The organism is Candidatus Contubernalis alkalaceticus, from assembly GCF_022558445.1.
Taxonomy (GTDB): Bacteria; Bacillota; Dethiobacteria; order SKNC01; family SKNC01; genus Contubernalis; species Contubernalis alkaliaceticus.
This window is the reverse complement of sequence record NZ_CP054699.1, coordinates 3,225,417-3,283,087: the sequence shown is the minus strand read 5'-3', so window position 1 is coordinate 3,283,087 and position 57,671 is coordinate 3,225,417. Positions and strand designations below refer to the sequence as shown.

General features: G+C 42.7%; 50 protein-coding genes and 3 riboswitches (2 of these 53 cut by a window edge). Of the genes, 41 read left to right on the top strand and 9 right to left on the bottom strand.

Going from position 1 to position 57,671, the window contains the following annotated elements; genetic code table 11:
* The 4 genes in view from HUE98_RS16170 to HUE98_RS16155 are tightly spaced (each overlapping or abutting the next) and all read right to left on the bottom strand, a layout consistent with a single transcriptional unit that may run on beyond the window.
* Positions 1-102 carry the beginning of a hypothetical protein gene (locus HUE98_RS16170; protein ID WP_241421624.1) on the bottom strand. It extends 615 nt beyond the left edge of the window, so the window shows 102 of its 717 coding nt (coding positions 1-102); its start codon is at positions 100-102; its stop codon lies beyond the left edge, outside the window.
* Positions 99-848, bottom strand: coding sequence for a hypothetical protein (locus HUE98_RS16165; RefSeq protein ID WP_241421623.1), 750 nt, complete (start codon positions 846-848; stop codon positions 99-101). The genes HUE98_RS16170 and HUE98_RS16165 overlap by 4 nt, the downstream gene beginning before the upstream one ends.
* Positions 829-1,731 carry an ABC transporter ATP-binding protein gene (locus HUE98_RS16160; protein WP_241421622.1) on the bottom strand — a complete coding sequence of 301 codons (903 nt, stop codon included), beginning with the start codon at positions 1,729-1,731 and terminating at the stop codon, positions 829-831. The genes HUE98_RS16165 and HUE98_RS16160 overlap by 20 nt, the downstream gene beginning before the upstream one ends.
* On the bottom strand, positions 1,728-2,081 hold the full coding sequence (locus HUE98_RS16155; RefSeq protein ID WP_241423592.1) for a GntR family transcriptional regulator: 354 nt from the start codon (positions 2,079-2,081) through the stop codon (positions 1,728-1,730). The genes HUE98_RS16160 and HUE98_RS16155 overlap by 4 nt, the downstream gene beginning before the upstream one ends.
* Positions 2,082-2,313: 232 nt before the next feature.
* On the opposite strand from HUE98_RS16155, the gene HUE98_RS16150 reads away from it, so the two are divergent.
* The 5 genes from HUE98_RS16150 to HUE98_RS16130 all read left to right on the top strand — a co-directional run bounded on the left by HUE98_RS16150 (position 2,314) and on the right by HUE98_RS16130 (position 8,234).
* Positions 2,314-4,473 carry a DUF6311 domain-containing protein gene (locus HUE98_RS16150; RefSeq protein ID WP_241421621.1) on the top strand — a complete coding sequence of 720 codons (2,160 nt, stop codon included), beginning with the start codon at positions 2,314-2,316 and terminating at the stop codon, positions 4,471-4,473.
* A gap of 13 nt (positions 4,474-4,486) precedes the next feature.
* Entirely contained in the window at positions 4,487-5,458 is a 972-nt protein-coding gene (locus tag HUE98_RS16145) for a glycosyltransferase family 2 protein (protein ID WP_241421620.1), read from the top strand.
* A 20-nt stretch (positions 5,459-5,478) separates the two neighbouring features.
* Positions 5,479-5,961: a VanZ family protein gene (locus tag HUE98_RS16140; RefSeq protein ID WP_241421619.1), complete on the top strand. Its 483-nt coding sequence runs from the start codon at positions 5,479-5,481 to the stop codon at positions 5,959-5,961.
* A 46-nt stretch (positions 5,962-6,007) separates the two neighbouring features.
* A complete protein-coding gene (gene galE / locus HUE98_RS16135) occupies positions 6,008-7,003 on the top strand; it encodes a UDP-glucose 4-epimerase GalE (protein ID WP_241421618.1) in 996 nt (331 codons plus the stop codon).
* Between the two features lie 238 nt (positions 7,004-7,241).
* Positions 7,242-8,234 (top strand): LCP family protein, encoded by a 993-nt coding sequence (locus HUE98_RS16130; RefSeq protein WP_241421617.1) that lies wholly within the window; start codon positions 7,242-7,244, stop codon positions 8,232-8,234.
* 18 nt (positions 8,235-8,252) lie between these two features.
* Here HUE98_RS16130 and HUE98_RS16125 read toward each other — a convergent pair whose 3' ends face one another.
* Positions 8,253-8,981 (bottom strand): phospholipase C/P1 nuclease family protein, encoded by a 729-nt coding sequence (locus HUE98_RS16125; protein WP_241421616.1) that lies wholly within the window; start codon positions 8,979-8,981, stop codon positions 8,253-8,255.
* A 106-nt stretch (positions 8,982-9,087) separates the two neighbouring features.
* Between HUE98_RS16125 and HUE98_RS16120 the strand changes: the two genes are divergently transcribed.
* The 5 genes from HUE98_RS16120 (at position 9,088) to rfbD (ending at position 15,186) form a co-directional block, all read left to right on the top strand.
* Positions 9,088-9,906, top strand: a complete 819-nt coding sequence (locus HUE98_RS16120; protein ID WP_241421615.1) for a DUF4474 domain-containing protein — start codon at positions 9,088-9,090, stop codon at positions 9,904-9,906.
* A gap of 304 nt (positions 9,907-10,210) precedes the next feature.
* Positions 10,211-11,503 (top strand): sugar transferase, encoded by a 1,293-nt coding sequence (locus HUE98_RS16115; protein WP_241421614.1) that lies wholly within the window; start codon positions 10,211-10,213, stop codon positions 11,501-11,503.
* Positions 11,504-11,643: 140 nt separating this feature from the next.
* Positions 11,644-12,810 (top strand): nucleotide sugar dehydrogenase, encoded by a 1,167-nt coding sequence (locus tag HUE98_RS16110; protein WP_241421613.1) that lies wholly within the window; start codon positions 11,644-11,646, stop codon positions 12,808-12,810.
* A 66-nt stretch (positions 12,811-12,876) separates the two neighbouring features.
* The gene (gene rfbA, locus HUE98_RS16105; protein WP_241421612.1) at positions 12,877-13,761 is read left to right on the top strand and encodes a glucose-1-phosphate thymidylyltransferase RfbA; all 885 of its coding nucleotides are present in this window, start codon (positions 12,877-12,879) and stop codon (positions 13,759-13,761) included.
* Between the two features lie 33 nt (positions 13,762-13,794).
* Positions 13,795-15,186, top strand: coding sequence for a dTDP-4-dehydrorhamnose reductase (rfbD, locus tag HUE98_RS17820; RefSeq protein ID WP_318036505.1), 1,392 nt, complete (start codon positions 13,795-13,797; stop codon positions 15,184-15,186).
* Here the strand turns inward: rfbD and HUE98_RS16090 are convergent.
* The gene (locus tag HUE98_RS16090; protein WP_241421611.1) at positions 15,166-16,209 is read right to left on the bottom strand and encodes a glycosyltransferase family 2 protein; all 1,044 of its coding nucleotides are present in this window, start codon (positions 16,207-16,209) and stop codon (positions 15,166-15,168) included. The two genes, rfbD and HUE98_RS16090, sit on opposite strands and share 21 nt — an antisense overlap.
* 263 nt (positions 16,210-16,472) lie before the next feature.
* On the opposite strand from HUE98_RS16090, the gene HUE98_RS16085 reads away from it, so the two are divergent.
* From HUE98_RS16085 to HUE98_RS16075, 3 genes are all read left to right on the top strand, one after another.
* Positions 16,473-19,187 carry a S8 family serine peptidase gene (locus HUE98_RS16085; protein WP_241421610.1) on the top strand — a complete coding sequence of 905 codons (2,715 nt, stop codon included), beginning with the start codon at positions 16,473-16,475 and terminating at the stop codon, positions 19,185-19,187.
* Between the two features lie 46 nt (positions 19,188-19,233).
* Positions 19,234-20,439 (top strand): M23 family metallopeptidase, encoded by a 1,206-nt coding sequence (locus HUE98_RS16080; RefSeq protein ID WP_241421609.1) that lies wholly within the window; start codon positions 19,234-19,236, stop codon positions 20,437-20,439.
* 107 nt (positions 20,440-20,546) lie between these two features.
* A riboswitch (cyclic di-GMP riboswitch) is annotated at positions 20,547-20,639 on the top strand.
* Between the two features lie 65 nt (positions 20,640-20,704).
* Complete coding sequence (locus HUE98_RS16075; RefSeq protein ID WP_241421608.1) at positions 20,705-20,920, top strand: hypothetical protein; 216 nt, start codon at positions 20,705-20,707, stop codon at positions 20,918-20,920.
* Between the two features lie 117 nt (positions 20,921-21,037).
* Here HUE98_RS16075 and HUE98_RS16070 read toward each other — a convergent pair whose 3' ends face one another.
* Entirely contained in the window at positions 21,038-22,339 is a 1,302-nt protein-coding gene (locus HUE98_RS16070) for a hypothetical protein (RefSeq protein ID WP_241421607.1), read from the bottom strand.
* Positions 22,340-22,857: 518 nt separating this feature from the next.
* On the opposite strand from HUE98_RS16070, the gene HUE98_RS16065 reads away from it, so the two are divergent.
* From HUE98_RS16065 to HUE98_RS16020, 10 genes are all read left to right on the top strand, one after another.
* Positions 22,858-24,084 (top strand): adenosylhomocysteinase, encoded by a 1,227-nt coding sequence (locus HUE98_RS16065; RefSeq protein WP_241421606.1) that lies wholly within the window; start codon positions 22,858-22,860, stop codon positions 24,082-24,084.
* 269 nt (positions 24,085-24,353) lie between these two features.
* A riboswitch (cyclic di-GMP riboswitch) is annotated at positions 24,354-24,437 on the top strand.
* Positions 24,438-24,624: 187 nt separating this feature from the next.
* The gene (locus HUE98_RS16060; protein WP_241421605.1) at positions 24,625-25,035 is read left to right on the top strand and encodes a hypothetical protein; all 411 of its coding nucleotides are present in this window, start codon (positions 24,625-24,627) and stop codon (positions 25,033-25,035) included.
* 56 nt (positions 25,036-25,091) lie between these two features.
* Positions 25,092-26,861 (top strand): signal peptidase I, encoded by a 1,770-nt coding sequence (locus tag HUE98_RS16055; RefSeq protein ID WP_241421604.1) that lies wholly within the window; start codon positions 25,092-25,094, stop codon positions 26,859-26,861.
* A gap of 98 nt (positions 26,862-26,959) precedes the next feature.
* A complete protein-coding gene (locus tag HUE98_RS16050) occupies positions 26,960-27,952 on the top strand; it encodes a hypothetical protein (RefSeq protein ID WP_241421603.1) in 993 nt (330 codons plus the stop codon).
* Between the two features lie 258 nt (positions 27,953-28,210).
* A complete protein-coding gene (locus HUE98_RS16045) occupies positions 28,211-28,861 on the top strand; it encodes a CalY family protein (protein WP_241421602.1) in 651 nt (216 codons plus the stop codon).
* Between the two features lie 134 nt (positions 28,862-28,995).
* Complete coding sequence (locus HUE98_RS16040) at positions 28,996-30,294, top strand: SMP-30/gluconolactonase/LRE family protein (protein WP_241421601.1); 1,299 nt, start codon at positions 28,996-28,998, stop codon at positions 30,292-30,294.
* Positions 30,295-30,435: 141 nt separating this feature from the next.
* Positions 30,436-31,209, top strand: a complete 774-nt coding sequence (locus HUE98_RS16035) for an LPXTG cell wall anchor domain-containing protein (RefSeq protein WP_241421600.1) — start codon at positions 30,436-30,438, stop codon at positions 31,207-31,209.
* A 305-nt stretch (positions 31,210-31,514) separates the two neighbouring features.
* Positions 31,515-32,867: a sugar transferase gene (locus HUE98_RS16030; RefSeq protein ID WP_241421599.1), complete on the top strand. Its 1,353-nt coding sequence runs from the start codon at positions 31,515-31,517 to the stop codon at positions 32,865-32,867.
* Between the two features lie 100 nt (positions 32,868-32,967).
* Positions 32,968-33,984, top strand: a complete 1,017-nt coding sequence (locus HUE98_RS16025; RefSeq protein WP_241423590.1) for a sugar phosphate nucleotidyltransferase — start codon at positions 32,968-32,970, stop codon at positions 33,982-33,984.
* A gap of 196 nt (positions 33,985-34,180) precedes the next feature.
* Positions 34,181-36,046: a hypothetical protein gene (locus HUE98_RS16020; RefSeq protein ID WP_241421598.1), complete on the top strand. Its 1,866-nt coding sequence runs from the start codon at positions 34,181-34,183 to the stop codon at positions 36,044-36,046.
* 123 nt (positions 36,047-36,169) lie between these two features.
* Here HUE98_RS16020 and HUE98_RS16015 read toward each other — a convergent pair whose 3' ends face one another.
* Positions 36,170-36,943: an SDR family NAD(P)-dependent oxidoreductase gene (locus HUE98_RS16015; RefSeq protein ID WP_241421597.1), complete on the bottom strand. Its 774-nt coding sequence runs from the start codon at positions 36,941-36,943 to the stop codon at positions 36,170-36,172.
* A gap of 297 nt (positions 36,944-37,240) precedes the next feature.
* On the opposite strand from HUE98_RS16015, the gene HUE98_RS16010 reads away from it, so the two are divergent.
* From HUE98_RS16010 to HUE98_RS16000, 3 genes are all read left to right on the top strand, one after another.
* A complete protein-coding gene (locus HUE98_RS16010) occupies positions 37,241-37,699 on the top strand; it encodes a COG2426 family protein (RefSeq protein ID WP_241421596.1) in 459 nt (152 codons plus the stop codon).
* A gap of 385 nt (positions 37,700-38,084) precedes the next feature.
* Positions 38,085-39,911 (top strand): sensor histidine kinase, encoded by a 1,827-nt coding sequence (locus tag HUE98_RS16005; RefSeq protein ID WP_241421595.1) that lies wholly within the window; start codon positions 38,085-38,087, stop codon positions 39,909-39,911.
* A 120-nt stretch (positions 39,912-40,031) separates the two neighbouring features.
* Positions 40,032-40,664 (top strand): response regulator, encoded by a 633-nt coding sequence (locus HUE98_RS16000; protein ID WP_241421594.1) that lies wholly within the window; start codon positions 40,032-40,034, stop codon positions 40,662-40,664.
* 100 nt (positions 40,665-40,764) lie between these two features.
* Positions 40,765-40,850, top strand: a riboswitch (cyclic di-GMP riboswitch).
* Positions 40,851-40,940: 90 nt separating this feature from the next.
* On the opposite strand, the gene HUE98_RS15995 is transcribed toward HUE98_RS16000, so the two are convergent.
* Positions 40,941-41,591, bottom strand: coding sequence for a class E sortase (locus HUE98_RS15995; RefSeq protein ID WP_241421593.1), 651 nt, complete (start codon positions 41,589-41,591; stop codon positions 40,941-40,943).
* A gap of 409 nt (positions 41,592-42,000) precedes the next feature.
* Between HUE98_RS15995 and HUE98_RS15990 the strand changes: the two genes are divergently transcribed.
* The 15 genes from HUE98_RS15990 to HUE98_RS15920 all read left to right on the top strand — a co-directional run.
* A complete protein-coding gene (locus HUE98_RS15990; protein WP_241421592.1) occupies positions 42,001-42,174 on the top strand; it encodes a Flp family type IVb pilin in 174 nt (57 codons plus the stop codon).
* Between the two features lie 418 nt (positions 42,175-42,592).
* Positions 42,593-43,165: an A24 family peptidase gene (locus HUE98_RS15985; RefSeq protein WP_241421591.1), complete on the top strand. Its 573-nt coding sequence runs from the start codon at positions 42,593-42,595 to the stop codon at positions 43,163-43,165.
* Between the two features lie 33 nt (positions 43,166-43,198).
* Entirely contained in the window at positions 43,199-43,597 is a 399-nt protein-coding gene (locus tag HUE98_RS15980; RefSeq protein ID WP_241421590.1) for a TadE/TadG family type IV pilus assembly protein, read from the top strand.
* Between the two features lie 14 nt (positions 43,598-43,611).
* Positions 43,612-44,649, top strand: a complete 1,038-nt coding sequence (locus tag HUE98_RS15975; protein ID WP_241421589.1) for a pilus assembly protein TadG-related protein — start codon at positions 43,612-43,614, stop codon at positions 44,647-44,649.
* A gap of 50 nt (positions 44,650-44,699) precedes the next feature.
* Entirely contained in the window at positions 44,700-45,446 is a 747-nt protein-coding gene (gene cpaB / locus HUE98_RS15970; RefSeq protein WP_241421588.1) for a Flp pilus assembly protein CpaB, read from the top strand.
* A 4-nt stretch (positions 45,447-45,450) separates the two neighbouring features.
* Entirely contained in the window at positions 45,451-46,659 is a 1,209-nt protein-coding gene (locus HUE98_RS15965) for a nucleotide-binding protein (RefSeq protein ID WP_241421587.1), read from the top strand.
* A gap of 3 nt (positions 46,660-46,662) precedes the next feature.
* Positions 46,663-48,051, top strand: a complete 1,389-nt coding sequence (locus tag HUE98_RS15960) for a CpaF family protein (RefSeq protein WP_241421586.1) — start codon at positions 46,663-46,665, stop codon at positions 48,049-48,051.
* A gap of 1 nt (position 48,052) precedes the next feature.
* Positions 48,053-49,024, top strand: coding sequence for a type II secretion system F family protein (locus HUE98_RS15955; protein ID WP_241421585.1), 972 nt, complete (start codon positions 48,053-48,055; stop codon positions 49,022-49,024).
* A 19-nt stretch (positions 49,025-49,043) separates the two neighbouring features.
* Entirely contained in the window at positions 49,044-49,979 is a 936-nt protein-coding gene (locus tag HUE98_RS15950) for a type II secretion system F family protein (protein ID WP_241421584.1), read from the top strand.
* On the top strand, positions 49,980-52,580 hold the full coding sequence (locus HUE98_RS15945; protein ID WP_241421583.1) for a vWA domain-containing protein: 2,601 nt from the start codon (positions 49,980-49,982) through the stop codon (positions 52,578-52,580).
* A 104-nt stretch (positions 52,581-52,684) separates the two neighbouring features.
* Positions 52,685-54,523 carry a DUF2207 domain-containing protein gene (locus tag HUE98_RS15940; protein WP_241421582.1) on the top strand — a complete coding sequence of 613 codons (1,839 nt, stop codon included), beginning with the start codon at positions 52,685-52,687 and terminating at the stop codon, positions 54,521-54,523.
* Between the two features lie 258 nt (positions 54,524-54,781).
* Positions 54,782-55,303 carry an RNA polymerase sigma factor gene (locus HUE98_RS15935; protein WP_241421581.1) on the top strand — a complete coding sequence of 174 codons (522 nt, stop codon included), beginning with the start codon at positions 54,782-54,784 and terminating at the stop codon, positions 55,301-55,303.
* Positions 55,296-56,690: a LolA family protein gene (locus HUE98_RS15930; RefSeq protein WP_241421580.1), complete on the top strand. Its 1,395-nt coding sequence runs from the start codon at positions 55,296-55,298 to the stop codon at positions 56,688-56,690. Before HUE98_RS15935 ends, HUE98_RS15930 begins: the two co-directional genes overlap by 8 nt.
* A gap of 155 nt (positions 56,691-56,845) precedes the next feature.
* Positions 56,846-57,532, top strand: coding sequence for a rhomboid family intramembrane serine protease (locus HUE98_RS15925; RefSeq protein WP_241421579.1), 687 nt, complete (start codon positions 56,846-56,848; stop codon positions 57,530-57,532).
* A gap of 8 nt (positions 57,533-57,540) precedes the next feature.
* On the top strand, positions 57,541-57,671 hold the 5' end (the start) of the coding sequence (locus HUE98_RS15920; protein ID WP_241421578.1) for a tetraprenyl-beta-curcumene synthase family protein. The gene runs 964 nt beyond the window's last position; the window shows 131 of its 1,095 coding nt (coding positions 1-131); it begins with the start codon at positions 57,541-57,543; the stop codon falls past the right edge of the window.

The following is a 57,671-nucleotide window of genomic DNA, read 5'->3' as shown; positions in this document are numbered from 1 at the left end:
GAGGCTGATGACCGGACGAGTCTTGTTAAGAGGGATACGGAATGTGCCGATGATAATACCAATCACAATAATAACTAGAAGAGGCAGTATAACCAATGTCATTTCCTCACCTCCATTCTATCGGAAAACAAAATCACGCTGCCTAGAAGAACGGCGGATACCAGGATAATTTTCAGGACAAAGAGCGCAGGTGAGCTCTCTTTGGTAAAGAATTCAAGGGTATTAGTAAGCAGTTGAGCCTGGCCGGTACTTCTGGTTTCCACCATTAGCGTACCAAAAAACAGACCGGGAAGAAGCAGGGCAAAGGCTTTGTTTCGCTGCACTAACATGCTGACAAAATACCCAAGGCAGCTGAAGAGAAGGGTATAGAGTATGGCGGCAAAAATACTGCTCAGCATAGTCAGCGGGGCAATCCAAAATCCGGAAACTGTATCAACACCGCTGTGGGCAAAAAACATAACTACACGCAAAAGCACACCGCATAATGTAGCAGTTAGGCCGCCCACAACTGCAGCAGTTAATAGGAAAGCTATGCTGGAGAGGTGGCTGCTTTGCCGGTTGGAGATAAAGCTAAAGTCTATTTTAAACCCGTTGTTGGCCATGTTGATTCCCACCATGAAAGCCCAGATTAAAGTAAAAATGATAATAATATCACCGGAAATATGTTTTATGGTGTATGACATACCCTCCATGGAACCGCCCCCTGAAGAGGCCACACCGTTGAGGGAGAAGAGAAAGGCCAGCATCTGAGCCGCAATCAGGTTGAAAAACACCCCGGCGTTTGCTTTTGTTTTATAGCGGTACTGCTTTTTTACTATAGATAGAAGGTTAGTTTCTGTCAAAGACATCATCAATCCCTCCTTTGTGTTTTGCCGTAAGATAAACGCAGAGATCGTCTGCGGCCACCGATGAAATTTCTACTCCTCTGAGATGGGCCTTTTGCAGTTCTTCCTCGGTGTATCCATTACGGACGGCTGCATACACGCTGCTCTTACCCATTTTTTTCTCATAGAAAACTTCGGTGGATTCAGTTATCTCAGCAATAATTTCTTCTTTGCCCTGCAGTCCAACAGCATATTCCTTCAGCTCATCCATAGACATATGAAGGCGCTTTTCACCATCTTTGATTAATAAAATATCATCTAGAATTCCATCAATCTCATTTAGAAGATGGCTGGAAAGAATGATGGTGCGGGGATGCTGCATGAAATCTTTCAGCAGTGCCCGGTAAAAATCTTTCCTCACCGCGGCATCCATACCAATGGTGGGTTCATCAAAGATAGTAAGGGGACAGCGGGCAGCAATGCCAAGAATCATATTAAAAGTGCTTCTCATACCTTTGGAAAGATTGTTGTGATATTGTTTGGGGCTTAGATTGAAGTATTCAAATAGTCCTCTGGCCAGCTTATCATCCCAGTGTTCATAAAAACTGCTAACAGACTCCAGAAGATCAGCCAGGTTCATTGCTGCTGGAAGCACCATATCATCGTCAATATAAATTAGATTAGTGGTTACTTTGATATTATTAAAAGGGTTTTCCGAAAAAACCCGGATATACCCTGTGTTAGGGAGTAAATATCCGGCTATCATTTTTAACAGCGTGGTTTTCCCTGCACCGTTACGGCCGATCAATCCAGTGATTTTATTGTGGGCCAGGGAGAAAGATAGATTATTAACCGCCCTGGTCGAGCCAAATGCCTTTGTTAATTCGCTGCACTCAACTACCTTCATCTTAATTCCTCCTTGTGCGATTGCAGTTTAGCAGTTTTAATCATTTTGATTAAGTCCTCTTCATTGACATCCAAGCGGTCCGCTTCGGTGACCAACTCCAGCGCCAGCTGCTTTAAGTTTTGATTTATCCGTTTGCTGCGAATCGCCTCTCTGGCGTGAGAAGACACAAACATGCCAAGCCCTCTCTTCTTATATAAAAGATTTTCTTCGGCCAGGATATTTAATCCTTTAGAAGCGGTGGCCGGGTTAATAGTGAACATATCTGCCAATTGGTACTGTGAATATATTTTCTCATCGCTTTTGATATTACCGCTTAAAATTTCTTTTTCCAGCCACTCAGCGACCTGCATATAAATAGGCTTCAAACTGTCTGTATTCAGCACAAACCATCATCACCTCCATACTGGAATCTTATAGTGCATTACTGCTGTAATGTACTATAAGATATTTTTGTTTTTTTGTCAACAGGTTTATTTTGCAGGTGGCAGAGGAATTGGGGGAAATTAGAGCATTTAAGGCAGGGATTAATAATTTAAGGTAGAATCTAACCAATATTGAAGTTATATGGGAGGGAGGACTAAAGTGAAAACCTTTAAGGCCTCCAGGCGAGAGTTTGTTTTGGAGAGTATTTTAGGGGTATTTGCAGGCGCCGCAGTCTTTTTATTTCTTTATGGCCCTTACCTTCTAAACCCCATGTATACCGACTGGCTGATGAATTCAGGAGATTTGACTCAGCACTTTTTGGGATGGGAATTTTTCCGCAGTGATGCCTGGAGGTTCCCCCTGGGAGTAACCCTTATTTACGGGTTTCCAGTGGGAATTTCTATTGTTTATACAGACTCTATTCCATTATTCGCTTTTATTTTTAAACTGATCCAACCGGTTCTGCCAGCAGACTTTCAATACTTCGGCTTATTTGGTATTGTTTCCTTTTGCCTTCAGGGTTTATTTGCATCCCTTCTGGTAAGAAGGTGGACCCAAAACCGGGCGGTCATTTTATTTGTAACAGTATTTTTTTTGCTTAGCCCCGTGATGATTTTCCGGATGTTTGTTCATACGGCTCTGGCGGCTCACTGGGTCATACTGGCTGCTCTATACTTGTTTTTTACCAGAAAAGAAAACAATTCATTGGATATAGCGCTGTGGATTATTTTACATGTTACTGCCATAACACTGCATGCCTATTTAACATTAATGGTTTTAATTATTTTTTTAGGGTACTTAATAAACAATTACTTACAATATAAAGATGCTCTATTTGTTTTAAAACTGCTGATATCAAACACGTGTATGCTGCTGTTCACTGCCTGGGCATCCGGTTATTTCACCGTAAAGTCAAATGCTGTTGGTGGGGGCCTTGGACTGTACAGCATGAATTTAAATGCCCTTATCAACCCACAGGGTTGGTCCACCAGGCTTTACGACCTGCCTACCTATGGAATTAATTCCTTTTGGGGCCAGTATGAGGGTTTTCAGTATTTGGGCCTGGGTATGATCTTTCTATTATTTCTGGCAGCCGTCTTATCGTTTTTACAAGGTTGGGAAGAGAAAAAAAATGACCGCAGAAGTGGAACTGTTTTTATTCTATTAACCTGCCTTATTTTATCTTTAAGCCCTATGGTTACACTTGGCCAGCATATTCTAATTGAATACCCTGTTCCAGATATCGTTTATATGTTTTGGTCTATATTCCGTGCCAGTGGACGCTTGTTTTGGCCTGTATACTATCTGCTCTTTTTATGGATATTTTATCGTATTTTGAACAGCAGAATTGACCCGAAAAAAGCGGCCGCTGTTATAGGAATTATGCTGCTGGTTCAGCTGTGGGACCTGTCAGGAATTATTGCCGGTAAAAGAGATCACTACCATCACAGGGTTGAATACACTAATCCGTTACAGTCAAATTTCTGGAGGGAGGCAGCCGGTAGTTATAAAAATATTTTATTATTACCTCCGGGGCACTTTGTGCCGCCTCATTTAGGCTATGAAGCCTTCGCATACTATGGGGCGAAAAACAGCATGACCCTTAATGCGGGATATTTCGCCAGGACGGATATCGCTGTGGAGGAATATGCCCAGGAACAGATTCTGGGACTGCAGGCAGGGAATATGTGTGGGGACAGCATCTATGTTTTTAAAGATTTTTCTTTAATGAACAACTTTAATGCTCTGATTCAAGACCAAAAAGTAATATCGGGAATGGCAGACGGTTATTTCATCATGGCCTACAGACAGGATACAGGGAATATAATCAACAGGGGATTCCATAAAGTAAAGGCCGTGGAAGAGATTCAACTGCAGGAATACCTGGACCTTATTGAAGACCACCATATAATATTTATTACGGTTAATGAGGAGGCTTTTGGTGCCCTGAAAGAAGAGTCTGTAAAAAAGATGCGGGACCTGGGTTTTGCAGTTGATCCGAGGGAACATGAGGGGCACAGTTATTACGGTATCGGAGGAAAGCCTGTGGGGGAAAAATCAATAGAGGCTGTGGATGAAGGAATTCTGGAAAAGACTATTTGTAGAGGTGAACCTTTGGGGAATTATATTTCTTCCATTGACATACACATCACCTCCGGGGAAAGCGTTTCCAGTTTATTTATAGATGGCCAGCAGTACTCCCCAAACCAAAGGGGGGTTAATGTGGTACTGTACGACATGCAGGAAAACAGAGTAACAGAAATAGCCAGTTTTGACGCCGGAACGGAGGCCCGGGGTACTCGTATTATACTCAAATAGGGGGTGCTTTGTTATGAAAAAGAGCATATCCATAATTGTTCCCTGTTTTAACGAAGAAGAGAATATTGAATTGTTTTTTCAAGAAACGACTAAAGCCATGGGCAGTATCTCAAGCCTTGAATATGAAATTATTTTTATAAATGACGGCAGCCGGGACAATACCGGGGAAAAAGTGAAGTCCCTAAGAAAAAAAAGCAGTAGAATAGGCTTTATAGACTTCAGCCGTAATTTTGGCAAAGAAGCGGCCATGCTGGCAGGGTTGGAGCATGCCGGTGGCGATGCGGTTGTTATTATGGATGCAGACTTACAGGACCCTCCTTCCCTGATACCTCAGATGGTTCAGGAGTGGCGTTTAGGATATGATATTGTCTATACCAGAAGGGTAAGCCGGGAAGGTGAGCCCGTAATTCGAAGCTGGTTTGCCAGAAATTTTTATAAAATAATGAATCGAATGAGTGAAGTAGAGATTGTAGATGGTGCCAGGGATTTTCGAATAATGGACAGGAAAGTGGTTGACAGTATTTTGTTAATGCGGGAAAAGCTGAGGTTTTCTAAAGGCCTGTTTGCGTGGGTGGGGTTTAGTTCCAAGTGCTTAGAGTATGAAAATATCAACAGGAAAGCCGGGGAAACCGGCTGGAGTTTCAAGAAACTGTTGGATTATGCTATTGAGGGAATCGTTTCCTTTAGTTACATGCCCCTGCGTTTTGCTTCTATTACAGGTTTGTCCATCACGCTTTTGGCTTTTTTATACATGATCTATTTGATTGTTGATAAGCTGTTGTTTGGAAACCCGGTGCCGGGATATCCTTCACTGGCCTCCTTTATTATATTTCTAGGAGGGGTGCAGCTATTATTTTTAGGAATTATTGGAGAATACCTGGGAAGGATATTCTACGAATTGAAGGCCAGGCCCCATTATATTACGCAGGAAAACCTGCCCGGCCTGCTGGCTGCAGAGAAAATAAATGGACAGGCAGGCAATTAAGGGGAGAGGGAATGGATTAAATGGATTATAATATGACTTTAAAAAAAATTCTCTCCTGGACAGCGGTGATTATTTGGATGGGTTTAATATTTTACCTGTCACATCAGCCGGCAGTTGAATCCAGCCGTCTGAGTCAGGGAATTACAGAAGTTATTATACAAGCAGTAGAAAAAGTGTTTCCCAATTTGGAGTTTGACCTAAGGAATTTGAATCACTTTGTTCGGAAGAACGCCCATTTTTGTGCGTATTTAATATTAGGATTCTTGGTGGTAAAAGCTTTATGGATAAGTGGGGCGGCCGGGGTTAAAGGTATGGTTTTGGCTCTAGTGATATGTGTGCTTTATGCCGTTTCAGATGAAGTTCATCAAATGTTTATCCCCGGAAGAAGCGGGGAAGTGAGGGATGTGTTTATTGATAGTGTTGGGGCCGGTATCGGGATTGGTTTGTATTGGATGGCGGCCGGGAGAGTAAAGAATGCAGGATATAAACGGAGATTTGGCTGAAGAAGGAAGTAAAATATTTGATTGATGTGGATTGGAGGTAAGGAATATGCAAATACTGGTTGCCGGCGGTGCCGGCTATATAGGCTCGCACACCTGTACTGCTCTGTTAGAAGCGGGGCATAGGGTGATTGCTGCTGATAATTTATGCAACAGTAAGGCTGAGACTATTATTAAAGTAGAGCATATAGCGGGAAAAGATATGGTTTTTTATGAGATAGATGTTACCGATACCGCATCGGTGGATACTGTTTTTGCCAATCATGAAATTGACGGTGTTATTCATTTTGCCGGCTTTAAAGCAGTAGGTGAGTCTGTGGAAAAGCCCTTGGACTATTATTATAATAACATTGTCAGTACCATGGTTTTAAGTAGAGCCTGTATGAAATATGGTGTGGGTAAGTTTGTGTTCAGTTCTTCCGCCACCGTTTATGGGGAGAATCAAGTGCCCTTTGTGGAAACTATGGATCTTCTTCCCACCACCAATCCATACGGAGAGACCAAGGCTGTGAGTGAGAGGATCCTGACGGATGCTGCAAGAGCTAATCCAGGGTTCAAAGTTTCCTTACTTCGATATTTTAATCCCGTGGGAGCTCATGAGAGTGGGTTGATCGGTGAGTCACCCAATGGTATCCCCAATAACTTAATGCCCTTTATAACTCAGGTAGTAAAAGGTAAACTGGACAGGCTTCAAATTTTTGGGAATGATTATCCCACTATAGACGGTACAGGAGTTAGAGATTACATACATGTGATGGACCTGGCGGAGGGGCATGTTTCCGCACTGGATCATCTGACAGAGGGTGTACACATTTATAACTTAGGTACCGGCCAGGGGACTTCTGTGCTGCAGCTGGTGAGAGCTTTTGAAGAAGCTATTGGAGTAGAAGTGCCTTTTGAAATTGTGACCCGCAGGCCCGGGGATATTGCTGAGTGTTATGCTGATGTTAGTAAAGCTCAGGAAGAACTGGGGTGGACAGCCAGGCGGGATATAATTGCCATGTGCCGGGACGCCTGGCGGTTTGAGAATTCTTACAGTGATTAAATGTTCTTGAAGTCTGGGTTTTCTCTTTGCTGAAAAGCTAATTACTTTCGGGTTTTTTTGAATGTGCTTATGAAATGGTTAAGTAAAATAAAGGAAATAAACTAATTTTGTCGAATTAGAAACAAACGATTGAGAGTTTGATGTTTAAAAGGGTGAAGGAAAGAATATGAGCAGCATCATAATTGGTAATATTTTCCAAAACGGTGGCTGGTCATATTAAAAGAGAGGAGTGTGTGAAATGGAACCAGAACCATCAAAACTAAAACCAAAAAAACCTATCATACTAATACTGGCAGTAATTCTTATAGCAGTTTCAATCACCGGGGCAGTCATTGCTTTTAACAATTGGTCCGGCCGAAGCGACTTGAGATCCATTAGTGACGTTGTGGGGACTGAAGATCCTGATGTTGACAGCAAGTATCCTGCTCCATGGAAAGATGATTATGAGCAGGCCGTAAAAGATAGTGAAGATCCTGATGAAGAGCCTGTTGATGAGTTAGAGGCTGAGGACGAAGATGAAGAAGATGCTTTATCTCAAGCTGAAGCAGAAGAAAGTGAGGAGTCCAAATCCAAAGATGTTCCCCAGGATGCGGGGAGGGTAGTGCACTTTCTATTGATGGGAATTGATAAGAATAAAGAGGTGGATGCCATTTCAGTTGTCTCTGTACATACCGGTCAAAAAAATGCACGAATGATTTCCGTAAACAGGGATTTCATATGCTACTGGCCTTCAGCAGACCAGGCCCGTAATGGCCACAGCAGGATCAGTGAGATATATAGTTTTGGGGGCAGCCATCAAATGATGTATGAGAACGTAAGGCGCCTTACGGGAATAAGCCCACATTTTTTTGTGCAGGTGGATTTTAATGGATTGGTTAATATTGTGGATACAGTGGGGGGCATAACTATTAATGGCACCAGGTATAATGGAGCCCAGGCCCTTGCATATTCCCGGGACCGGTCCGGAGTCAGTGCCGGAGTACGAAGCAGGAGACATTTAGATGTTATTTTCGGCATTATGAATGAAGTATACAGCAAAAAAAGCATGAGCCAGGCACTGAACCTTATTGTAAAAGGTTTCGGTTTTGTCAGGAGTACCAATATTGGCATAGGGGAGGCTAAAGACCTTTATTCGTCCTTGGAAGGGTTAAACCCTGCCACTACCAGCTTTTACAATGTCCCCTGGTCCAGAGGAGATTATGAAGATGGTAAATACTATGTGTATCAATAACAGATATAATACTCAACCTTATTTCTTTGCTTCGTAAAAGAATTTGTTAATATAGCCGGCGGAATGCCTTAAGGCGTGGGGGATGATTTTGGCCGCCACCTTATGAAAGGTATCTTCATTATATTTTTTATGTCTAAAGTAACGGTTATACCAGGCATAAGAGAGGTGGCTGCCAAAGTCAATCCAATCATAGGGATTTTTTGAATCTAATTGATGGCGGGTGCCATCTTCAGAGGTAAAGGTTTTGTCCCAGTGGTAATATCCACCCCCGGTCACCTGGTATGTTTTCCAGTTCTTTGCCAGCCACTTTTCCAGGGGGCCGTGCCCGTTAAAGGCAGTAACGCCGGAGTGTTGAGGTATGAATATGTCCTGAACTAAATGAAGGGAGCGGCCCAACTGGTAAATGGCTTCAGCCTTATCCCCGGCCTTCCATAAATTCAGGGCCAAGGTAAAAATGTTAACCGTTACATCTGCTGAACTGTGGGAAAGCAGGTACCCGCCATGGGTCCAGGGATGGTGGAAATGAAACAGTTGGAAAATGTATCCTCCGGAAAAGGGAATATCTGCATTTCGTGCCCCCTGCTCCAGCAGTTCTCGGTATGTTTTGCCCCTCTCTTTATCGGTGCTGTGAATAAAGTAATACAGGTCTTCCCTGCCGTCGTTTTTTAAAATCAGGGAAGTTTCGTAAACAAGTTCTATATGGTTTTCTATTTTAAATAAGGGTCGAATAACCTGTTTTAAATTCATATCTTATTATATTCAGTATAATATCCCTTTGACACGTAACTCCTTGTAATAATTTAAGCCGCCGGTCAATATGCTAAAGCAGTAAATAGAAATTATGGAGGATATAATGGACCATTCAAAGGGGACTGGAGATGACACCTTAGACAGGTTATTGGCTTCTTTCGGTTATGCATATGATCCGGGGCAGGATATTTTTTATTCACTTCTGGATGCCTGGCAGAGGAACTATGGTTATTTTCGCTTGTATGATGAAGCGGCGGCCCTGTTCAGCATGATTATGGATTGTGAGCCTGTTTATTTTACCTACGCAGGGAAGAGATGGTTAATACAGTTTTGGAAAGGGCAGTATGGTATTACTACCGGCTGTGAGGTGGGTGTGTATACGACAACACGGCCGGATCTGCATATTCCCGGAGTTTTTAAGGGGCCCTTTTTTGATTGTGCGGGGGATGAAGATTTATTGGATATAGAATGTACCTTGTATAAGCATGGGGGCACTCTATTCAATAGAAAGGATAAACACTGGTGGGTCACGGGATTTATATTGGGGGCATTTTCAGAGCCTTTTGACCTGACAATGGACATAAAAATAACCTTAAAAGATGAAGTCATGCTCAGTGAATTTATAAAAGGGTTAAATCATGCCGGTTACCAGTGGGAGGAACTAAGATTTGAGGGGAATACGGTCATCCTTACCTTTGCTGAACCCCGAACACCGCAGCCTGTTACCCGCAGCCCGGCATCAGACAAAGTGATCCAGATGAAAAATAAGCTGCTGTGTGAGATGTACCAACAAATCACCGCACCATTTACCCATTTAACAGATAAGTTCCGGGCCCTGGAGGAACAGCTGCCCCAGGTGGCTCTAATGATGGGCAAAAACAAATTGTTTTATGAACAATACGGTTTTTTAAAAAATAAGTAGAATAAATTTGTATTTCTACATATTATTACATTTAACAACAAAGGTATTTTAAGGGATTTGTAGAATTATTATAAGTAATTGTTTGAAACAATGACTGTTTGCCTTTAAATGGATTTTTTGGGCAGATATGTTAGCAGAACCGGCTAAACAAAAAAAATGTAAAAATGAATGTAAAAATGGAAATTGTTAAAAATTATATAAGTTTATGCTATAATATTAATTGGACACGCAAGTATATATAATTCACTACCCTCTAGTCTACTGTCCTTTAAAAATATGAGGAAAGAATTAAAGGGGTTTTCATATGGCAATATTTAACAGTCTATCGAAGCGTATTTTTCTGTCTAATCTGGCAATTATCTTAACTATGGTATTTTGCTTTTTTAATTCACAAAGCTTCTCTTATGTTATGAAAGCGGTGTTTTTTAATTTTTTAATCCTGCTGGTGCTCTATGCCATACGGGCATTTGAGCTGCAAACCGTAAGGTCGCTGAATAAGGCTTTTACTACCTTTTTGATTGGAACCTCTTTGGGGGGCTTGTTTACTCTAATACCTATCCTTTATTACCGGCCGGCCATACCTATGTATATGTATCTTACCTTTCTTTTGGTTTATATGATATTTTTGCCCTTTATCAATTATAAAATAGCTAAAAACTTTATAAAAAATCTTCCTTCAAATCATTATCTAATTATAGGAAAGGATGATAAAACCTATAATATAATGGACAAGCTGTGTAAGATTTCCTTGGGGAAGATTAGGCCGGTTATGTACATAAACCCCGACGCTGCAGTTTTAGAGAATCTAGTATTTGACAGCCATCAAATAAATTCTGTTTTGGTTGCTGACATGAAGCTTAAAGAGAGGGTAGAGCCTTCTTTAGATAGAATTAGATTGAAAGGGAAAAACATCACTTATCTCCCTCATGTGGTGGAAAATTCTTTAGCCTATATCCCTTTGGATGTAATAAATAAGTTTACCAACTATTATGAAGTAGCCTTTGAAGAAAATAAGATCAGTCCGGTAAAAAGATTGTATGATTTGATTTTGTCAAGTTTTTTGCTTCTTATTTTTTCTCCTTTAATATTACTGTTTGGCATAGCTCTTTACATAGAATCCGGAGGGCCGGTAATATTTTGTCAGGAGCGGGTAGGGTATCAAAATAAGAAATTTATTATTTATAAATTAAGAACTTTAACAGATGTAGATGTAAAGAAAACCGGCAATCCCAATGAAGGCATTGAGAAAAGGGCTACCCGGGTTGGGAATGTAATGCGTAAATTACGGATCGATGAACTTCCTCAGCTGGTTAATGTTTTAAAAGGTGAGATGAGCCTCATCGGCCCCAGGCCGGAAATGGTAGAGTTCCATGATATGTGTGTTGAAAATATCCCTTTTTATTCTTATCGTAATTTAAGTAAACCTGGAATCACCGGCTGGGCACAGATGAATTATAAGCATACCACCACTTTAGAGGACTATCGAAGAAAAACTGAATACGACCTGTATTATATTAAAAATCAAAATATGATCATGGACCTGCAGATAACCTTAAGGACCATTGTTACCATGTTGGGGATGAAGGGATCCAGATAAGCATGAAATAAAATGCAGCCGTAATGGCTGCTTTTTATATTTAAGAGGATAAATTAAAAAAGAAGATTAAATGCCATTACAGCCTTCAATTATGATAAAATGGATAGGGAATGTACATGTTTTAGAAGGGGGAAATTTATATGAGAATAACTATAGCCGGAACAGGTTATGTTGGATTGTCTAATGCCGTCTTATTAGCCCAACATAATGAAGTCATAGCCCTGGATATTATTCAGGAAAAAGTAGACATGATCAACAATAAAAAATCTCCAATCGCAGATGTGGAGATAGAGAAGTTTTTAGCTGAAAATGATTTGAATCTATTGGCAACAACGGATCAATACAAAGCATTTAAGGATGCTGAATATGTCATAATCTCTACACCAACCAATTATGATCCTGAGAAGAATTATTTTAACACAAGGACTGTGGAAGCGGTAATTGCTAATGTTTTATCCATTAATCCCGATGCGGTGATGGTTATTAAGTCAACGGTGCCGGTAGGGTATACAAAAAAGATAAGGGAGACTTTTGAAACAGGAAATATTATCTTCTCACCGGAGTTCTTAAGGGAAGGAAAGGCGCTGTATGATAATTTATATCCCTCCCGAATTATTGTAGGGGAGATATCTGATAGAGCTGAGAAGTTTGCCGGCCTTTTAGTGCAGGGGGCTCTTAAAGAAGATATTGATGTATTATTTACCAATTCAACGGAAGCAGAAGCTATAAAGCTATTTGCAAATACATACCTGGCCATGAGAGTAGCCTTTTTTAATGAACTGGATTCATATGCAGAGGTTAGGGGATTAAACACTCAACAAATTATTGAAGGGGTATGCCTTGATCCCCGAATAGGCAGTCATTACAACAATCCTTCCTTTGGGTACGGCGGTTACTGCCTTCCTAAAGATACTAAGCAGCTGCTGGCCAATTATGAAGACGTACCCAATAATATTATGGGAGCTACGGTGGATGCCAACAGAACCAGAAAAGATCATATTGCCGAGAGGATATTAGCAAGAAAGCCTGAAATAGTAGGTATCTACAGACTGACTATGAAGATGGACTCTGATAACTTTAGACAGTCAGCCATACAAGGGGTTATGAAGCGTATCAAGGCCAAGGGGATTGAAGTTGTAGTTTATGAGCCTGCCCTTGATGCAGAATTCTTTTATAATTCAAGGGTAATAAAAGATTTTGATGAATTTAAGAAGAGTTCAGATGTAATCGTAGCCAACAGGCTGTCCGATGATATTAAGGATGTAGAAGATAAGGTGTACACCAGGGATTTGTTTGGCAGAGATTAGGACAAGCCCGCATACCTATTATAAAAACTTTACCATCTAAAGAAGCTATCGGGAGTGATCGTTGTAATGAAAGGTATTATTTTAGCAGGGGGCAGTGGAACACGCCTTTATCCGATAACACTTATTACCAGCAAACAGCTTTTGCCGGTATATGATAAGCCCATGATATATTATTCATTATCTACCCTTATGTTGGCAGGGATTAAGGAGATTTTAATTATTTGCACCCCTGTTGACCTGCCGGATTTTCTAAAATTATTGGGGGATGGCAGTCAATTTGGCATCCAATTATCATATAAAGAACAACCTTCACCTGATGGATTGGCTCAAGCTTTCATAATAGGGGAAGAGTTTATTGAGGGCCAATCATGTGCCATGATTTTGGGGGATAATATTTTTTATGGAAATGGCTTCAGGCCTTTGCTCAGGAAAGCTAAGGAGAATGCGGAGAAAGGCGAAGCGACTATCTTTGGCTATTATGTTCTTGACCCCCAGCGTTTCGGTATTGTTGAATTTGACCAAAAGGGTAAAGTCATATCTGTAGAAGAGAAGCCGGAGAATCCCAAATCAAACTATTGTATTACCGGTTTATATTTTTATGATAAACGGGTGGTTACATATGCCAAAATGGTCAGGCCTTCTGCAAGAGGTGAGTATGAGATTACGGACCTTAATCGTATGTATCTTTTAGATGGCACCCTCAATGTTCAGCTCCTGGGGAGAGGCTATGCGTGGTTGGATACCGGAACAATGGACAGTCTGGTTGAAGCTGCTAATTTTATTCAAATGGTTGAAAAACGGCAGGGCATTAAAATATCGGCACCGGAAGAGATTGCTTATGTTAACCGGTGGATCGATAGGCAGGCAATCCTTAAATCTGCTGAACGATATGGGAAATCCCCCTATGGTGAACATCTTAAGCAGGTGGCCCAAGGAAAAATCCGTTATTAAATTTGTGGGCATTGTAAAGGAGTAGAAAAACTTGTGAAAATTACCGGGACCCGGTTTAAAGGGCTGCTAATCGTGGAAACAGATGTATATGGCGATAACCGAGGATGGTTTACGGAAACCTTTACAAAGAATAAATTTATAGAAAAGGGAATGGATATTGAGTTTGTTCAGGATAATCATTCTTATTCAGCTAAGAAAAATACCCTCAGAGGCATTCACTTCCAAAATAATCCTGAGGCACAAACCAAGATAATTAGATGCACCCGGGGTTCTATTGCTGATATTGTTGTGGATTTAAGAAAAGGTTCCGAAACATATAAACAGTGGTTACGTATAGAATTGTCTGCCCATAATAAAAAGCAGCTTTTTATACCCAAAGGTTTTGGTCATGGGTTTTTAACCTTAACCGATGATTGTGAAGTGCAGTATAAGGTGGACCGATACTATTCCATTGAGCATGACCGGGGCATTAAATATAATGATCCTGAGATAGGAATAGAATGGGGCGTTAAAGAACCAATTCTTTCCCGGAAAGATTTACTGGCTCCATTACTTAAAAACAGTGATGTAAATTATAGTATTAAAGTTATGGTAACGGGTGCCAGCGGCCAATTAGGCTTAGATGTTGTTAAAAGGCTTAAGGTTCTTGGGATAGAAGCTGTTGGCGTGAGCAGAGATGTTCTTAACATAACGGATAAGAAGCAGACTGAAGATTATATAATAACAAATCGGCCTGACGTTGTAATTCATTGTGCTGCTTATACAAAGGTAGACCAGGCGGAAGATGAAAAAGAGCATTGTTATTTAACCAATGTAGAAGGTACAAGAAATATTGCCCAGGCCTGCAGTCAAGTAGACGCAAAAATGGTGTATATCAGTACAGACTATGTTTTTGATGGAGAAGGGGAAAGTCCCCATAGGGAAGAAAAATCTCCGGGCCCTATTAATTTTTATGGGTACTCAAAAGTACAAGGGGAAGCAATTGTAAAAGAGGCCTTAGAAAAATACTATATCGTTAGAACCTCTTGGCTTTACGGCCATAATGGCAATAACTTTGTTAAAAAAATCCTTAAGTTGGCTCAATCAAGAGATGAGATTAATGTTGTTAATGATCAAATAGGTTCCCCTACCTATACAGAAGATTTATCAGTTCTGATTTGTGATATGATTCAAACCAATAAGTATGGTATCTATCATGGAGTAAATGAGGGTTACTGCAGCTGGTATCAGTTTGCTCTGGCAGTTTTCGGGAATGCCGGAATAGACATTAAGGTGAATCCCATATCTTCTTCTAAATGTTTGGCAAAAGCTGAGAGGCCTTTGAATTCCAGGTTATCTACAGAAAATACAGTTAAAAATGGGTTTCAAAAGCTGCCCCAATGGGAGGGTGCTTTAGTCAGGTTTTTAACGGGAACAAAGGTTTAACAACCTGCGTTTCATGGATCTAAGGAAAGATTTAAATGATTTTCTTTTTCGCCTATTGTCCCATATTACCAACAACTGTGGATGTATATAAAAAATATATAGATCCATTTTTTTCTGCAGCGGGAGCTTCTTAAGTATTTTAAGCCGCTTTAATTCTGTATTATATCTTTTTTTTATACTTTTCAAAGCTTCATTATTAGAGTTATCAGAGTCCCTTAGTTGATGGTACACTCTAATGATAGTCTTCATATACTCATGAGCAGTGATCTCATACAGATCTATAAGGCCGTGCTGCAAAAAATAGTCAGCACTCTCTGAACAAGCATCCAGGATATCCAGGCTGAAGATACGATGCTGTTGACTCTTAGTAACACTGTCATCTCTTTGTAAATAGTAATAAAGAGGTTTATTTGTTTTAACTATTTTTCGGGATTTATGTAATAATTTATAGATTGTGGCAACATCTTCATAAACTCTGCCCTTTGGAAATCTAAACTCATTAAAAAGTTTACTTAGATAAAGTTTATTCCAAGGAACATTCCATGCCAGATCTTCATGCAGCGGCAGTTCGGTGAATAGAATATGCAGGGCTTCAATATTGCTGTACACTTTAATGGCTTTTTCTTGTTCAACTACTTCTACCGAATCATTTGGATATGTCTTTAGATAATCACAGATGGAAATATCAGCGTTATGGGTAGTTATTAATTGCCATAGAACCTCAAGCATTTTGGGATGAAGGTAATCATCGCAATCAGCGAAGCTTATGTATTTGCCCCTGGCAGCATTTAACCCCGTATTTCTGGCGTCAGAGATACCACCGTTCTCTTTATGTATGACCTTGAAGCGCTTATCTATTTTTGAATAGTGGTCACATATCTCTCCACATTTGTCTGGAGATCCATCATTCACCAGTATTATTTCTAAGTTTTTATAGGTTTGATTTACAATGGAATCAATGCATTTCCTGATATACTTTTCGCATTTATAAATTGGCACAATTATGGTTATTAGTTCATGCATATTATTGTGCTGCCCATAATATAAGTGATTTGTCTGCTCATGGTTAGCCCTCCCTTGTTACATTATACTATAATAATACTATTTATCCCTTAGACTTTTGGAAAAAAATTAATTATACAACAAAACATGTCATATTATAACAAGGAATTTTGAAAGAAAAATAGAAGTATTAGGAAAAAGAAATTTAACATGTGAGGGTATGATTCAAGAAGCTAAGGGACAGCAGGTAAAAGTATAAGATAAAATTTTCTGGGGGTATGAGTATGTATTCAAAAATATTAAAAAATTCCAAAATGTTTAAAGTTTATTTGTCAATTTTATTAATAACATTTTTGGTGCTGTCGGCAGGGTTAGTTTCTGCCGTCGGTTTTGGAAACAATGAATTTACTGTTAAGCTGGATCAGAGTGTGGAATTCTACCGTAATAATCTAAACAATATAGATAGTAAAGAGCAGAGTTATATCGAAGGGGAAATCTTGGTAAGATTTAAACCCCAGGCTTCCAATAAGTTAGCGGCCATGGAAAGCCTGCATGAAAACATGGGAACCAAAGCTGTAAAAAGCTTTGAAGGGCTGAAAGGGCTCCAACTGGTAGAGCTTCCCAAGGGAATGACCGTTGAAGATGCTGTAAACAAGTATAATAAAAATCCAGACATTTTGTATGCTGAGCCAAATTATTTACTTTATACCCATGGTGAGCAGGTATTTCCCAATGATCCCTTCTTTGATCAGCTTTGGGGGCTCCATAACACCGGGCAGTCAATTAGAGGAACTTTAGGGACAGCAGATGCGGACATTGATGCACCGGAAGCCTGGGAGATAATAACCGGATCAGAGGAAGTTATTATTGCTGTAATTGATACCGGGGTAGATTATAATCACCCGGATTTGATTAATAATATCTGGAGGAATCCCAACGAAGTCCTTGACGGGACCGATACTGACGGGAATGGTTATGTAGATGATATCGTTGGGTGGGATTTTTATTCCAACGATAATGATCCCATGGATGAACACTCTCATGGCACCCATGTATCTGGCACTATAGCAGCGGAAGGAAATAATGAGCTGGGAATAACCGGGGTTATGTGGAATGCTAAAATCATGCCCCTCAGGTTTCTCAGCCCTACAGGATCAGGAACTACTGAGAATGCTGTAGAAGCAATTTTGTATGCTAATGCCAATGGGGCCCATATTATTAACAATTCTTGGGGGGGAGGCGAATTCTCTCAGGCATTGAAGGATGCCATTTGCGCGTCTACGGCTGTGGTAGTCTGTTCTGCTGGGAATGATGTTAGTAATAATGATATTATTTTTAACTACCCTACCAGCTACAATTGCCCTAACATAATTTCAGTTGCAGCCACAGACAATCAGGATGGACTTGCCTCTTTTTCAAATTATGGTTCAAATACGGTACATGTAGGAGCTCCGGGAGTGAGGACTTTCAGTACCGTGACACGGGAGCCGGATTACAGCCAGGGCATAACTATTTTTTCTGATGATATGACCACCCTGGATAATTGGGACACCAGCAATTATGCAAACAAGCCCTGGGGGCTTTCCACAGTACGCTTTGCCAGTGCCCCCTCCAGTGCAGCCGATAATTCCGGTGATGACTATGAAGATGATGAATTTGCCTGGTTGTTATTAAATGATTCCATAGATCTCAGCAGCTCATTACATGCAAAGATGACTTTTAACCTTTGGCTGAATACAGAGGAAAATTATGACGGCGTATTATTTGGGTATTCATTAGACAGACATGTTTTTTACACCTTAGACTCATGGTCAGGCTCCACCGGAGGTGAATTCCATCCCTTTGAAGTAGATTTGAGTGATGCATGTGGAGAATTTGAGGTTTATCTTGCATTTATATTGCTTTCTGACTGTTGTAATAATTTTGAGGGAGCATACATTGATGATGTGGAAATACTTACGACCAATACAATATCTTCATATTCAGAAGCATATGCTTACTATAGTGGTACATCTATGGCTGCTCCCCATGTTTCAGGCCTGGCAGGCCTGATTAAAGCCTTAGACCCTGACCTTTCTAATCTGGAAATAAGGGAAACTATATTGGACAATGTAGACACCATTTCTTCCTTAGAAGGAAAGGTATCTACCGGGGGGAGAATAAACGCCAGGAAAGCCCTGGAGTCCCTGGTGCCGATAACCGGAGTAAGCCTTAACAAAACAGCTTTAACCCTGGTTGAGGGGGAAACAGATACCCTTATTGCCAATATTGAGCCGGCAGAAGCAAGCCAGGAAGTAATATGGACTTCCAGCAATCCGGCTGCAGCCACAGTAGACAATCAGGGCCGGGTAACAGCGGTATCCAAAGGTACAGCTGTAATAAAAGCTGTTAGTGCAGCTAATTCTGAAATTTGGTCTACCTGTGATGTTACTGTTACAGAATTTAATGTCACCCTGGGTGTCCATAGGGTTAATGCCACCACGCTGCAGCTGACCGCAGGCTCGTCTGCAGGGAATACTCTCTATCGTTTTGATGTAAGAGAAATGGACAGCGGTGGTGGTTACAGGATGATAAGAGATTACTCTACAGAAAATAATTTTACCTGGGAAGGTGCTCAGGACGGTGTTATTTATGAGATCGTCGTTCATGGGTTATCCGGCCTGGCCTATTCCGGATGCTATGTGGTTTTTGGAAACACTGTGCCTTTGCCGGGGGATACTTTTCAGGGCATAAATATGCAGGTTCATTCTGTGGGGGATAAAGTACATATTACCGCTTTGCCCCAGGGGGGTACCAATTTAATTTATGCCCTTCAATTTAGGGAAATGGGCGGTGATTATAGTATTTTGGACTCATCTAATCCCTATCAGGCTTCCCCTAGTTTTATAAGAGATCTGGAATACGGTGAATATGAGATTGTGGTTCATGGAATTGATGTGGCTGAAGGCTCATTGATTTATTATGGAGCTTACACTCCCTTTATTCATGCTGCTCCTTAAAGCATAACGAAGTCATAGGGACCAGGAGAAGAGGTAAATATTTACTATGAAAAAGGATTATAGTAAGAAAATTACAACATCAGTATTAATCGTTATGATTCTGTGGACGCTGGTGCCTGTAACTGCACAAACAGGGGAACTGAAGGTCAGCCTTGGAGTGGAGCGAATCAATGCAAATACATTACAGTTAACAGCAGATTCAGCAGGGGCCAACAATTTTAGTTACCGGTTTGACATGAGGATTATGGGTACCGGGGAGGACTATACTATCATAAGAGACTTTTCCTCCGAACCCATTTTTACCTGGGGAGGTGCCCGAGATGGAGAGCTTTACGAAATTGTAGTTCATGGGGTATCAGAACAGGGTTACATAGGATGTTACTGTGTATTTGGGAATACAGACCATTCTGCCATTAATTTATTAACAGGTTTGAACATGGAAATTCATGCTGAGGGCAATGCAGTTCATGTTACCGCTGTGCCCCAGGGGGGCACCCATGTAATCTACGCCCTTCAGTACAGAAAAGTTGGGGATAATAATTATAATGAACTGAACGCCTCTAATCCGTATCAGGTTTCTCCGTCTTTCATTAAGCCCCTGGATAATGGAGATTACGAAATTGTTGTACATGCCATAGATATGGCCGGTGGCTTAATAACTTATTACGGAGCCTACAGGCCTTTTACTCTTCCAGCAGAAGAGAGCCCGGGAACAGATCCTCATTTCTGGGAAAGCAGAAAAAGCACATGGATTCATCCTCTTAAAAATGGTTGGGACATGAGGCATGATCCTACCATTGGGGGAAGGCAGTTTGGCGCCCCCAGGGGAAACAGCGCGCATGCCGGAATAGATTTTATAGCAGATCCGGGCACACAGGTAATAGCTATGACTGATGGTACAGTTATCAACATTTATAATTTTTATGCTGGTACCCAGGCGGTGGAGGTAAAAAACACTGACGGTACCGTTATTCGTTATGGTGAAATCAATCCTCAAGTTAATATAGGGACTGCTGTTAAGCAGGGAGATTTAATTGGATGTATTATTCCTAATAATCTCGATGGGCTTTCCATGCTGCACTTAGAAATTTATTTAGGATTTGATAAAAACAATCAAGTTGTTACCGGTCCACTTACTCAAGTATCTAATTCCACTGAATACTGGTATGTTCTTATGCGCAACTACCTGCGAAGAGCTGATTTAATTGACCCTACGGAAGCAAAGGACCTGACAATTAAATATTCGCCTTAACTGTAAAGGGGTTTACTTTTTTTGCAATATTTATAAAAAAATTAAAAGGTATTTAAAGGGAAATCTATTGTTAAGATGGAATAATAATCTATAAGAAAATGAATACAAATAGATAAGGGCAAAACCATTGAAAGATGGTGACGCAAAGCTATGGGTCTATAGCCTCGAAGTAATCGGGGGATGACTGCCAGGCTGCCAAAAATTAATATATTGGAGCCTGGCTTTTTATTTTAATTTGATCTTTGAGTTGGGGAGGATGATTGTTTTGGCCCATAATAATAACCTTTCTGTGGAGGAATTGATTGGAGTTTTGCAGAGCTTTGGTTACAGTGGAAGAAGAATAAACAAGATGCTTATGAGTCATTTTGGCAGCACAGATTTAAGAGGCATGAGTGTTGAGGAACATCAAAAAGTAAAAGATATTTTAAATTATTACATAGATTTTGCCCAAAAGTGCATGGGTGTGATTAATTCAGAATAATTTTAAAAAACATTTTTGGGCTGATGACACGAAGCTTACAGAAAAAGCAGAGCCTTCCCTAAATTAAGAAGTCAGCAGCCCGTAGGGCTGCTGACTTCTTTGGCGGTATTGATTTTTTTATCCCGGCCCCGATCCCGGTGGTTCCGGCCCTGGTGGTTCCGGCTCCGGCTCAGGTTCCGGTTCCGGCCCTGGTGGTTCCGGCTCCGGCTCAGGTTCCGGTTGTGGTTCAGGTTGCGGCTCCGGTTGCGGCTCCGGCCTTGGGGCAGGCCTTGGTTCCGGCTCTGGTTCAGGTTCCGGCTCCGGTTCAGGCTCTGGTTCAGGTTCCGGAATATTGACGCTGGTGGTAACCGGGGAGGAATAGACACCCTTGCCGTTAAAAACGATAAGGGTATACGTATAGGTGCTGGCAGCAATAAAATTGTGTTCGTCTAGATACTCAAGGCCTGAAAGAATTTTTATTAAACGTTTTTTGCCTTGTTCATGGGAACGGAAAAGGTAGTAACGGGGTGATGTTTCACCGCCTCTTTCCCAGCTCAAATATACGTTTTCATCGGTGCTGTTATAACTGGACTTGAAATTAATAGGAGAAGCAGGTTTCTGAATGGGTATAGCAACCTGGACTCCCTCTGCTTGATGATGACTTATAGGAGGATGTTCCAGGGTAACTCCGTTTACATTAATGATAGCCAGATTAACAGTCCCATTTCCTGTTATTTCAGCCTTGGAATTAATAATAAGCCTTTCTACTGCAGCCTGCTCCAGGAGACTAACAAAGGCACCTTCTGTATGCTCCTCTATTTTTAAAAGTATTATCATTCCCCTTGAAACAATTAAGTTTGCGTTTTTATTTTTTATAGAAATACTATTACAATCAGCTGCTGTTTCTATTTTTTCACTGGTAGCTGCTATTAAGTTGCTGAAACCTATGCCGGTTTCTGTAGTTAGATTATCCTCTGTAAGCGTTGCCCCACTTCCCAAGGTGGTTACCTTAACATAAGTGCTGCCCCGAGCCTGTATATTTGTACTTCCTTCCCGGGCGTTGAGATACAGCCTATCAATGAAAGAGTCCTCTAATACTAAATTTTTCACGCTGCCTGTAATGGCCAGAACACCGGAAACGTTAACATTTTGCAGAATCAAACTTTCTCCTGCTGTTTTTGCCGACAGGTAGAGATTCCCGGTAATATCTGTATTCCTAAGGGTTACATCTGCTGCCTTGATGGTCAGGTCTCCCTCTATTTTTTCCCGTTTGTCCTGGGGGCCGTGAATGCCGTCAGAATCGATGTATACTATTTCCGTAAGACTCCTACAGCCCAATATATAGGTCCCGGCTAAAACTAAGAGACATAAAGTCAAGGCAAAGCAAAAACATCTTTTTGCAGTAAACTTATTTTTTCTTTCTAAAATTTTGGGGGTCATTTCTTTCTCCTTTTTATTTTTGCCGCTCTTCTTGTACTTCTTCAGGCCTTTTTTTGATAAACATAAATAAGGGCTTTTTGAATTTATCAGCTAATACTTATGGAAGAAGAAGTTAAAAACTATGAATAGATAATGTCAGGATTGTAGACATGATGGATTTCTTTATTACTGTTCTACAAGTTTTCAAATATTTCCTCTATGAATACCTGATTATCTCTGAACAAATTATTAAAATTGTCTGCTATCCAACTTCCAAACAGAAATAATACACAGAAGAATATAGCCATAAATCACCAATTGGTATAAAATAATTGTAATGATTCAAAACTCTTTAATTATAGTAAAAGGATAGATGGCTAAAGGTAGATAGCGGTATATGATACATCTCATAGGGAAGATTACATGATTAAGCCCATATCTCTCTTTTTACGGTAAGTTTGGGAAAACTCTAAAGGGATAACAAGGTTTATAGGTAACCTAAAAAACCTAAATATATTATGCAAGGATGAAGGTAAACAATGAAGGAACTGGTGTTAACTACAGGGGATCAAAAGCTTAATTGGGCAGGTAAGCATATGCCGGTTTTACAGGTGATTGAGGAACGTTTTTTGAGGGAAAAACCCTTTAAAGGAATTAAAATTGCGGTATGTATCCATTTGGAGGCTAAGACTGCCCGTCTTTGTGAAGTCCTCCAGTCTGGAGGTGCAGAAGTTTTTTTGGCCGGCAGTAATCCTTTATCTACCCAGGACGATGTAGCCCAGGCCATCGCCCGGAGGGGAGTAGCTGTATTTGCAAAGTACGGCTGTAGTGAGGATGAATATCTACATTTTTTAGAGGAATTAATCAAAGCTGAGCCCAACATTATATTGGACGATGGCGGGGATGTTATTCACATGATTCACGAAAGATATCCGGAATATATACCCCAGGTTATAGGGGGATGTGAGGAAACTACTACCGGGGTTATACGTATGAAGGCCAGGGATAAAGCCGGCCATTTGAAATTCCCTATGATTTCGGTCAATGATGCCATGAGCAAGTATCTGTTTGATAATCGATATGGCACCGGGCAGTCTGTTTGGACGGGTATTATGCAGACTACCAATTTGCTGGTAGCCGGGAAGACTGTAGTGGTGGCAGGATATGGTTGGTGCGGTAAAGGCGTGGCCAGTAAGGCAAAGGGGTTGGGTGCCGATGTCATTGTAACGGAGATAGACCCTTTAAAAGCCATTGAAGCGGTGATGGATGGTTTTCAGGTTATGCCCATGAAGGATGCCTGTCCCCTGGGGGATATTCATGTTACTGTAACCGGCTGTTGTGAAGTAATTAGCAGGGAGCATTTTGACCTGTTGAAGGAAGGGGCCATCTTGACCAATGCCGGCCATTTTAATGTAGAGGTTGATTTTGAGGCTTTGGAAAAGTATGCGGTGGAGAAAAGAGAAGTGCGTAAAAATGTGATGGAGTATACACTGCCCGGGGGGAAGCGGGTATTTCTCATTGCCGAAGGGAGATTGGTAAATCTAGCTTCCGGGGATGGCCATCCGGTGGAGATTATGGATACCTCTTTTGCGCTGCAGGCACTTTGTGCGGAATACCTGGTGAACCATAAATTAGAAGCCGGCGTATATGATGTGACGGAGGAAATCGATGGGGAGGTAGCCAGGTTAAAACTGCACACCCTGGGATTTGAGATTGATTCTTTAACTCCTAAGCAGGAGGCATATCTAAAAAGCTATATAGTATAGCGATTTTCATTTAATTCCCCCAATACTGCTTCATTTTCATTTAGATGGCCTTTTATCTCTTTTTTTAGGGTATAAGTCCCCACCTTTTAAGGGTTAGCGTAGGTGGGGTTTTTAATCAGGTGGAGTAGAGTCTCCACCTGATTTCTTGACGCTTTAAGTTTGCTGAAACGAGTTCACTAATAAAAAAATGGGAAAATAGTAGTATGGTATTTCCAATAAAAATAGTTATAATATAACTATAGAGGAAGAATTTTTGTTATACTTATGATTCATTTTGTGGAAGCGATGAATGACGGATTAATACTGGACGCTAGATCCGTCAGGAGCTGGTAGCGTAACCGGCCACGAATTAAGTGGTTGGTTTTTTTATTCTAAAGAGTTATTACCGGCATATAATGATTAAAGCAGGGCTTGACCATAAACATTTAACGGTTATGAATTCTAATTATCAAAAAAATTCTAATTATCAAAAACGAAAACATCAGCTTAAAAGTCATTAGGGATACAGCAATTTCTAAAGGGCAAAAGGAGGAAATATAAATGACTAACCGAAGAGTAAAATCCCGCCGTAACTCCTCCGGTCACAACATTTTTTTCTCCTTTATGAGACATTATTTTAAGATATTTTCTATTTTAGTAATTACTTCTACTTTCATTATATATCTCGCCAGCTTTCCTGAGAGTAATTCTTATTTTACAGACCGTTCTAAATCAGAAGTTCAAAGCTTCACCTTTGTTTCTGATTTGACCCCAGAAACCTATAGTTTGAACATGCCTGCTTATGATGAATTCAGCTTCATGGAATCTGAAGAGGCAGATGAAGGGGAGAATGAACCGGAAGTGGCAGGGCCGGGGGAAACAAATGGTGAGGATATAGAGATTGATGATGATACAGATACAGATACAGATGAGTATGAGGTTAAGGATGAGCAGAGCAGTGGGCAGCTATAAGTTTTTGCTTAAGTCTATGGACAACCATTGATTGTTGACGGATAGGATGTGGTGTTATGCGGATTTTACTGGTTGGCTATAATTTGATTTGGCCGACACATTTGAACCGATACCTGGTGGAAAACCAGATAGATGGTGATATTATTGCCTGTTCTTCAGAGTCCTCGGCTTTGGAGATAATTTCAAACTGTTCAGTAGATATGGTGCTTGCACACCTGGATCTGGCCGGCATCGAAAATGGTGTCAGGTTGATGAGGGAGTCAAAAAAAATAAATCCCAACATATATACCCTATCCATTGCCCGGGAAGAAGATTATATCAAAATTGACAGCATTATCTTGGAAAACGAGATAGACGACTTTATCAATGTCCCCTTTATGGGACAGGAGCTTAGCATTCGACTGAGAAAAGCTTTTCGAAGCATCCAGGAGAGAGAACCCGGCAGGGTTTTGAAGGATAATAAAAAGCCTAAGCCGGAACAGCAGTTAATTGAAGATAGTAACTACAATGCCCCTGGTTCCGTTTTTTTGACAGACCAGGAATTGATGGAAAAGTACAAAGAAGTTTTTTATACCATTAGGAGCCAAGAGAATGATGAGGCCTTCCAAAGGAAGCTGCTGGCGAAGCAGAAAAGAGAAGCTGAAGAAAAGTTGGCCGCATCATTAGAAAAACAGAAGTTGAGAAAACAGCTAAATGATGCTTTTTTCATTACCGATGAAAGCAAAGGCCGGGAAATGCAAACATATGTGCAGCCTCAGCAGCAGGAAATGGCCCCAAAGGCCAGCACTCCATTTATTACAGCAGATCAGGAATTCACCCACAAAAGGGGAGAAGAATCCCACAGCACAGTGAAAAGCCCAGAATTTGACCGGAGTTTTAAAGAAAAGCAGCAGCGGGAACAGCAGCAGGAGCTGACACCGAAACCAGAACAGAAACAGGAAACTAAGCTTGAACCGGAAGCAAGGTTCCAACCGGAAACAAAGATAGAACTAGAAACAAAGCTGGAGCCAGAATCTAAGATAAAACCGGAAACAAAACCGGAACCGGAAATTACTACTGAGCCGGAGAAGCAGGGAGAAAGGCAAGTAAAGGATAATGTTGTTGCTTTCTCCAGGGAACAGGAAACCAAAGGCCGGGGGGGAAGAGCCGGCCGCAGTGCCAGGAAAAAGAAAGAGGGTTCAAAGGAGAAGAAGGGTTCCGGGAAATTTATCAGGGCAGCCGGTTTTGTGGGTAACATAATCTTCGGTTCACTGCTGGTAGTCATGGCAGTATTAGCTTTTTTCCTGGTTCAAAGTAAGCTGCAGGGGGGTATTCCCTCCGTAGCCGGATACCAGATGTATGTAGCTCTCAGCGGCAGTATGAACCCAGCTTTTGATACCGGAAGCCTGGTCTTTATACGGGAAACTGATCCTACGGGCATTGCTGCCGGAGACATTATAACTTTTAGAGGTGCTGACAGCGATGCAATGCTGACCACTCACCGGGTCGTGGAGGTTAACAACGAAAACGGCTTAACATTTACCACCCGGGGGGATGCCAACAACGTTAATGACCCCATGCCGGTACCTGCAGAAAGATTGGTTGGTAGGGTGCATGGTTCTGTTCCTTACATGGGATACGTGATGGGGTTTGCTCAAACCAGGCAGGGCTTGATTTTCTTAATATTCGTCCCGGGGTTTCTGGTAATTGCCTATGAGCTTCGTAATGTCTACAAGTACCTTGGGGAGATAGAGCATAAAAACAAGAAACCCCAGGTAGGCTCAATCTATGAGGGGGAAGAACCTCCCAATGGAAAGTCAGGTTCAAAGAAGGCTGTTAGTTCCTGACCTCTTAGATATCAATCAAGTACTTTTTATAGTTAATAATAGTTTAGTCAGATTTGGTGAGAAGTAATAACAGGCATCGGAAAGGGAGGTAAAGGCATATGAGACACGGCATTGCTGTAAGTATATTGATTCTTGTCCTGGCTTCCTTTTCTGTTGGCGGTGCTGCATTAGCCTGGTTTACCTTCGAGGCCGGCTTAATACAAAACGTATTTACAGCCGGAACTGTGCAGATAGATGAATGGGAGATAACCTCTCAGGGCCAAGGGTGGGAATCGGGAGAATGTAATGAACTGGCCTGGAGCTTTACCAACACCGGGAGCAAGAGAACTTATGTGCGGGTAAAGCCTGATGTGGAGGTGGATATCCATTACGTATATGACCCCCTTTATATTGCCATCAAAGTTAATGTAAATAATGAGACGGCCTGGGTAGGGTTAGACTGGATTAATGAGCGGCCCTTCATTACAACTACTAAAAATAAGACACATAGTTGGGCTCAATACTTTCAATACCAGCCGGGGCAGTATACAGAACAATCTCCCATGGTGCGGGGGATATGGACCAGCAATAATCCTTTAACTAAATTCAATAAATTAGGAGAAGTTCTTATCTGGGATGACGGTGTAAATATATATATCCAGCATCAATTATATGAAGGCAGTGTAATGACAGATACATACATTTATGTGGGACTGGAAATACCTGCCAATCTTCATCCCGGTCATTTTACCCACAATGATTATATGTTTAGTTTTCCACCAAATGTACATTCAGATGAGGACCCCTTTACGTTTTCCATGCCTGTTCCAACATCAAACGGGGGGCCGGAAGAAATAAATATAACCTGGGAGCTGTGCCCCCATCAATCCTCCAGCTGGGTTTTAGGCGCAGATGGCTGGTGGTATTACGGGACCGTCAGCGGCCCCACAGAGGTTCCTTCAGAGGGAACGGTGGAGGTATGCTTTACCTTCTGTGTCCCCCAAGGGTTTAACGGCACTATTGATATATCCCTGGACGCCGAGGCAATACAAGCCTCTCACGATGCTATCCATCATGTTTGGCTGGAAAACCCTTGGAAAGTGATTAACTAGCAATTTGTATGGACAAGCTAAGATAGTGCTAAGAGAATAACTTTTTCCCATTAGTATTTGGGAAGGAAGATACTTAATACATTAAATCATCTTATTTTAAATATTTTTGAAGGGAAGTGATGACTGGCAAAAAGCGGATACAGGCTTTTTAAAAAATCAGTTAGTCGGAGAGTATGTCCGCATTATATGGACACCGGGTCGAATTCTGGATAAATGAGAGTCGGCCATTATAAATAAAATATAATAGGAGGAATAATAATGAACAGAAAAATGTTAACCAGTATGTTGATTATTGTCATGGCCATAGCTGCCATGGCCGGAGGGACATTGGCTTGGTTTACCTACGAAACCGGTGCTATTGATAACACATTTGTAGCGGGAACTGTAGAGATTGATGCTGATGAAACTGTTATTGCCGAGGGTTTTGATATGTTAAACTGGAACCCCGGCGACTGTGCGAAAAAGATTTTTACCATTGAAAACAAGGGAAGCAAGCGTGTTGCCCTTAGAGGAAATATTACCATGGAGTGGTTTGAAGATGTTGAAGGCGATTGGGTTTCTTGGGTTCCTGAAGACGTGGACTTTGGAGCCGGTGTATTTAATTTAGGAGCTGCTAAAGTTAGTATATGTGACGAAAGCGATACTCCAGGGTTTGATCCCGCTGACTGGGAGTTAGTTTATGATGAAGATGATGAAATCTTCTATTTTAACTACAAAGGAGTGCTGGATGGTACTTTTGGTGGAACACCGGAAACAGCTGTTCTGTGCATAAAGGTCTGCCTCGATGGCCCCAATGCCGACAACGTATACCAGGGTAAAAAGTTCGTTCTGTCCGCTAAATTCCAAGCAATTCAGGCCAGCCACGATGACCAGTGGAACTGGGATGAATTTGGTAGCTATAACGATTAGATTAAACATAAGTAATATATTTCAATGTTAAACCTAAAGAATTAATTGCAAAATCTAGGAAACCTGGAAGCTGCCCTCCGGCAGCTTCCAGTATATTTTAATCAGTCTTTGAGCCTAAATCTAACCCATGGAACATGAAGTTTTTGTTAGTGGAGGTGATACATATTAAAACGAAAATAGTTTTAAGTCTCTCGGTGATAACCCTGGTGGCAATTTTTATGGTTGGTGCTACCTTAGCCTGGTTCACTTCGGAATCTAATACCATCGATAATCAGTTTGTGGCGGGGACTGTGGAAATCGATGCAGGGAGCAGTGTAGCACAGAGCCAATATTTTGATCCCAGCGGTGCTGTTTACCTCTATGGTGCAGAGTACGGAACCGGGGGTTTATATGAGATAGACGTTCAAAACGGACGAGCTCATAAGTTTTTTGATGTGAATATGAGTGGAGCAACCGATTCATATTCACCCAACGGGTTGGCTTTTGATAATACCAACCGGCGTCTTTACTATTCAATTAAAAAAGAGAGTATCACCGAACTAAGATTCTACGATCTAAAAGAAAATAAAGATTTTTATGCCGGACAAGAAACGGGAGTCACCATATACGGTGCTACTTTCGGGAGAGGGTATTACTGGTATGTTGCCAATGGTACCGACGCTCTATATAGAGTTGATTTTAATCCCGATGGAACAAAGAAGTCCAGCGAATTATATGCAAATATAACCAGCGGAAATTTACAATTTGGGGACATTGTTCTAGATATTCGAGACGGCGTCCTTTACGGGAGCAGCAGCAGCCCTCAAAAGTTTTTTAAATATGACCTTGATGAAAAAATATATGAGGAAATTTCCACAACTGATGCATTAAATTTGCAGCTTGCCTTTGGTTCTGATGGCCTTCTCTATGGTCATCATACCTGGGGACAAAATTGGGTTACGATTAACCCGGAAGATGGCAGTACATCACCTGTTGTATTCCATGAGAGTTACAGTTTTAATGACTTAGCCTCTGGTTATGCCAGTGTTTGGAACCCCGGGGACTGCAGTAAGTTAAGATATAATGTCCGCAACACCGGGACAAAAAACGTTCGGGTGCGAGCGATTATAAGCGGGCACTGGGAGGAGTATATAGAAGGTCAAGGTTGGGTGACCTGGATTCCGCCGGCTGATGTAGTAACTTACGAACCCTGTGATGATACAGATTGGTTTATAGGTGATGGTGGTATTTATTACGAGGGTGAACTCAACGGCACATTTCTTGGTGCCGGGGGTGAAGCGGAACTTTGCATCAAGGTCTGTTTAGATGGTGTGGGGACCGGTAATGAGTTTCAGGCTAAGCAGTTTGTTATTACCACAACCTTTGATGCTGTTCAGTCCTCCAACAATGCACCTTATCACTCATGGCAGGTTAACTATTGGCCCATAGACTGAGTAACTGGTATCCTTATCTAAAAAAATAGGAATTTCAATAAGGCTTGGGAGGCAGGGCATGGCTCCCTGTCCCCAACTTTATTGATTTTAATGTTTTTCCGTATTGGATGCTTTAATAAATATCCCGGGGAGCTGACTTAATTGTTTACCTTGTGGAGAATACTTCACAAACAGCATAGAAGGCCCAGTAAAAGCACCGGTTCTATGATGATTATTACCGGGGTTTTTATGGTGTTGGCAAGTATGGGTATGCTGATGCAGCCCTACTATACCTCTGCTGAGGAGAAGCCCACAGTGGATATATGGCTGCGGCAGGAATGGCTGGGGGGCAGTCCTGAACGGGGGGAACCGGGGGACCTTTATGATCAGCTGGTGCTTACGGTGAGCCACCGGGAGAATATTCTGTATCAAGGCCCCATGAGCGGGTTAGATCAACCCTTTAGTGTTACTGAGATTATCGGCCCTGTTACCTCGGGGCAAAATGTCATCATTGACTTTTTTGTGGATCTTCCCGGCCCGGAGACCGGCAATGAGTTTCAGGGCTCGTACTTGTCTACTTCCATGACCGTGCTTACAGCGTGTACCTGGCCGGAAGAGGAGGGGCTGCCCTGTATAGTTACCGTCAGTCCTGAAGAATCTCTTTTTAATTTGCAAAATCTCAATCCCGGTGATCGTTACACCGGTTCCATTACGGTTTCTTTATGGGATGAAATTACCGTTGATCCTGAGGAACCCGGAGGGGATCCCGGAAGTAGTGGGAAAAAGAAAGATGAAGAGAAGGAGATAACCATTGATCCTGAACTGCCCGGTACCGGTGAGACACAGGCCTTTTTGCTGACCTTGTTTGGGTTCCTGATGATTTTTTCGGGAATTATATTGAAGAGAATGTTTAGGAACAAAGGTGAGGGCAGCTAGTCTTGTCAGCTGGGTTCAGTGAATAGACTTAAATATTTTTGAATTAGTTTACGAACAGGGCGAAGGCCCTGTTCGTTTTTTTTTTTTTAATACAGGGTAATTTTTTCAGCAATATACTTTATGTAATTTGCATAATAATCTAATATTTGGGAAGGATTACCGCTTATTTAGGAGAAATAGTCTTTTTATGGTGTTTTTTGTTATAATTTAATTAAAGTCAGCCATAGCTTCTGCATCTACAGGCAGGAATTAGGGAGTTATGTAAAGAAACTAGAAAGATTAACTTCATTAGTAGGAGGATTAGCGTGGGAGAGAATACACCAAAGACAATGTTAAACTACTTACAGATGTTGGGGGATATCCTTCTGTTAAATGGGGCTACTCTGTTTATTTATTACCTTCGGGCTCATGGGGAAGTACTGACAGTTAATTTGGATATATACGGCATATATTTCTCTGCGGTTACCCTGTCAGGGGTGCTGCTGTTTAAGTTTTTCGGCCTTTATCACACTAGAAATAAATTATGGTCGGACATTATGTCCTCACTGATAGTATCCATAGGGCTTTTAACCGTTCTTATCATTATTTTGGACTACATGATTGTGGTTTACAGCCTGCCCCGGGGCACGGTGCTGAGTTCGGCGGTATTACAGTTAGGGGCATTGGGTGTATGGCGCTGGATTCTTCTGCAGTGGGAGCGTAAATTTTCTCCTAAAAGGAAGGTGCTGATCATTGCTCCTGCCGGTGAGGCCGGGCTTTTGGAGAAAAAAGTGAAGGAGAGTTTTGACCGTGTGCAGGGGATTATTGTGGACAGTGCAGAGGCAGCGGCAGAGAGAGGCCTTACGGTTTTAGGCACATATAACGATATAGAAGAACTCTGCAAAAGAGATAAATTCAGCAATATTTTGATTTCCGGGATTTTACCGGAGGAAGTGAAAAGCAAGATTGCCCGGCTTTCCTTAAAACATAATTGGAAGGTATTTTTGGTGCCCAATCTATATGAAATTATGATTTACCATTCCCGGTTGAACCAGCTTAAGGACACCCCGCTTTTGGAGATCAGCCCTGCTGCTAATAACGGCAAAGAGCAGATAAAGAGGGGATTGGACTGCATTGTGGCGGTGATAGGCCTGGTTATTACCCTTCCCATCACATTGCTGACCGGTTTGGCCATTAAACTTACGTCTCCGGGACAGGTATTTTTTTTACAGGAAAGGGTGGGGCGTAAGGGCAAGCTGTTCATGCTCTATAAGTTTCGCACCATGGTGGAGAATGCCGAAGGGAATACCGGGCCGGTGCTGGCCACTGAGAATGATCCCAGGATTACTCGGGTGGGTAAAATATTAAGGGCGGCCAGGATAGATGAAATTCCCCAGCTCATAAATGTCTTGAAAGGGGATATGAGCATTGTGGGGCCCAGGCCGGAAAGACCGGTTTTCGTAGAACAATTTGAAAAGGAAATCCCCGGTTATTCGTACCGACACCTGATGAAGGCCGGTATAACAGGGTTGGCACAGGTGGCCGGAAACTACAGCACCTCTGTTGAGGACAAGCTTCGGTATGACCTGCTTTATACCAGTGGGTCCTCTTCTGTGGTGGATCTGAAGATTATGCTGCAGACCATAAAAGTGCTTATGATGAAAGATAAGTCATTATAGAGGTGAAGTAAAACCCCCAAAGTATATGCGGGAATTACTGTGCCCAGCTTTAAAAATATTAAAAATTTAATAAATAAATGAGGTGAAATATTTGAAAGCTATGATATTGGCAGCCGGTTTAGGCACCCGGCTGCGTCCCTTGACTAATGTAGTTTCTAAGCCTATGGTTCAGCTGGCCGGAAGGCCCTGCCTGGAACATACTGTGCGGCTGTTAAAAAAACATGGGGTAAATGAGGTTATGGTGAACATTCACTATTTTCCGGAGCTTATTCGAGAGTATTTTGGGGATGGTTCCTCCTTTGGGGTAGACATGAATTACTCTTATGAGAAGGAACTCATGGGAACCGCCGGAGGATTAAAAAAGGTAGAGAGCTTTTTCAAAAATGATACGGTTTTAATTATCAGTGGGGATGGTTTGACGGATATACATATTCAGGATTATTACCGGTTTCATAAGGAAAAGGGGTGTATCGCTACCCTGGCCTTAAAAAGGGTAGAGAATCCTCAGCAGTACGGAGTGGTAAAGCTTAATGAAGATTCAACCATAAACATCTTTCAGGAAAAGCCAAAAATAGAGGAGGCTGTAAGCAATTTGGCCAACACCGGTATCTATCTATTTGAACCGGAGGTTTTTCAGCATATTCCTGAAGATACTTTTTATGATTTTGGGAAACAGCTTTTTCCAAAGTTTGTAGAAAGCCGGATAAAGATGGCCGGGTATCAGATGGAGGGTTACTGGTGTGATATCGGGGACCTTCCTGTTTATCGGGAGGCCCATTATGATATTCTTATGGGCCTGGTGAAGGTAGAAATTCCGGGCAAAGAGCTGAGTGATAATATCTGGATTGGAAACAGCACTCAACTGCACCCGGACTCCAGGATCCAGGGCCCTGTAGTCTTAAGGGATAATTGTATCATTGAAAAAGGCGTACAGATTTACGGCCCTGCGGTGATAGGTAAGAATACCGTTGTAAAAGAGGGTGCGGTTATCAAGAGGTCTATACTGTGGGATGATGTTTGTGTGGGGGAAGGAATTAGCTTGACAGATGCCATCGTGGCACAGGGGGTTAACTTATCTAATGAGCCGCTTAATTTAGATAAAATTGTGGTGAAATAGAAGGTAATATAAAGATAGAGAAAAGAGATTATGCATTTTTCACAAACCATCCCGGATGGTTTTTTATAATTTTTTAAAATTTTATATGTTTTTTTTGTATTAGTTAACAAATTTAGTTAATATAAAAGGACATTGGGAAAAAATGAGGAAATAGATGTAAAAGTATGAATTAATAAGAATTGGGGGAGCAGAAAAGATGATAAAGCAAAAAATGTATAAAATAATAGTGTCTATAGTAGTAAGCCTGTTGTTTATTTTTTCAATCTATTCCCCGGGCCAGGGATATACCATCGGTCTTTTAGAAGAGACAAATTTTAGAGAGTCTATTTTAACCAAGATAGAGGATTACCGGCTGTATGAAGTTATTGAAGAGGATTTAAATAATGACGGTCAAAAAGAATTTATACTTATATACAGGACTGAAGGCACCGGTTCGCTTCTGATGTACCAGGTTTGGGGAAAGGCCGGGGGCCGGTGGGAACTGTGGCTGGAGGAAACGGATATCTACCGGGGCGTTGTGGAGGTTAGCAAAAGCCGGTTGGTGGAAAAAGTACCCCTGTATGCTGAGGGTGATGTCCATGCTCTTCCCGGGTCTTACCTGGAACGGTGTTATGAGTTTAACTTAAGAGGGGATTATTTGGTGAAGGAGGTAACAAGGCAGCAGTCGTTTACTTATGACTCTTCCGGTGTTTGGGAAAACCCCCCCCGGGAAGTAATTGAGGAAATGCTGACTCAGGCAGCCATAGAAAAAGGCGTTCCCCCGGTTTTGTTGAAGTCAATTGCCTATGTGGAAAGCGGCCTTCGTCAGTTTCATAACGGAGAGCCTTTACTTAGTTTTGATGGTTTAACCTGGGGGATTATGCAGGTTTTGCCCAGATCCCAAGACCAGGAATATATGCAAAAGCTCAAATATGATATTGAATTTAACATTCGGGAGGGCACGGATATTCTTTTGGAAAAGTGGGGATATGCCTTCAGCAGTCAGGCCATAATTCCCAAGGTAGGGGATGGTGATCCCCGTCCATTGGAAAGTTGGTATTTTGCCATGTGGGCTTACAACGGATGGTGTGAAAGCAACAATCCAAACATGATACCTTATCAATTTCAAAGCTGGACTAAGACGGAGGCCTATCAGGAAAAAGTGATAAGAATCGCAAAGTCCCAATTTGGACAGGAAATTACCTCCATCCCGCCGGACCAGCTTCCCGATACCGGCAGGCCTTCTCCGCAGACGTTTTTTAATGTGCCGCAGCCTATTCATTCCTGGATATATCGAATTCATGAAGCTGGTGAGATACTGGTGGACAGCTCCTCTACGGGCCTGGTGTTACGGAATGACACTTGGCAGTCCATTGGCAGGTTGTCCCCCGGGCAAAAAATGGAGGTTCTAGAGGGCCCTGTGTATCATTCTGGTTATCTGCGCTATAAAATTAAAACCCTGGAGGAGAACAATTCCCTGGAAAAAGTTGGTTGGGTGGCCATGAACTGGGCCCTGCCCCTGGAGGAGTTCAGTGTTTTTATGGGGGTGGCCAGGGATGCCTCTGGAACTCTGCAGTTAACTGCCGGTTCAAAGGGGGGCAGAGAGGTGCAGTATGCCTTTGAAGTGAGAGAGATGGACAGTGGAAATGATTATGTTGGCATAAGAGGTTATTCTCAAGACCCGAATTTTACTTGGACCGGAGCGGTGAATGGGAAGCTTTATGAGATAGTAGTTCATGCTCTTTCCCAGGGTGACTATGCCGGGTGTTATGTGGTCTTTGGGAATACCGATCCCAATCAAGGGGTGCCCTTTCAGGGATTAAGCATGGAGGCTTCTTCGCAGGGTAAAGATATCCATATCAGTGCTTTGCCTGAAGGGGGCTCCCAAATTATATATGCGCTGCAGTACCGAAAACAGGGCGGTGAATATTCCCCCTTGAGTAAGGATAATCCCTATCAGGCTTCTCCTGAATTTGTTAGAACTCTGGATTTTGGACATTATGAAATAGTTGTTCATGCCATTGACATGGCCGGTGGGTTAATGAGATATTATGGATATTATTTGCCTTTTCAACATAAGTAAACAGGTCTTTTTTTAGGGGATAAGGCCCCCACCTCTAAGCGTTAGCGTAGGTGGGGGCTTTATCAGGTGGAGTAGAGTCTCCACCTGATTCCCCGATGTTTTCAGCTTGCTGAAACCAGTTCACTAAACGGCTGTCCAGCCGCCGTCCACAGGAATGGTTATTCCGGTGGTGTAGCTGGAGGCATCTGATGACAGGTAGAGCACTGCTCCGTCCAGTTCTCCCTCTTGTCCGGTGCGGCCCAGCACACTCATGTTCTTTACATACTCTTGAAACTCTGGGATTTTAAAAGATTCCTGGGTCATTTCACTGGGGAAAAACCCCGGGGCCAGGGCGTTGACGGTGATGTTGTATTTGCCCCATTCAGCTGCCAGTCCCCGGGTCAGGTTGACAACAGCACCTTTGGTGGCGTGGTAGCTGCTGACGGGGAAGAAGGTGTTGCCCACCAGGCCGTACATGGAGGCAGTCAGCACCATTTTTCCGTAATTCTGTTTAATCATGATTTTGGCGCAGTGCTTGGCCACCAAAAAGACTCCGGTGAGGTTTACGGCTACTGTTTGATTCCAGTCCTCCAGGGTATGTTCCACTGCCGGGGCCAGTGCAGCTGTTCCGGCGTTGTTAATGGAGATGTCCAGCCGTCCATATTCTTTAAATACCTTGTCAGCCATCTCCGCCACCTGTGCTTCATTGGTTACGTCACATTGTACCGGAAGGCAGCGCTGGCCCAGGCCTCTGATTTCCTCTGCCAGTTCCTCCAGACGTTCTATGCGGCGGGCCACTACCGCCACGTCGGCTCCGTTTTGCGCCAGCACCGTTGAAAAACGCCGGCCCAGCCCGCTGGAGGCCCCGGTTACCACAGCAACTTTTCCGCTGAGATCAAAAATATTCAATATAAGCATCTCCTTTCAAAATTTAAAATTTCGCTGTTCAGACATTTATACTATCTCCTATATGTATTAAATATATCAAAAAAAAGAGAGCGCAGGTTAAATATTCATAATATTTAAATATTTTAACGGGTGTGTTAATATTATATGGAAAAAAGTTTGTAACTAAATTATAATAATTGTGGTTAATACAAGCAGGTAAAAATATTTTAAAAACAGAATTATGTAGTATAAAGTAGATTGAACTACTCTCCACTGATTTTTTTTAGAGGTTTGGAGGGGGAAAGATCCGTAAAGAGGTACAAAAAAATGGATTATTTAAAGGTGTTCATATTGTCTGCAACCCCTATATTTGAAATTAGGGGGGGGCTTCCACTGGGTATTGGGCTGGGGCTTACCCGCTGGGAGGCATTTACCATCAGTGTGTTGGGAAACATTGCCGTTATTATTCCTCTCAGGTTTATTTTGTGGAAACTGGAACAGTTCCTGCTGGAGAGCAAACTTACCTCCGGGCTTTACGGAAAGATGGTTCGAAAAGCCCGTTCCAAAAAAGCAAGTTTTGAAAAGTACGGAAAGTATGCCCTGTTTTTATTTGTGGCTGTACCTCTTCCTACCACCGGTGCATATACTGCTTGTGTGGCGGCCCATATATTTAAGATTTCCCTCAGGGATTCTTTTTTTATTATCTCGGCAGGGGTAGTTTGTTCCGGGGCAATTATCCTTACTGCAAAAATTTTGGCGCTGACGGGAGTGGGCCATTTCTGGTAAAGCAGGTAATTAGTTTTTTAGAAAAGTATACTTTTGTATAACTGGATATTACACTTTGAAGGAATGTAATTTTTCCATTTTCCCCTTATAATAAGGTTAGGTAAGTACTAATTCCCGTGGGGGGGATGATGGATGGATAATGCCGATAGCTTTAAGATGTTTTTAATTTTGCTGCTGCTGATGACTGCCGGTTTTTTGGCGGCCTTTACTTCTTTTCACTTTTATTAAATGCGAAAGTTTTACCTAAAAATCATATAATTTCTATTTTTAGGAAGGAAAACTGACCTATTCGTAGAATTTATGAGAAAGAAGCACATTAGACAGCTCTTTCTTTAATTCTACAATTTAATCCAGGTCGGTTTCTTTTTTTTACGGAGGTTTCAGCTTGATTAAAACCAATCTTAATAACTTTAAAACTGCTTTAAGGGGAAAAAAGCAAATATTTAAGAAGATGTTTGAGGGCTATTTTATCAAGGGGAGGATATCAGAGGAACAGGTTTATGAGATTTTTAAACTGATTCGTTTTATTTCCCTGTTATTTACTTCAGGCTTTTATTTCCTGGGGCCTCCTCAATCTCTCTGGGTTTTTAAGCTGGCGGTTATATTTTTAGTTTCTGCTGCAGCCCTGCTTTCCCTTCGCATTTATGATAGGAACCGCTATAACCCAAAAGTGGTGGGGATGCTGGTGGCTTTGGAGACTATGGGGGTGGGAGCTTTGTTGGTATTTACCGGCGGACTGCAGAGCCCCTTTATTATATATTCCCTAAATCCTTTGGTTATGGCCAGCGCCTGCCTTCCCTTGTATTTGACCTGGATATTTCTAGGTGGGTTTTTAACTGCAGCCATACTGGATAATTTTTTTCTTTTTGGTGCCCAGGAATCAGTGGTGCAGTTATTGTCTCAGGAAGCCAACCTGTTTCTTTTTATTATTTTGGTTACTGCGGCCATGCAGATCTTTGTTAGCCTTTTCCTTTCCATGGCCCGGCAGTCCCAGCAGCTGCATCAGCAGCAGTTGGAACTCTCTTCCGCCTATCAGAACCTCTCAGAAAACCATCACCTTATACAGGAAAAATTAAAACATATATCCTCTTTGTATGAAGCAGTGGAGACTGTTTCTACCCGCAAAGATTTGAAGGAGATTATAAATCTTTTTGCTGCCTACGCCAAGGCTTTAACGGGAAGTGAAAAGGTAGTGCTCTGGATTGAACAGGACAGCAGCCGGGCCGGTGAGCAGGATCAGAACTTTATTTATTCGGTCCGGGGGAGAAGGAGTTACTTTCCGGAGGAATTTTGGCATGCCGCTCTGCTTCAGGCCTGGTCAAAGATTCAAGATGTTCCGGAACCTGTAATTCAGCAGGTGGTAGATTCTACCTTGAATATTTCAGGGCAATTGGTATGTATGCCGGTAAAATCCCGGTCCCGCTGCTACGGACTGCTGGCGGTGCTGCAGTCGGGCAATTCACAGGATATTGATGAAATCATGCAGACCCTGGGCTTTTTGGCAGAGCTCAGTGCTGTTTCCATAGAAAGAAACCTGGCGGATATCTTTGCGGACAAGCTTCTGCTTATAGAAGAACAAAACCGGATCGCCAATGAAATCCATGACGGTATCTCTCAGAATTTGTTCAGCATCGTTTATGGAGTAGATGTTCTGTCTAAACAGGAAGATTCTCTGTCGGAGGACTGCCGCAGCCGGTTGAAGGAAATCCGTGATCTGGCTGCCGCAACAGCCAAGGAAATCCGTTTTTTAATATACCGCTTGAGCCCCCGTCATCGGGGAGACGACACCTTTATAAAAGAGCTTAAAACGTACCTGGAGAGCCTGGGTAATCTTAACCAGGTAATAATTGAATTTAACGTCAACGGCAAGGAAGAATTATTAAAGCCCGTTATTCGGAATGCTTTTTACCGAATTATAAAGGAGGCTACGGGAAATGCCGTTCGGCATGGAAAATGTTCTAAAATTAATGTGGAACTGGGGATGACCCCTTTTGGGTCTAATTTGAAGATTTCCGACAACGGCAGAGGTTTTGATATTTCCCTCTATGACGATGTGTACAAACGTAACCAGGGGTTGGGCCTGGTTAATATGCGGGAAATGATAATGTCCCTGCAGGGGACTTTGACTATAGATAGTGAACAGGGAAAGGGGACCAGGGTAATTTGTACGGTGCCAACGCTATCTGCAGAGAAAGAGATGGCAGTGCAGTGACCTGGTTTCAGCAAGCTGAAACATTGGGGAATCAGGTGGAGACTCTACCCCATCTGATTATAAGCCCACCTACCCTAACCCTTAGAGGTGGGGCCTTATTAAAGGAAAGGAGGAACAAACTTGATAAGAATCGTGGTCATAGACGATCATCCCCTGGTCAGGAAAGGGATTGAAATGGTGGCCGGCCTGGAGCAGGATATTCAGGTGGTAGGCTTTGCTTCCAACGGAGCAGAGGCTCTGGAGCAAATTACTTCTTTAAAACCCAATGTAGCCCTGGTGGATTTACGGCTTCCCGGGGAGCACGGCCTGGATATAATTAAAAAAAGCCGGAAGGTTCATAAAGAGTGTAAGTATGTTATTTTAACCTCTTATGCCAATGAGATAGAAATTCAGGAGGCTATGAAGGAGGAGGTGGACGGATATATATTAAAGGAGGCTCTGCCGGAGGAATTGATCGCGGCACTGCGTTTGGTGGTGAAAGGTAGAAAATATTATGATCCGGTGGTGGTCCAGTTTGCCATGGGACAGAACTCCACCGGGGAAGAAGATGGCATTAGCCGGTTGACCCCCCGGGAGATGGAAGTGCTGGGAGCCTTATCCAAAGGTTACAATAACAAAACCATAGCAGAGCAGCTGGTAATCAGTGAACATACCGTTAAGAAACATATTGGACAGGTTTTAGAAAAGCTGAACCTGAAGGACCGGACCCAGGCAGCTCTCTATGCCGTATCCAAAGGGATAGGAAAAAAATAAATAAAAAAAAATAAATGAGAAAAATTTTCATAAAATAGCAGGAATTAAATGTTTTTTGTAGAATAATAAAATACTTTATATTTATAATTTAATATTTTCTGTTGGAAAAGGGCAATCCAGTTGAAAGGCTGGTGCGCAAAGTTATGGGTCTAAGGCTTATTAAGCTAAGATCGCCAGGCTGCCGAAACAGGATTATTTTTTTTAATTCTTATTTCCCCGCACCTGGCAGGGAAATTTTTTGTTTAGAAGGAGAGGTGGTACCTAAAAAGTTTGGGGCTAATCCTTTAGCTCAATACTGTCGCTGAGGTAAGCTCTAACGATTAGACGTTGGTCCGTGGGGTCACTGCCCGGAGGGTCACAGGTAGTAAGGGTTAAGGCGGCAGTTTCGGTAGGTTCAATGATACTCCAATCCCTTTCATGAGTTAAAAAGACCTCATCTACATAATACAGAAAAAGCTTATTATCATAGTACAATCTGATTTCATCATTTTTAACCAGCTCATCAACATAACGAAAGTTTTTTGCATTACGGTGACCGGCGATGGAAACGTTTCCCGTCATAGGGTACCCACTTTGAGGGTAGAAACTGGGTATATGTTCAAAATCTTCTGTCTCAATGCCATAGTTAATATTAACTATAAGGTTCAGTGTAGGAATCTCTAACACCGCTTCTTTAGGCAATAACTGTTCGGGAAAGTTATCCCGGGAATTTTCTTCCGGAAGAATCAAAGGGCTTTCTTTCTTAATCTGTTCTATAGTATCCCTGGCCTTAGATGTCAAAATATATTGTTCATAAGAATTTTTTAAAAATGGAAAGAGCACCAGGGAAACACCGACTATAATTAAAAGTGCTCCAATCCAGTAACCGGGGGGCCGAGGTAGTTTTTTAATTCTAGAATTATTACTAACTTTATTATTATCAGGCATTTATCTCATCCTTTTATAAGTTATTTACTAACCTTAAAATCTTTTTGAAATAATAAGTTCATCTATATTTAAAATTTTACTACAAAAGTTACATTCTGGTCAAATCTGTTAATTGTTCCGTTTATTAAATTATTAATGAATACCGTGTGCAATTTCTAAAAAATTAAAATTCTATTTAGATTTTATAGATAAGATAGAGCCGGGGAGGTGGTTCGCTAAAAGTTTAAGCGGACAGGCATAGTAAAGACTGTAATGCAGGGCAGTGAAAGGACAGCAGCTTAAGTGCAGCGAAGGTACGGAGAAGCTTTAGAGAAGTGAAATACTGCATAATGTTTTTGATTGGTGCAGGATCCCTTGAGTAAAAAGACTTAAAAATAAAATTATAATATAAATTAGAGGAGGTAACAAGATGAGAGAATTAATGAAGAGGCTTTGGAAGGATGAAGAAGGACAGGGAATGGTGGAGTATGGGTTGATTATTGCGTTGATTGCGGTTGCGTTGATAGGTGCGTTAAGTCTTTTAGAGGGTGGCATATCTGGGGTATTTGATGACATTGTTGCTGGATTTGGTGGCGGAGAATAATAAGAAGCTAAGGGAAATTAGTAGGCTAAAGAATACAGCGTCCTAAGAACACAGTGTGCTAACTTATTAACTTATTGCATTATACATAAACAGTATTATCTTTACAGTTGACTTATTTAGTATATTGCTGAAAAAGTAAAAACTAACTCGTTGATATTTTGACACACAGGGTAAACAATTACAGGAGCATGCCTTCAGGCATGCTCCTGTAATAAAATATGTTTGGTTTTCATTATTTATCAATTACAGGCAAAAGGAGGAGTGGTTAGCAGGATGTTTAATCTTTGCCACCGAATATAAAAGGATAGATGCATCTGCAAAAGTTGGTGATATTTGTGAGAATTAGAGGACAAATCACGCTTTTTGAGGTGTAATCTAGCAGGAGTGGCATACATACGTCTTTTAAGAGGTGTTTTAATTGAATTTCAATATAAACGATTATATCCTCATAATATTAATAGTTTTATCCTTATATTTCGACCTGACTCAGAAAAAAATCCCCAATTTCTTGACCGTACCGGCTGTGATTTGGGGTTTATTATATAATACCATTTTAAATCCCTTCCAGGGGTTTGTGTTCAGTTTTTCCGGACTGCTGGTGGGTATAGCTGTGTTTTTAATTCCTTTCATGCTGGGAGGCATGGGAGGGGGAGATGTTAAGCTTATGGGTGCCATCGGTGCTCTTAAGGGGATGCATTTCGTTTTGTCCTCTGCTGTTCTTACGGCACTTTTCGGAGGGTTGATAGCTGTTGTCATTTTGATTGTCAAGGGACAGCTTTTGTCTACCTTAAAAAGAATAATATTGCCTGTATTAAAACCACTGGTTTCTTTGGTGGCCCTACGGTTTAGAAGCCCCCAGCTGAATGAATATTATGCGGGGTTAAGTGCCGAAAAAGAAATAAAGACAGCCGACAGCTTATACTTCCCTTATGGAGTGGCTATAGGTTTAGGTACGTTAACCGCTCTTAGTGGTTTTTTTTCGTTATTTTAACAAAATTCGTCAAATTACGAGGTGAACAGCAGGATGTTTAAACTATTTTCTCGAATTAAAAAGAATGAAAAGGGACAATCCATGGTGGAGTTTGCATTGATAGCCGTCCCCCTTTTAATACTGCTGCTGGGAATTATCGAATTCGGTTGGTTGTTCAATGCTCAGATTATTCTTACGGGTTCTGCCCGGGAAGGAGCCCGGGTGGCTGCTGTTGGTGGGAACCAGGAGGAGATTCAGTCAGCGGTGATTCAACATGTGGGAAATACGGGACTTGTGATAGCGGACAATACCATTAGTGCCGCCTATGAGAATGATGAGGTCACCATCTCCGTCAGTGGTTTTATCAATCCATTGGTGGGGTTTTTTTTCAGTAGTAGTGTGGAACTATCCTCCCAGGCGGTTATGCGGCTGGAATTTAATAATGACTACTAAGGGGGTAAAAGGAGTTGCACATTAAAAAGTTACTAAGGGATGAAAAGGGGACGGCACTGGTACTTTTTGCTCTGGCAATTTTTGTCCTCTTCGGCTTTGCCGCACTGGTCATTGACGTAGGGGATATGTACGTTGAGAGGCGTAATATGGTTACCGCAGCCGATGCTGCTGCATTGGCCGGGGTAAAAGAATTGGCTCTTACTCAAAACCCGGAACAGGCAAAGATTGTTGCTAAAGAATATGGAGAGAATAAAAACGGTGCAGATATCTGTGAAGTAGAAATTGTAACCATAGATGGAGAAATGGCCGTTCAGGTTAAAGCCAGTGTGAATAAGGAACAATACTTTGCCAAGCTTATTGGCTTCTCGGATGTTATGGTTAGTGCCAGCGCTTCAGCAATCTGGGGGTATCCCACAGGTTTCAATAATCTTCTTCCTATTTATTATGAAGATGAAGGGTTAGAGCTGCCGGTAGGGGAGCAGGTTTTGCTTGCGCCCAAATTAGGTCCAGGAAACTGGGGCCTTTTGGATGTGGGCAGTGGGAAAAAGGATGTTAACCTGATTCTAACAGGAGAACCCTCAGGGGAACTAGTTTCCATAGGGGAGATACTTTGGAGTGAGCCGGGGAATGCTCAATCCCGGGTTAATGCCATTGAAGAGAGGATGCAGCGGGCCAAAACTCCTAATTCAGGGGTAAAAATGGAGGGGGTAATCCCCATCATTGAAGTGGTGGGAGAGTTATCGGGTAAGAGTAAACTTCAGGTTGTTGGATTTGCCTCTATTAGAATCATTGATGTGATTACTGATGAAACAAAAGAGAAAGACGATAATTTATGGTATGGCAAAGGTTCAGTCCATGCTCATCTGCCCAATGCTCCCAGGTTATATGCAGAAGGTTATGAAAAGAAGCAGGATTTAACTGAGGAATTTCCAAAAGGGGCTGTTATTTGTGAGTTTTTAAGCTTTGTATTCATGCCCGCTACGGAGTGGATATCCTCCTCTCAAGATCCGGCACATGATTACGGGATGTATATGGTGCGTTTGGTTCAGTAAATTTAAACTAAAAAAGTAAGTTATGTTGATGTGTGGGAGGGAGAGATATCTTGACAAACAATAAACGAATTTATATCGCTGCGGTTATTTTAGGATTAATAACTGTTATTACCTTGAATTATTACTTAAAAACTTTAGATAAGCCCGCTTTTGCCGATATACCTCATACCGAAGTGGTGGTTGCGGTGAACACCATCCCGGAACATACCAGGATTACGGCGGATATGCTGCAGTTGGAATCTCTCCCTTCGGAAGCTATTCATCCGGAGGCGATCTTATCCCTCAGCGATGCCGTTGATGGAATATCCAGGACAGATATTATTAAAGGGGAACAGGTGCTGGCCAGCCGTGTTACCTCTGAAGATCGAAGAGCCAGTTTGTCCTATCGAGTGCCCGAGGGGATGCGGGCTATTTCCATTCCGGTTAACGAAGTGTCAGGAGTTGCCGGATATATTTCTGCCGGAGATAAAGTAGATATCATGGTTAGTTATTTAATCGGGGAAACAAAAGACACAGATACAGACACGGAAAGCCAGGAGGAACATACGGTAGTTTACACGGTACTTCAGAATGTAACCGTTCTTGCCGCAGGGGCCTTTACCCAACAGAGAGATGATGAAGAAAGCCAAATGGTGGGTACCATAACCCTGGCCGTGGGGCCTGAACAGGCTGAAGTTTTAGCCTTTGCTTTCCGGATGGGCGTTTTCCACCTTACTCTCCGTTCACCTCTGGATGAGACCAGGGTTAACCTGGACTCATACGGAACGCATAACTTTGAGACCTTTAGAGAGAGGTGATGAGATGGATAGAATTAATGTAATTATCGTAGAAGACGACCAGGAGGAAAGGGCTAATATAACTGAGATTCTATCATCTGTGGAGGATATAAAAATTATGGGGGAGGCGGATTCCTCTGAAGAAATTCTGGAGGCTTTGAATACTTTTACACCGGATGTGCTTTTAATCGGGGCTTATATTCCCGGGGGTGGGTATCAGCTGGCGGAAAAAGTATCTTCGGCATATCCCGGGATAACTATGATTATTATTGAACGGGAGCTTAGGGAGGAAACCTTCAGGAAGGCCCTTTTTGCCGGGGCTAAAGACGTTATTATTTCTCCCTATACCTCTTCTGCCCTGGTGGATTCCATCTATACCAGTGTACAGATGGAATTGAAAAGGCCGGCGGTGAAGAGCAGTTCCGGATCCACGGCCGGCAGGCAGTTTCAAAAACAAGGACAAGTTATTACAGTGTTCAGTACCAAGGGGGGAGTGGGGAAGACCTTAGTTGCCGTAAATCTTGCGGTGTCATTGGCTAAAGAAAAAAAAGGAACAGTAGCCCTGGTAGATTTGGACCTGGATTTTGGTAATGTTGCTTTAGCCTTGGATACCCTGCCTCGCTATACCATATCCGATGCAATTAATGAGATACCGGAATTTGACCCGGAATCATTGGAGAGCTACCTGTTTCCTCATTCTTCCGGCATCATGGTTCTGCCGGTCAATGCTCAGCCTCAAGGGTCAGATTTAATTGCTTACCAGCAGGTAGATATGATCCTTAAAATGCTTAAGAGCCTTTTTGATTTTGTGGTTATTGATCTGCCCTCACGGTTTTCTGAACCTATCAATTCTGCTTTTGAGCTGGCTGATTTACTGGTTATGGTCACCACCCCGGAGGTATCTACGGTGAGGAATATTAAAACCAGTTTGATGGCTTTAAGCGAGCTTAATTATCCCAAAAATAAAATTAAATTAGTCCTGAACAAAGCGGAGCCCCGGGGAGAGATTAAACCTAAAGATGTAGAAACTACATTAAATCAGCGTTTGTATGCAGTGCTGCCTGTAGATTATAAGGTGGCGGGGTCTTCGCTGAACAAAGGAATTCCTGCGGTATTACTATATCCCAGGGCTAAAATCAGCAGGAGTTTTCAGGATTTAGCTAGAAAGATTATAGCAGGAGACCCCGGCAAAAAGGCAAAGGGGAAAAGCAGCCGTGGTGGAGGGGAGGAATAATTTTTGTTGTTTAAACCTACATCTTCAAATAATCTTGACAAAACTGAGAAATCCGAAAAATCAGCAAAGGAATCCCTGGTAAGGAAAAGAAAAGAACTGGAAGAAATTGCAGTTACTACTCTGCAGAACGTAATTGACAATCTTGGAAGTTCCTTATCTTTAGATAAGCTGGACAATTATCAAAAAAGACAGATTTCTGAAGTAATCAATGATACGTTAAATGATGTCCTGAAATTCCAAAATCTACATTTTTCCCTGGGGGATAAGCAAAAGATTGTTAATTATGTTTTGGATGAAATCTATGGATTTGGCCCTATTAATACTTTAATTCATGATCCATCGGTTACAGAAATTATGGTTAATAGTTTTAAGGATGTATACGTGGAAAGGGGCGGAAAGCTGTTACGGACCGATATTACTTTCCGGGATAATAATCATGTGCTGCATACCATTGATAAAATTCTTAAGCCCCTGGGCCGGAGAGTGGACGAAAGTTCCCCTATGGTAGATGCCCGGCTGCCTGATGGTTCCAGGGTTAATGCCATTATACCCCCCCTGGCCATCAAAGGGCCTACGTTAACCATTCGTAAATTTTCTGTGGATCCCTTTACTCTGACGGATTTAATAGGGTTTGGAACGTTAAATGACCAGATGGCACATTTTCTGCAGGCCTGTGTCAGGGCTAAAATAAATATCATTGTTTCCGGGGGGACCGGCAGTGGTAAAACTACCACCCTTAATGTCCTTTCCAGTTTTATCCCCGGAAATGAGAGGATTGTCACCGTTGAAGATGCGGCGGAACTGCAGCTTCAGCAGCAGCATGTGGTCACCCTGGAGGGCCGTCCCTCTAACATAGAAGGGAAGGGCAGGGTAAGCATCCGGGACCTGGTGATTAACTGCCTGCGTATGAGGCCGGACCGCATTGTGGTGGGGGAGGTTCGGGGAGGAGAGGCTCTGGACATGCTCCAGGCTATGAACACCGGGCATGATGGTTCTATTACCACACTGCATGCGAATACGCCCCGGGATGCTATATCCCGACTGGAAACTATGGTTTTGATGGCGGGGATGGAGCTGCCCCTGAGGGCTATCCGGGAGCAGATTTCTTCTGCGCTGCACCTGATTATTCAGCAGTCCCGGCTGCCGGATGGGTCACGGAGATTGGTGAACATTACCGAGGTAACGGGAATGGAGGGAGATACTATAACCCTCCAGGATCTTTTTGTATTTAAGCAGGAAGGTTTTAGTGAAAAAGGCAAGGTGTTGGGACGGCATCTGCCTACGGGAATCATACCTACCTTTGTGGAGCACTTACAAAACCATGGAGAGCAGATAAACAAATCTATGTTTCAAACCAGGGGAACATTAGATTTAGGCCACAGGAGGATGTAATATGCTGCACTTATTAGTTTTGTCAGTCTCATTTCTCACGGTAGTCTTATTCACTGTGGGAATTTATAATTTTTTATTTGCTTCCAGGTTGGCGGTTCTTCAAAGATTGGAAACCTATACCCTGGACGAACAAGCTTTTGAAGAGATAGAAGCCAACCGCGGGGAGGGTATCAGGAGAGAGCTTTTAAAGATGATGGGGATGCTGGGCAAATTTTTTTCCCGGGGCTCTAAGATGGCTGATCTTCAAATTACCTTAATACAGGCTCATATGCTGATGCGGGCTGAGGAATTTATTGGCCTGGTACTTTTTTTCGGTGCCGGTGTCTTTTTCTTTATTTATTTATTGATGGGGAATGTATGGGCAGCCTCGCTCATAGGCCTGCTGAGCTTTAAGTTACCGGGAATCTACATCAACATCAAGAAAAATAAAAGGATGCTGACTTTGAACTTGCAGCTGCCGGAGGCCTTAAACTTGATATCCAACGGCCTTAGGGCCGGGTACAGCTTTACTCAAGCCATGGCGGTGGTGAGCAGGGAAATGCAGCCTCCCATTTCGTATGAGTTCGGCAGGGTCCTTAAGGAAAATGCCCTGGGTAAGACCATGGATGACGCTCTGATGAATTTTTCCCGCCGCACGGATAATGAAGATATTGATCTTTTCATTACCGCTTTATTGATTCAAAGGCAGGTGGGGGGGAACCTGGCGGAAATCCTGGATAATATTGGCCATACTATTCGGGAAAGGGTTAGAATTCAGGGGGAAATTAAAACCCTTACGGCTCAGGGAAGAATGTCTGCCATAATTATCGTGGCTCTGCCCATTGGGGTAGCCGCTTTTATCTCAGTTTTGAATCCCGAATATATGCTTCCGCTGATCCAGGAGCCCTTGGGGAGAATTATGATTGGAATGGCTGCCCTTTCGCAGTTTATAGGAATTGTCTTCATACGTAGAATTGTTAATATTGAAATATAATTTAAGGTGGGTGACAGGGATGCATGGTTTTGTCCTTTTGTTAGTGTTTGGCACCACCGTTTTATTTTCTATACTGTTGTTGAATATTATTTTTAAAAAAAGGATACAGGTTTCTCATCGGCTTGCGGCTATAAAATCTATGGAGGGCGGGCCCCAAGAACAAGAAGAGACTGACTTTGAGGAAACATTTTTTCAGCGGGTTGTGCAGCCCGGCTTTCAGAAAGCCGGAAGCATACTGGGTAGTTTTGCTCCCAGAGAAATGCTCAGCAGCATAGAAAAAAGGATTGTTCACGCAGGAATTACAGAAAACTTTAACGTTAATAACCTTTTGATTTTTACAGTGGTTTCTGCATTATTGTTTGTTTCTATGTCGTTTTTGATTTTCACCAGAATTCTCTCCATGCCGGGAAACAGGACCTTAGTAGTAACTCTCGGCGCTTCTTTATTTGGTTTATATTTTCCCATGATGATTTTGAATTCTAAGGCGGCTCAGAGGCAAAAGGAGATTCAAAAGGCCCTTCCGGAAATGTTGGATTTGCTTTTAGTCAGTGTGGAGGCGGGGTTGGGTTTTGATATGGCCCTGAAGCGGGTGGTGGATAAAATGCCTGGGGAACTGACCAAGGAATTTAGCCGGTGTTTAGAGGAGATTCGCAGGGGCAAAAAAAGGGAAGATGCTTTTCGGGGCATTATAGACCGTACCGGGGTACAGGATCTGAGTATTTTTATTACCTCGGTCATTCAGTCGGAACAATTAGGAACCAATATTGCCAATACTCTTCGTATTCAGGCGGATTCCATGAGGCGAAAGCGCCGCCAGCGGGCGGAGGAGTCGGCTATGAAAGCTCCCATTAAGATGCTTTTCCCTATGATATTTTTTATACTGCCCACGCTTTTTATTGTAATATTAGGCCCGGCAGTGATTAATTTGATGCAGATGTTTCAGGATATGTTCTAGATGACTAAAAATATACTCATGGAGGGGTATTTCTTGGTAAAGTTAAAAAATGCACTGATATCCCTGCTAATAATTGTTCTTTTTTTTACAGGGCTTTCTTTAAAAACAGAAATACTCAAGGCTCAGGAGCTTACAGGCCCGGAGTCTCTTTCCATTGTACTGATTATTGATGTCTCCGGCAGTATGGAGTATACAGACCCTATGTGGCTCAGGGAAATGTCATCTCAAATATTTATTGATCTTCTGCTCCCCGGTGATTACTTGAGCATTATTATTTTTGATCATGAGGCCCAGGAGGTGTATCCGCTTAAGAAAATTGAAAATCCGAAGCAGCGGGAAGAGATTAAGGAGGCCTTATCCGGGAGGCTGGCGCCCCGGGGAAGCACGGATTTTTTAGAAGCATTGGAGATGGCTAATGCACAATTTAAAGAGAACGACTGGCAGGGGGCCAGGCCAGTCGTCGTGATGCTTACCGACGGAGAGCCTAATCCCGACTCTTCCCGCGGGGACGATGAAGAGTTTATGGAGGCATATATGGAATCCCTTTGGAAGGAGGTAACCGGGTTCGCTCTGGAAAGGTATCCTATATATACGGTAGGTTTTAGTGAGGAGATAGATCCTCAGGTAATGCGTAAGATATCCATGGAAACTAAAGGAGAAGATTATGTGTTAAGTGACCCGGGGGAAATTGCCCCTGCCTTCTTTGCGCTCTTGAGTTCTTTGAGGAACCGTCAAAACATTGTGGATTATACCTTCAATCTTCAAGAAGAGCCGGGCCGGTTTAGTTTTACGGTAGATCAGAATACCCAACAGATCAATCTTCTGGTGGTTAATCCCCTGGAGGGGGAGTGTGAGGTTACCTTTCATCCGCCGGCAGGAAGTATGGAGGATTTCCAGGGGCTGCAAACAACCCGGGAGGATAGATATATGCTGCTTAATCTGCAGCAGTTTCAGGAGCTTCACTGGGGAACATGGGAAGTTTCTATTTCCGGAAGTGAACAGATACGGGTTATGGGGGACTTAGACCCTAATGTAAAGGCCTGGACCCAGGGAGCGGTGGGGTTAACCCAGCATCCTTTAAACGAACCTTTGAATTTTAGAGTGAGGGTGGAACGGGGGCAGGATTTGCCCCAATTACCGGTCAGGGTTGAGGTAGTATTGAAAAGGCCGGGGCAGCTGATGCCTCTAACTCTGCTTTTACAGGAAGAGGGGGATTTCTTTACCGGTGTCTTTGATCAGGTGGACCGGGCCGGTGAATATGAATATGAAACCAGAGTGCTGGTGGGTGATGAGCTGATCAGCACTACAACCTCTAGAGTGTCGGTGCAGAACCTTCCTGTTCTAACTACGGATTTTTGGATAGAGGAAGGTTATCATGTTGGTGAGGAAATGGTAGTTACCGCTTCCCTGCTTATGGGAGGGCACCGTCTTCAGGAGGGAAATGAATTACGGGTGGACCATATTTGGCTGGTTTTAGATTATGAAGATGGAGAAAAAATTACTTTACCCCTATTTGACAGCGGACAAAAGGAACATGGGGATATCAAGGTGGCTGACGGCTTCTGGTCAAACCGGCTGAGTTTTTCCCGGGAGGGGGCGGTTCAGGCCTCTCTTTTGGCCTCTGGCCGGTATCGTGGTTCAGATTTTATGTTGGACAAAAAACTGGGCAGTTTTTATGTATATCATCCCGGAACCATAATTATTGAACTAAAGGAAGATAATCATTGGGCATCCCCCGGGGGCAGGTTTTCTATTCCTCTGCTCATAAAAAACAATTCACCATTTAAGGAAACGCTGCTGGTGGTTTCAGGGCAGGATATGGGTTCATTTTCAGACCCTAGAATTAAACTGGAGCCGGGAGAGGTGAAAGAGGCAGCGTTGACTTATAATCTGAAGGATGATGCTGCCCTGGGAGATTACAACCTCATGCTGGATTTTCAGGTGGTGGACAGCTTGATGGAGGTGCAACCATCTCAGTTGAGTTTTGGGTTAGAAGTAACCACTGTCCCTGAAGCGTTGATAAGAAGAATTATACCTTTGGCCTATGGTTCGGGGGCAGTTGTTTTAACTATTCTAGCAGTACTTTTATTATTCTTTTTGGTAGGGCTTATACTTTACTGGCTTCTGGTTTACCGCCGGATACGGGTGGGGGGAAGCCTGATATATTATAGAAATGACGCAGCAGATGAGTTGTTCAGCACCCCCAGGAAGATAAGGTTGAAGGGGAGAACCAGGGAGAGGGTGGTGATTACCTTTAATTCTGAAAACCAGGATGCTGATTTTTATATTGAAGGGAGTACTTTTAACTACGATTTGATTATAGAAATCCTGCGGGATAAAAGAGGCCCTGCTTTTATACAGGGTTGGAAATGTCTGCTGGGAAGGTATAAACATTTATTGATGGTAATCAGATGCACCGGATCCGGGGTCATTGAATTTGAGGATCTCATGGTTACACAAAAAAATCTCTATCACGGGGATAGTTTTACCTCCGGAGATTATAGTTTTCAGTATGTTAATGCCTATGGCCGCAGGTTTACCGGAAAGGGGACTGAAAGTGGGGTTAATATATTAGAGGGGAAAATGATTAACCCGGATTGACAAATCTCCCTAAAATATTTGCCTTTAAAAGGAATTTATTTACAGGAAATCAAAATATTGATAGTAATGTCTATGCAATAATTATTTCTTCGGGAGGAATCTAAATGAGAAGATGGAGAAAGGGATTGGTGACGGCAGCGTTAATTATCCTGGTGGTGGCGCTGTGGGGGGGAATGGTTCAGGCCAAGAGTTACAAAATCCCTGAGGTGTATATCGAAGCGGAGATTTTAGAGGACGGCACAGTAAGGATACAGGAAAGCAGGACCTTTGATTTTTCCGGCAGCTTCACCTGGTTGGAGCAGTGGGTATTTAAAAAGGGAAACAGTAAATTTGACCGGTTCTATGTCAGGGAAGGGGACATAATGTATGAACAAGACCAGCAGGGGAGGTCTGGGCAGTATTCATTCCTTGTGTTGGATGAACCTGATAAAATGGTGGTGAAGTGGTTTTACCAGGCCGTAAATGAGCAAAAGACTTTTACCCTGGGTTATGATGCTCACCATGTTGTGCTGGTCCATGAGGATATTGTGGACTTCTATTACAAGTTTGTGGGAGATTACTGGGAGATTCCTTCAGGAAAGGTGCGGGTAGCTGTTATTCTGCCTGAAGGAATTCCCGCAGAGGAGGTCAAGGCCTGGGGCCACGGGCCCCTGCAGGGGGAAGTTACTATTTCCGGAAATAATGTTTTTTTTGAAGTAGATAATCTGCCGGGGGACCGTTTTTTAGAGGGTCGAATCCTTTTCCCTTCTGAATTCCTGCCGGGGGCTAATGAGCAGTACCGGACGGGCCGGTATGCTTTAGAAAACATTTTAGAGGAGGAGGCGGCATTAGCTGCCCAGGCAAACCGGGATAGGTTCAGGCATTACCTGGATTGGGCCCTGGCGCCGGTGATTTTTCTCCTGGCCCTGGGGGGGGTATTTTATTTCTGGCGGAAGTACGGTAAGGAATTTAAACCGGATTTTCAAGGGGATTACTACCGGGAGCTGCCGGCAGATTATTCTCCTGCAGAAATGGCCGTGCTTTACCGTTTTGGCGTTATTTCGCCGGATGACCTGACGGCAACTATAATGGATTTGGCCCGCAGGGGCTATATGAAGATTGAAGAGGGGGAGGAGAAGAAGTCCGGACTTTTTAAAAAAACAATGGATTATCGGCTGACTCGGAAGCCTGGGGATTTTAATCAGGAGTTGGCGCCCCATGAACTAGACCTTATAAATTATCTTTTTAGCACGATTGCTGTGGGGGAAAATGAACTGAACTTTAGTGATATTGAGAAACATGCCAAAAAGAATCCCAGCGGTTTCCAGGGTTTTTACTCCGGCTGGCAGTCTACATTGAAGTTGAACTGTGATAAATATGAGTTTTTTGATCCTATCACCAAAAAGGGTAAGACCCAGGAATTTGCAGTGGGTGCAGTCCTGATAATAGTGGGTTTTTTACTTTTTTTTGTGAATATGATAGTCACCGGTTTTGCCATGCTGCTCAGTGGAGTTGTAATGCTGGTGGCGGCGGCTGTTCTCAGGCGCCGGTCCCGGCAGGGGGTTACCCAGTTTGCAAAATGGAAGGCATTTCGAAAGTTTTTACTGGATTTTTCCCAGATGGACCGGGCAGGGATTCCCTCTCTGGTTATTTGGGAGCATTATCTGGTCTATGCCATATCCCTTGGAATAGCTGAAGAGGTAATTAAGCAGCTGAACATTGTTTTCCCCAACCTGCAGGAGGGGAATTACCGATTTGGATATGGCTGGTACTATTTGCCCCATGGAGGTATGGGTTCCGGGATGCCTCTGGCTAACTTTAACGGTATGACCAGCCGACTGCAGCAGTCTTTTCTGACAGCGGTTAGTTACAGCCCCTCCTCTTCTTCAGGATCTGGAGGCGGTGGAGGTTTTTCCGGTGGAGGCGGTGGCGGCTTCGGCGGCGGAGGCGGCCGGGCCGGGTAGTGTTTGAGCCAAAAAAAAGTATTTATATGAAATGAAAAATTTATAATGCCCTTTTCGTTTTTTGAAAAGGGCATTATTTTTTGGGCAGGCAGGAAAATCAATTATTTTCTAGGAAGTATCTCTATAATTATAAAAGGGGTAAATATAATAGGGCCAGGGAATAGTATTATGGAAAAAATTATCATCTATATTGGCGTAACATTTAACAATTTCAGGCGTCTTAAAGAGTAAGTGACGCCTTAGATCTGAGGTGATTGTATGATTCCACCGGGAGTTTCCGGAAACTTCGAAGAACTTTTTAAGGACCTCTGGCCGGAGGTATACCGTTTTGTTTATTATAAGGTGCAGAATCGGGAAGAGGCGGAAGAGCTGACCCAGGATACCTTTAAACGGGTATACCCCAAGTTAATAGATAACCAGGTGCAGCCGGAGAAAATAAGGGCTTATGTGTTTCAGGCGGCTCGCAATATGATGAAGGACCTGTGGCGTAAGAGAGCCCGGCATCCCAGGGTGGTTAACCTGGAAGAAGTGCAGGAGAGCCGCTGGAGTGATGCCGGTATGGAAAATGAGAGCGAGGATAAAATGGTCATCATTGAGGCCATGAAGGAATTGACCGAGGATTACCGGCATGTTTTAGTATGGCGGGTAGTAGAGGGTTATTCGGTGCAGGAGGTAGCGGAGAAGATGGAACGCTCACCGGGAGCGGTGAGGAGTCTACAATTTAGAGCTGCTCAAAGTTTAAAACAAATACTAGAGGAAAGGGGGTATTTCCGTGGATAAAGAAAAGCAGGAGGAGATCCTTTCTGAGTTTATTGATGATTTGACTGCAGAGAAAAAACCCCGGGCCTACGAATCCGATGAAAACCTGGAAATGGAAAAGCTATTTGAAACCCTTCGGGCGGTGAAAAGAACCGGGGAGGTAGGACAGGAGAAAATTGGGCCTGGGGAGGATTCTCATATTCAGAGCCGAAGGAGTTGGGTCAGCGGAAAACCCCGAAATGATATAAGAACAGGGGGGGCAAAGCAGGTTATCAGGCGGTTAGCCCTTATGGCTGCGGCGGCGGTCATTGTCCTGGCAGCTTTTATTGGGATTATGGATTCTCCCTTTATGGGTCAAGAGAGTATCGTTGAGGCGGTGGTGAGAGCCTACGGCGGCCTGGAGAGCTATGCCGGAGTGGTGGAAATCCGCTCTGAAAGGGAGGGTATTGTGGATTTCCAGGAGACGGTCAATATAACTTATCGGAAACCCTGGAGCTATGTGGCGGTGCATCATTTTGACAATGTGGAGGTAACCAATATCAGTGATGGGGAACGGTTGGTGACCATCATGCCCAACAGCATTACGGTGGAGAATGTATTTCCGGAAAAGGAGCTCTGGCGTTATCATATAGGGAGCCAGGTGTGGGAACTGAAGAATGCGGTAGAGGTAACGGAAATTGGGGAGGAAATCCTGTTGGGCCGGGAGACGGTGGTTCTGCAGTACAGGTATGAAGAGGGGGAAGAATACAGCCGTATGTGGATTGATAAGGGGACAAACCTTCCTTTAAAAAAGGAGCTGATCCCCTATGAAGGGAGCAGCCTGGTGGTTGAGTTTACGGAACTAAAGGTGAATCCCCCCATAGACCCCCAAACTTTTGATTTTGCTCTGGAGGATATAGATACTACCTCCCCGGAGCAGCCCTATGTTCAGGAAATAAACCGTCTCGGAGAAATGTCGGAGGTGGAGGCCAATGTTGAGCTAGAGGCACTGAAGGATCATCTCCCCCAGGGTTATGAGCTGTTCAAGGTGGGAGTTTTGGAAAATGATAAGTTATTTGATTATGTGCTCCGTTACCGGGGACAGACAGAAAAGGAATTTTTGGATATCTATCTATCCTCTAACCCGGAAGAGTTCTATTACAGCCCTGATTCCCGGGTGGGGAAGCTGGCCGGGGGTTACGTGGAAGTGAACCGGAAGGCCTGGAATGTTTTTGAGCTTTATATCGGGGAAAGCAGCATTGCCAAATGGATTACTCCGGAATTTAAGGTCTTTATGGCAGCCCCCCACGGTTCCGGACTGCCTGCTGCATACCTGGAGAAAATAGCCGGGGAAGAAATAGATTACGTGACCCCTGGGGATCTGGCCAAAGAGGGTATTGACCAGCCCATAGTTAAAGAAGGGCACTAGAAGGAAACTAAAGCTAAGTCTAATGATTAGGAGGATGTCTAAAGAGGTTCTTTCTTTTTTCAGGAAAGAACCTCTTTTTTTTGTTAATATATTATAAAGAGGGGGCTTTTGGCTTATAATGTAGGTAATGGTTTTTAAGAGATGGAGGAAAGAAAATGATTCCCATTAGAGATAACATTCGTCCCCGCAGGTTTCCCCTGGTGAACTACGCCTTTATCGGTCTCAATATTTTAATATTTCTATATCAGGTGACCTTGGGACCGGAGGGAGCTTTGGATTTTGTTTATACCTTTGGGGTGATTCCCGAAAATATTACCAATGTTTTGGCCGGGGACCTCTTTGTGCTGGGGCCCGCCTCCTTGTTTCCTTTAATTTCCGCCACCTTCTTACATGGGGGATGGCTTCATTTAATTGGGAACATGCTTTATTTATGGGTTTTTGGGGACAATATTGAGGATTGTTTGGGTTCAATAAATTATTTGATGGCCTATGTTTTGATGGGGGTGGTGGCAAGTTTGGGACACATTATCTCTAACCCTCTTTCTCCCATACCTCTCATCGGAGCCAGCGGAGCCATTGCCGGGGTGCTGGGAGCCTATTTTATTCTCTACCCCTGGGCTAAAGTGGTGGCGCTGATTCCCCTGGGCTTTTTCTTTACCTTTGTGGAGATTCCCGCTATGATCTACCTGTTGTTCTGGTTTCTTTTGCAGATTTTCAACAGCGTTTTAGCCCAAGTTGGGGATGGCGCCCAGATGGTGGCCTGGTGGGCTCACGTAGGGGGTTTCATCAGTGGGTTGGTGGTGGGAATTGTGATTAAGAAGCTGGGACTTAGAGTCTGCTAGGGGGAAATATGTTAAACATGAAGGTCAATCTTAAAAAAGAGGCGTGGCAGTTAAATATTCTCACCCGTTTTGTGACCCGGGTGTTTCCTCAGGTGGACCGGGAACTTTTGGGTTGGAAAAAATATTTAAACGCTTGTCC

Bases quoted from the DNA above. Each gene is read 5' to 3' on its own strand.
- HUE98_RS16165 (WP_241421623.1), bottom strand. From the start codon at position 848: ATGTCTTTGACAGAAACTAACCTTCTATCTATAGTAAAAAAGCAGTAC.
- HUE98_RS16160 (WP_241421622.1), bottom strand. From the start codon at position 1,731: ATGAAGGTAGTTGAGTGCAGCGAATTAACAAAGGCATTTGGCTCGACC.
- HUE98_RS16155 (WP_241423592.1), bottom strand. From the start codon at position 2,081: ATGCAGGTCGCTGAGTGGCTGGAAAAAGAAATTTTAAGCGGTAATATC.
- HUE98_RS16145 (WP_241421620.1), top strand. From the start codon at position 4,487: ATGAAAAAGAGCATATCCATAATTGTTCCCTGTTTTAACGAAGAAGAG.
- HUE98_RS16140 (WP_241421619.1), top strand. From the start codon at position 5,479: ATGGATTATAATATGACTTTAAAAAAAATTCTCTCCTGGACAGCGGTG.
- galE (WP_241421618.1), top strand. From the start codon at position 6,008: ATGCAAATACTGGTTGCCGGCGGTGCCGGCTATATAGGCTCGCACACC.
- HUE98_RS16130 (WP_241421617.1), top strand. From the start codon at position 7,242: ATGGAACCAGAACCATCAAAACTAAAACCAAAAAAACCTATCATACTA.
- HUE98_RS16125 (WP_241421616.1), bottom strand. From the start codon at position 8,981: ATGAATTTAAAACAGGTTATTCGACCCTTATTTAAAATAGAAAACCAT.
- HUE98_RS16120 (WP_241421615.1), top strand. From the start codon at position 9,088: ATGGACCATTCAAAGGGGACTGGAGATGACACCTTAGACAGGTTATTG.
- HUE98_RS16115 (WP_241421614.1), top strand. From the start codon at position 10,211: ATGGCAATATTTAACAGTCTATCGAAGCGTATTTTTCTGTCTAATCTG.
- HUE98_RS16110 (WP_241421613.1), top strand. From the start codon at position 11,644: ATGAGAATAACTATAGCCGGAACAGGTTATGTTGGATTGTCTAATGCC.
- rfbA (WP_241421612.1), top strand. From the start codon at position 12,877: ATGAAAGGTATTATTTTAGCAGGGGGCAGTGGAACACGCCTTTATCCG.
- HUE98_RS16090 (WP_241421611.1), bottom strand. From the start codon at position 16,209: ATGCATGAACTAATAACCATAATTGTGCCAATTTATAAATGCGAAAAG.
- HUE98_RS16085 (WP_241421610.1), top strand. From the start codon at position 16,473: ATGTATTCAAAAATATTAAAAAATTCCAAAATGTTTAAAGTTTATTTG.
- HUE98_RS16080 (WP_241421609.1), top strand. From the start codon at position 19,234: ATGAAAAAGGATTATAGTAAGAAAATTACAACATCAGTATTAATCGTT.
- HUE98_RS16070 (WP_241421607.1), bottom strand. From the start codon at position 22,339: ATGACCCCCAAAATTTTAGAAAGAAAAAATAAGTTTACTGCAAAAAGA.
- HUE98_RS16065 (WP_241421606.1), top strand. From the start codon at position 22,858: ATGAAGGAACTGGTGTTAACTACAGGGGATCAAAAGCTTAATTGGGCA.
- HUE98_RS16060 (WP_241421605.1), top strand. From the start codon at position 24,625: ATGACTAACCGAAGAGTAAAATCCCGCCGTAACTCCTCCGGTCACAAC.
- HUE98_RS16055 (WP_241421604.1), top strand. From the start codon at position 25,092: ATGCGGATTTTACTGGTTGGCTATAATTTGATTTGGCCGACACATTTG.
- HUE98_RS16050 (WP_241421603.1), top strand. From the start codon at position 26,960: ATGAGACACGGCATTGCTGTAAGTATATTGATTCTTGTCCTGGCTTCC.
- HUE98_RS16045 (WP_241421602.1), top strand. From the start codon at position 28,211: ATGAACAGAAAAATGTTAACCAGTATGTTGATTATTGTCATGGCCATA.
- HUE98_RS16040 (WP_241421601.1), top strand. From the start codon at position 28,996: ATGAAGTTTTTGTTAGTGGAGGTGATACATATTAAAACGAAAATAGTT.
- HUE98_RS16025 (WP_241423590.1), top strand. From the start codon at position 32,968: ATGATATTGGCAGCCGGTTTAGGCACCCGGCTGCGTCCCTTGACTAAT.
- HUE98_RS16020 (WP_241421598.1), top strand. From the start codon at position 34,181: ATGATAAAGCAAAAAATGTATAAAATAATAGTGTCTATAGTAGTAAGC.
- HUE98_RS16015 (WP_241421597.1), bottom strand. From the start codon at position 36,943: ATGCTTATATTGAATATTTTTGATCTCAGCGGAAAAGTTGCTGTGGTA.
- HUE98_RS16010 (WP_241421596.1), top strand. From the start codon at position 37,241: ATGGATTATTTAAAGGTGTTCATATTGTCTGCAACCCCTATATTTGAA.
- HUE98_RS15995 (WP_241421593.1), bottom strand. From the start codon at position 41,591: ATGCCTGATAATAATAAAGTTAGTAATAATTCTAGAATTAAAAAACTA.
- HUE98_RS15990 (WP_241421592.1), top strand. From the start codon at position 42,001: ATGAGAGAATTAATGAAGAGGCTTTGGAAGGATGAAGAAGGACAGGGA.
- HUE98_RS15980 (WP_241421590.1), top strand. From the start codon at position 43,199: ATGTTTAAACTATTTTCTCGAATTAAAAAGAATGAAAAGGGACAATCC.
- HUE98_RS15965 (WP_241421587.1), top strand. From the start codon at position 45,451: ATGGATAGAATTAATGTAATTATCGTAGAAGACGACCAGGAGGAAAGG.
- HUE98_RS15955 (WP_241421585.1), top strand. From the start codon at position 48,053: ATGCTGCACTTATTAGTTTTGTCAGTCTCATTTCTCACGGTAGTCTTA.
- HUE98_RS15950 (WP_241421584.1), top strand. From the start codon at position 49,044: ATGCATGGTTTTGTCCTTTTGTTAGTGTTTGGCACCACCGTTTTATTT.
- HUE98_RS15945 (WP_241421583.1), top strand. From the start codon at position 49,980: ATGACTAAAAATATACTCATGGAGGGGTATTTCTTGGTAAAGTTAAAA.
- HUE98_RS15940 (WP_241421582.1), top strand. From the start codon at position 52,685: ATGAGAAGATGGAGAAAGGGATTGGTGACGGCAGCGTTAATTATCCTG.
- HUE98_RS15935 (WP_241421581.1), top strand. From the start codon at position 54,782: ATGATTCCACCGGGAGTTTCCGGAAACTTCGAAGAACTTTTTAAGGAC.
- HUE98_RS15925 (WP_241421579.1), top strand. From the start codon at position 56,846: ATGATTCCCATTAGAGATAACATTCGTCCCCGCAGGTTTCCCCTGGTG.